This is a genomic window from Paenibacillus mobilis (assembly GCF_058267595.1).
The window spans coordinates 115,343-173,013 of the sequence record NZ_JBZCMS010000005.1 but is presented as its reverse complement, the minus strand read 5'-3'; the positions used below and the strand labels follow the sequence as shown (position 1 = coordinate 173,013).

53 protein-coding genes and 1 pseudogene (2 of these 54 running past the window's edge) are annotated in these 57,671 nt (G+C 55.4%); 44 read left to right on the top strand and 10 right to left on the bottom strand.

Annotated elements, in window-relative coordinates:
• From sdhA to AC3ZPD_RS11605, 4 genes are all read left to right on the top strand, one after another.
• On the top strand, positions 1-869 hold the end of the coding sequence (sdhA, locus tag AC3ZPD_RS11620) for a succinate dehydrogenase flavoprotein subunit (protein WP_490984458.1). 880 nt of this gene lie to the left of the window's left edge; only the last 869 of its 1,749 coding nucleotides appear in the window; its start codon lies beyond the left edge, outside the window; it ends in the stop codon at positions 867-869.
• Between the two features lie 16 nt (positions 870-885).
• Positions 886-1,647, top strand: a complete 762-nt coding sequence (gene sdhB, locus AC3ZPD_RS11615) for a succinate dehydrogenase iron-sulfur subunit (protein ID WP_490984457.1) — start codon at positions 886-888, stop codon at positions 1,645-1,647.
• 299 nt (positions 1,648-1,946) lie between these two features.
• Positions 1,947-2,624, top strand: a complete 678-nt coding sequence (locus AC3ZPD_RS11610; protein WP_490984456.1) for an ion channel — start codon at positions 1,947-1,949, stop codon at positions 2,622-2,624.
• 47 nt (positions 2,625-2,671) lie between these two features.
• Positions 2,672-3,274 (top strand): GNAT family N-acetyltransferase, encoded by a 603-nt coding sequence (locus AC3ZPD_RS11605; RefSeq protein WP_490984455.1) that lies wholly within the window; start codon positions 2,672-2,674, stop codon positions 3,272-3,274.
• Between the two features lie 238 nt (positions 3,275-3,512).
• Here the strand turns inward: AC3ZPD_RS11605 and AC3ZPD_RS11600 are convergent, their stop codons facing one another.
• Both AC3ZPD_RS11600 and AC3ZPD_RS11595 read right to left on the bottom strand, forming a co-directional pair.
• The gene (locus AC3ZPD_RS11600) at positions 3,513-4,322 is read right to left on the bottom strand and encodes a histidinol-phosphatase (protein ID WP_490984454.1); all 810 of its coding nucleotides are present in this window, start codon (positions 4,320-4,322) and stop codon (positions 3,513-3,515) included.
• 29 nt (positions 4,323-4,351) lie between these two features.
• Positions 4,352-5,254, bottom strand: a complete 903-nt coding sequence (locus tag AC3ZPD_RS11595; RefSeq protein ID WP_490984453.1) for a LysR family transcriptional regulator — start codon at positions 5,252-5,254, stop codon at positions 4,352-4,354.
• Between the two features lie 309 nt (positions 5,255-5,563).
• Here AC3ZPD_RS11595 and AC3ZPD_RS11590 point away from each other — a divergent pair, with 309 nt between their 5' ends.
• From AC3ZPD_RS11590 to AC3ZPD_RS11565, 6 genes are all read left to right on the top strand, one after another.
• Complete coding sequence (locus AC3ZPD_RS11590) at positions 5,564-6,019, top strand: chemotaxis protein CheX (protein WP_490984452.1); 456 nt, start codon at positions 5,564-5,566, stop codon at positions 6,017-6,019.
• A gap of 86 nt (positions 6,020-6,105) precedes the next feature.
• Positions 6,106-6,879 (top strand): SDR family NAD(P)-dependent oxidoreductase, encoded by a 774-nt coding sequence (locus AC3ZPD_RS11585; protein ID WP_490984451.1) that lies wholly within the window; start codon positions 6,106-6,108, stop codon positions 6,877-6,879.
• A 129-nt stretch (positions 6,880-7,008) separates the two neighbouring features.
• A complete protein-coding gene (locus tag AC3ZPD_RS11580; protein ID WP_490984450.1) occupies positions 7,009-8,451 on the top strand; it encodes a DEAD/DEAH box helicase in 1,443 nt (480 codons plus the stop codon).
• A 55-nt stretch (positions 8,452-8,506) separates the two neighbouring features.
• Positions 8,507-9,256 (top strand): ABC transporter ATP-binding protein, encoded by a 750-nt coding sequence (locus tag AC3ZPD_RS11575; RefSeq protein ID WP_490984449.1) that lies wholly within the window; start codon positions 8,507-8,509, stop codon positions 9,254-9,256.
• Complete coding sequence (locus AC3ZPD_RS11570) at positions 9,253-10,476, top strand: ABC transporter permease (RefSeq protein WP_490984448.1); 1,224 nt, start codon at positions 9,253-9,255, stop codon at positions 10,474-10,476. The genes AC3ZPD_RS11575 and AC3ZPD_RS11570 overlap by 4 nt, the downstream gene beginning before the upstream one ends.
• A gap of 184 nt (positions 10,477-10,660) precedes the next feature.
• A complete protein-coding gene (locus AC3ZPD_RS11565; protein WP_490984447.1) occupies positions 10,661-11,224 on the top strand; it encodes a TetR family transcriptional regulator in 564 nt (187 codons plus the stop codon).
• An 83-nt stretch (positions 11,225-11,307) separates the two neighbouring features.
• On the opposite strand, the gene AC3ZPD_RS11560 is transcribed toward AC3ZPD_RS11565, so the two are convergent.
• The 4 genes from AC3ZPD_RS11560 to AC3ZPD_RS11545 form a co-directional block, all read right to left on the bottom strand.
• Positions 11,308-11,769, bottom strand: coding sequence for a hypothetical protein (locus AC3ZPD_RS11560; protein ID WP_490984446.1), 462 nt, complete (start codon positions 11,767-11,769; stop codon positions 11,308-11,310).
• A 416-nt stretch (positions 11,770-12,185) separates the two neighbouring features.
• Positions 12,186-12,314, bottom strand: a complete 129-nt coding sequence (locus AC3ZPD_RS11555; RefSeq protein WP_490984445.1) for a YjcZ family sporulation protein — start codon at positions 12,312-12,314, stop codon at positions 12,186-12,188.
• Between the two features lie 95 nt (positions 12,315-12,409).
• The gene (locus AC3ZPD_RS11550) at positions 12,410-13,705 is read right to left on the bottom strand and encodes an aminotransferase class I/II-fold pyridoxal phosphate-dependent enzyme (RefSeq protein WP_490984444.1); all 1,296 of its coding nucleotides are present in this window, start codon (positions 13,703-13,705) and stop codon (positions 12,410-12,412) included.
• Positions 13,706-13,803: 98 nt separating this feature from the next.
• Positions 13,804-14,424: a pyridoxamine 5'-phosphate oxidase family protein gene (locus AC3ZPD_RS11545; protein WP_490984443.1), complete on the bottom strand. Its 621-nt coding sequence runs from the start codon at positions 14,422-14,424 to the stop codon at positions 13,804-13,806.
• 137 nt (positions 14,425-14,561) lie between these two features.
• Between AC3ZPD_RS11545 and AC3ZPD_RS11540 the strand changes: the two genes are divergently transcribed.
• Positions 14,562-16,427: an aminotransferase-like domain-containing protein gene (locus AC3ZPD_RS11540; protein ID WP_490984442.1), complete on the top strand. Its 1,866-nt coding sequence runs from the start codon at positions 14,562-14,564 to the stop codon at positions 16,425-16,427.
• A 52-nt stretch (positions 16,428-16,479) separates the two neighbouring features.
• Complete coding sequence (locus AC3ZPD_RS11535) at positions 16,480-17,271, top strand: helix-turn-helix domain-containing protein (protein WP_490984441.1); 792 nt, start codon at positions 16,480-16,482, stop codon at positions 17,269-17,271.
• A gap of 419 nt (positions 17,272-17,690) precedes the next feature.
• Here AC3ZPD_RS11535 and asd read toward each other — a convergent pair whose 3' ends face one another.
• The gene (asd, locus tag AC3ZPD_RS11530; RefSeq protein ID WP_490984440.1) at positions 17,691-18,482 is read right to left on the bottom strand and encodes an archaetidylserine decarboxylase; all 792 of its coding nucleotides are present in this window, start codon (positions 18,480-18,482) and stop codon (positions 17,691-17,693) included.
• 219 nt (positions 18,483-18,701) lie between these two features.
• On the bottom strand, positions 18,702-20,027 hold the full coding sequence (locus AC3ZPD_RS11525; protein WP_490984439.1) for a YheC/YheD family endospore coat-associated protein: 1,326 nt from the start codon (positions 20,025-20,027) through the stop codon (positions 18,702-18,704).
• 58 nt (positions 20,028-20,085) lie between these two features.
• Between AC3ZPD_RS11525 and AC3ZPD_RS11520 the strand changes: the two genes are divergently transcribed.
• The 11 genes from AC3ZPD_RS11520 to AC3ZPD_RS11470 all read left to right on the top strand — a co-directional run bounded on the left by AC3ZPD_RS11520 (position 20,086) and on the right by AC3ZPD_RS11470 (position 29,554).
• Positions 20,086-21,264, top strand: a complete 1,179-nt coding sequence (locus tag AC3ZPD_RS11520) for a glycosyltransferase family 4 protein (RefSeq protein WP_490984438.1) — start codon at positions 20,086-20,088, stop codon at positions 21,262-21,264.
• A 275-nt stretch (positions 21,265-21,539) separates the two neighbouring features.
• The gene (locus AC3ZPD_RS11515) at positions 21,540-22,361 is read left to right on the top strand and encodes a glycosyltransferase family 2 protein (RefSeq protein ID WP_490984437.1); all 822 of its coding nucleotides are present in this window, start codon (positions 21,540-21,542) and stop codon (positions 22,359-22,361) included.
• A gap of 5 nt (positions 22,362-22,366) precedes the next feature.
• Positions 22,367-23,662: a glycosyltransferase family 2 protein gene (locus AC3ZPD_RS11510; RefSeq protein WP_490984436.1), complete on the top strand. Its 1,296-nt coding sequence runs from the start codon at positions 22,367-22,369 to the stop codon at positions 23,660-23,662.
• The gene (locus AC3ZPD_RS11505) at positions 23,662-24,408 is read left to right on the top strand and encodes a glycosyltransferase family 2 protein (RefSeq protein ID WP_490984435.1); all 747 of its coding nucleotides are present in this window, start codon (positions 23,662-23,664) and stop codon (positions 24,406-24,408) included. Before AC3ZPD_RS11510 ends, AC3ZPD_RS11505 begins: the two co-directional genes overlap by 1 nt.
• Positions 24,409-24,452: 44 nt before the next feature.
• Complete coding sequence (locus AC3ZPD_RS11500) at positions 24,453-25,184, top strand: sugar phosphate nucleotidyltransferase (RefSeq protein ID WP_490984434.1); 732 nt, start codon at positions 24,453-24,455, stop codon at positions 25,182-25,184.
• Positions 25,185-25,256: 72 nt separating this feature from the next.
• On the top strand, positions 25,257-26,567 hold the full coding sequence (locus AC3ZPD_RS11495; RefSeq protein ID WP_490984433.1) for a GT-D fold domain-containing protein: 1,311 nt from the start codon (positions 25,257-25,259) through the stop codon (positions 26,565-26,567).
• Positions 26,568-26,588: 21 nt separating this feature from the next.
• Positions 26,589-28,076, top strand: coding sequence for a glycosyltransferase family 2 protein (locus AC3ZPD_RS11490; RefSeq protein WP_490984432.1), 1,488 nt, complete (start codon positions 26,589-26,591; stop codon positions 28,074-28,076).
• 131 nt (positions 28,077-28,207) lie between these two features.
• A complete protein-coding gene (locus AC3ZPD_RS11485) occupies positions 28,208-28,495 on the top strand; it encodes a nucleoside-diphosphate sugar epimerase (RefSeq protein ID WP_490984431.1) in 288 nt (95 codons plus the stop codon).
• Between the two features lie 24 nt (positions 28,496-28,519).
• Entirely contained in the window at positions 28,520-28,873 is a 354-nt protein-coding gene (locus tag AC3ZPD_RS11480) for an alpha-helical endospore appendage domain-containing protein (protein WP_490984430.1), read from the top strand.
• A complete protein-coding gene (locus AC3ZPD_RS11475) occupies positions 28,870-29,175 on the top strand; it encodes a hypothetical protein (protein ID WP_490984429.1) in 306 nt (101 codons plus the stop codon). The genes AC3ZPD_RS11480 and AC3ZPD_RS11475 overlap by 4 nt, the downstream gene beginning before the upstream one ends.
• Positions 29,176-29,179: 4 nt before the next feature.
• Positions 29,180-29,554, top strand: a complete 375-nt coding sequence (locus AC3ZPD_RS11470; RefSeq protein WP_490984428.1) for a hypothetical protein — start codon at positions 29,180-29,182, stop codon at positions 29,552-29,554.
• Positions 29,555-29,736: 182 nt separating this feature from the next.
• Here the strand turns inward: AC3ZPD_RS11470 and AC3ZPD_RS11465 are convergent, their stop codons facing one another.
• The gene (locus AC3ZPD_RS11465) at positions 29,737-32,205 is read right to left on the bottom strand and encodes a beta-mannosidase (protein ID WP_490984427.1); all 2,469 of its coding nucleotides are present in this window, start codon (positions 32,203-32,205) and stop codon (positions 29,737-29,739) included.
• A gap of 197 nt (positions 32,206-32,402) precedes the next feature.
• Here AC3ZPD_RS11465 and AC3ZPD_RS11460 point away from each other — a divergent pair, with 197 nt between their 5' ends.
• From AC3ZPD_RS11460 to AC3ZPD_RS11365, 20 genes and pseudogenes are all read left to right on the top strand, one after another.
• Entirely contained in the window at positions 32,403-33,239 is an 837-nt protein-coding gene (locus tag AC3ZPD_RS11460) for an AraC family transcriptional regulator (protein WP_490984426.1), read from the top strand.
• A gap of 172 nt (positions 33,240-33,411) precedes the next feature.
• Positions 33,412-36,498 (top strand): discoidin domain-containing protein, encoded by a 3,087-nt coding sequence (locus tag AC3ZPD_RS11455; protein WP_490984425.1) that lies wholly within the window; start codon positions 33,412-33,414, stop codon positions 36,496-36,498.
• Positions 36,499-36,656: 158 nt separating this feature from the next.
• Positions 36,657-37,550 carry an ABC transporter permease gene (locus AC3ZPD_RS11450; RefSeq protein ID WP_490984424.1) on the top strand — a complete coding sequence of 298 codons (894 nt, stop codon included), beginning with the start codon at positions 36,657-36,659 and terminating at the stop codon, positions 37,548-37,550.
• A gap of 3 nt (positions 37,551-37,553) precedes the next feature.
• Complete coding sequence (locus AC3ZPD_RS11445) at positions 37,554-38,450, top strand: carbohydrate ABC transporter permease (protein WP_490984423.1); 897 nt, start codon at positions 37,554-37,556, stop codon at positions 38,448-38,450.
• Positions 38,451-38,536: 86 nt separating this feature from the next.
• A complete protein-coding gene (locus AC3ZPD_RS11440; protein WP_490984422.1) occupies positions 38,537-40,207 on the top strand; it encodes a type 2 periplasmic-binding domain-containing protein in 1,671 nt (556 codons plus the stop codon).
• A gap of 147 nt (positions 40,208-40,354) precedes the next feature.
• Positions 40,355-42,172: a sensor histidine kinase gene (locus AC3ZPD_RS11435; protein WP_490984421.1), complete on the top strand. Its 1,818-nt coding sequence runs from the start codon at positions 40,355-40,357 to the stop codon at positions 42,170-42,172.
• The gene (locus AC3ZPD_RS11430; RefSeq protein ID WP_490984420.1) at positions 42,173-43,786 is read left to right on the top strand and encodes a response regulator transcription factor; all 1,614 of its coding nucleotides are present in this window, start codon (positions 42,173-42,175) and stop codon (positions 43,784-43,786) included.
• Positions 43,787-43,842: 56 nt separating this feature from the next.
• Positions 43,843-44,097, top strand: a complete 255-nt coding sequence (locus AC3ZPD_RS11425) for a hypothetical protein (RefSeq protein ID WP_490984419.1) — start codon at positions 43,843-43,845, stop codon at positions 44,095-44,097.
• Positions 44,094-44,652, top strand: a pseudogene (locus AC3ZPD_RS11420) (glycoside hydrolase family 36 protein). The gene AC3ZPD_RS11425 and the pseudogene AC3ZPD_RS11420 overlap by 4 nt, the downstream one beginning before the upstream one ends.
• On the top strand, positions 44,558-45,256 hold the full coding sequence (locus tag AC3ZPD_RS11415) for an alpha-galactosidase (protein WP_490984418.1): 699 nt from the start codon (positions 44,558-44,560) through the stop codon (positions 45,254-45,256). The pseudogene AC3ZPD_RS11420 and the gene AC3ZPD_RS11415 overlap by 95 nt, the downstream one beginning before the upstream one ends.
• 349 nt (positions 45,257-45,605) lie before the next feature.
• Positions 45,606-46,733: a CgeB family protein gene (locus AC3ZPD_RS11410; RefSeq protein ID WP_490984417.1), complete on the top strand. Its 1,128-nt coding sequence runs from the start codon at positions 45,606-45,608 to the stop codon at positions 46,731-46,733.
• A gap of 37 nt (positions 46,734-46,770) precedes the next feature.
• The gene (locus AC3ZPD_RS11405; RefSeq protein ID WP_490984609.1) at positions 46,771-47,880 is read left to right on the top strand and encodes a CgeB family protein; all 1,110 of its coding nucleotides are present in this window, start codon (positions 46,771-46,773) and stop codon (positions 47,878-47,880) included.
• Between the two features lie 65 nt (positions 47,881-47,945).
• Complete coding sequence (locus AC3ZPD_RS11400) at positions 47,946-49,502, top strand: glycosyltransferase family 4 protein (RefSeq protein WP_490984416.1); 1,557 nt, start codon at positions 47,946-47,948, stop codon at positions 49,500-49,502.
• Between the two features lie 38 nt (positions 49,503-49,540).
• The gene (wecB, locus tag AC3ZPD_RS11395) at positions 49,541-50,632 is read left to right on the top strand and encodes a non-hydrolyzing UDP-N-acetylglucosamine 2-epimerase (protein WP_490984608.1); all 1,092 of its coding nucleotides are present in this window, start codon (positions 49,541-49,543) and stop codon (positions 50,630-50,632) included.
• Positions 50,625-51,611 carry a polysaccharide biosynthesis protein gene (locus AC3ZPD_RS11390; protein WP_490984415.1) on the top strand — a complete coding sequence of 329 codons (987 nt, stop codon included), beginning with the start codon at positions 50,625-50,627 and terminating at the stop codon, positions 51,609-51,611. Before wecB ends, AC3ZPD_RS11390 begins: the two co-directional genes overlap by 8 nt.
• Entirely contained in the window at positions 51,608-52,438 is an 831-nt protein-coding gene (locus tag AC3ZPD_RS11385; protein WP_490984414.1) for a dTDP-4-dehydrorhamnose reductase family protein, read from the top strand. Before AC3ZPD_RS11390 ends, AC3ZPD_RS11385 begins: the two co-directional genes overlap by 4 nt.
• Positions 52,431-53,387: an NAD-dependent epimerase/dehydratase family protein gene (locus AC3ZPD_RS11380; RefSeq protein WP_490984413.1), complete on the top strand. Its 957-nt coding sequence runs from the start codon at positions 52,431-52,433 to the stop codon at positions 53,385-53,387. Before AC3ZPD_RS11385 ends, AC3ZPD_RS11380 begins: the two co-directional genes overlap by 8 nt.
• A 26-nt stretch (positions 53,388-53,413) precedes the next feature.
• Positions 53,414-54,013, top strand: a complete 600-nt coding sequence (locus AC3ZPD_RS11375; RefSeq protein WP_490984412.1) for a class I SAM-dependent methyltransferase — start codon at positions 53,414-53,416, stop codon at positions 54,011-54,013.
• Between the two features lie 31 nt (positions 54,014-54,044).
• A complete protein-coding gene (locus AC3ZPD_RS11370) occupies positions 54,045-55,085 on the top strand; it encodes a glycosyltransferase family 4 protein (RefSeq protein WP_490984411.1) in 1,041 nt (346 codons plus the stop codon).
• A 16-nt stretch (positions 55,086-55,101) separates the two neighbouring features.
• Complete coding sequence (locus tag AC3ZPD_RS11365; RefSeq protein ID WP_490984410.1) at positions 55,102-55,452, top strand: hypothetical protein; 351 nt, start codon at positions 55,102-55,104, stop codon at positions 55,450-55,452.
• 113 nt (positions 55,453-55,565) lie between these two features.
• Here AC3ZPD_RS11365 and AC3ZPD_RS11360 read toward each other — a convergent pair whose 3' ends face one another.
• Positions 55,566-56,633, bottom strand: coding sequence for a glycosyltransferase family 4 protein (locus AC3ZPD_RS11360; RefSeq protein ID WP_490984409.1), 1,068 nt, complete (start codon positions 56,631-56,633; stop codon positions 55,566-55,568).
• 185 nt (positions 56,634-56,818) lie between these two features.
• Between AC3ZPD_RS11360 and AC3ZPD_RS11355 the strand changes: the two genes are divergently transcribed.
• A protein-coding gene (locus tag AC3ZPD_RS11355) for a YhcN/YlaJ family sporulation lipoprotein (protein WP_490984408.1) crosses the window boundary here: on the top strand, positions 56,819-57,671 show its 5' portion. Its footprint extends 197 nt past the window's final position; the window shows 853 of its 1,050 coding nt (coding positions 1-853); the start codon lies at positions 56,819-56,821; the stop codon falls past the right edge of the window.

Here is a 57,671-nt window from a genome sequence, read left to right as displayed (position 1 = left end):
ACGTGTGCGTAGACGAGAAGCTGGGCATCAACGGTGAAAACATGGTATACCTCGATTTGTCGCATAAAGATCCGAAAGAGCTGGACGTCAAGCTCGGCGGCATCATCGAAATTTACGAGAAGTTTATGGGCGACGACCCGCGCAAAATCCCGATGAAAATTTTCCCGGCGGTCCACTATTCCATGGGCGGCCTGTGGGTGGACTACAACCAGATGACAAGCATTCCGGGGCTTTTTGCGGCAGGGGAATGCGAATACCAATACCACGGCGCGAATCGTTTGGGAGCCAACTCCCTGCTGTCGGCGATTTACGGCGGCATGGTTGCGGGTCCGAAGGCGGTCGAATACATCCGCGGCCTCAAGAAATCGGCGGAGGACGTATCCTCTACCGTCTATGAGGCGGCTAAGAAAGCGGAAGAGCAGAAATACGAAGGCATCCTGGCCATGAACGGTACGGAAAATGCTTACGTCATCCATAAAGAGCTCGGCGAATGGATGACCGATAACATGACCGTGGTGCGCTACAACAACAAGCTGGAGGCCACCATCAACAAAATCAAGGAATTGAAAGAGCGCCATAAACGCATCAACATCAACGATACTTCCCGCTGGAACAACGCCGGCGCTGCCTTTACCCGTCAGCTCGGCAACATGCTGGAGCTGGCCGAAGCGATGACGACAGGCGCTCTGCTGCGCAACGAAAGCCGCGGCGCGCATTACAAGCCGGATTTCCCGAACCGGAACGATGAGGAGTTCCTGAAGACGACAAGAGCGAAATTTACGCCGGACGGTCCGCAGATTTCCTATGAGGACGTCGACGTTTCGCTGATTCAGCCGCGGATCCGGGATTACTCCAAGGACAAACACTAAGAAGGAGGAACAGGACATGGCCGAAACGACCACACCTAAAAAAGTGAAGTTTATCATCACCCGCCAGGACGATCCGAAATCCCCGTCCTATACGGAGGAGTTTGAGCTTAATTACCGTCCGGGCATGAACGTGATCAGCGCCTTGATGGAAATACAGCGTAACCCGGTGAACGCAGGCGGCAATTCTACCGCTCCTGTCTGCTGGGAATCAAACTGTCTGGAGGAAGTCTGCGGAGCCTGCTCCATGGTGATCAACGGCAAACCGCGCCAGGCTTGCGCCGCACTGGTCGACAAGCTTGAGCAGCCCGTCCGCATTGCGCCGATGAAGACCTTCCCGGTCGTCCGCGACCTGGTCATCGACCGCAGTCGCATGTTTAACGCCTTGAAACGGGTAAAAGCATGGATTCCGATCGACGGTACCTACGATCTGGGTCCAGGCCCGAGAATGGCGGAGAAGAAACGCCAGTGGGCTTATGAGCTGTCCAAATGCATGACCTGCGGCGTCTGTCTGGAAGCCTGCCCGAACGTGAACGACAAAACCAACTTTATCGGTCCCGCGCCGATTTCCCAGGTCCGTTTGTTTAATGCCCATCCTACGGGCGAAATGAACGCCGAGGAACGGCTGGAGGCGCTGATGGAAGACGGCGGCATCGAAGGCTGCGGCAACTCGCAGAACTGCGTGCGTTCCTGTCCAAAAGGTATTCCGCTTACTACCTCCATTGCCGAAATGAACAAACAAACCACAAAACATATGTTTAAACGTTGGTTGACCAGCTAACGGTTATCTGTTAAGGGTTAACCGTTAACCGTCCCGTTATAGCTGCCAGCTTTAACCCAGCAAGCCCCGATAGCCGGATGTCCGGCCGCGCGGGGCTTGCTTTATTTTTGTCTGAATATGACGAGATTGCCTTTAAAGCTGCAGATACTCTTTGCCGGATATTCGGGAGAATCCGCGGCGCTTTGGTTTGACAGAACTTTCAGTCCCCTGCTGGGGCAGAGGCCCCAGGTTTAGGGTAATAACAAGCAAGCAAAGCAAATAAGCGCTCTCTTATTAAACGAAAAGAGGAGCTGAACGTGATGAGGATTTGGCTGATATTGGCGAACGCTGCGGGTTTCCTGTTTTTGGTTTTGTTCTTTTACCGGCTGGATCGCCGGCTGTCCAGCAGGGTGATTTTGCTTGCGCCCATCTTGTTTTATGTGTTTGCTTCATTGGAGGACCTGCTCGGCTGGGTCGATTTCGGGTCCTTGTTTGATTCGGACAAGATGCTGAAAGCCGTCATTCTGCTGTTTGTATTTGGTTCGGACGTGTTTTATATTTTATTTATGTTTAGGGAAATTGCCGACTCCGCCATGAAAAAGATTACCCTCCGGTCAACAGTTATCCGCATCAGCGTCACCGTGCTGGTTTGCGTTTTGTTTTTTACGGTTGTTTATACTTCCATTTATAAAATGTTCGGGAATGCCAGCTTTTCGGGCAAAGGCCTTGATGGCGGGCTTCTGGATCAGACGGTGTCTTTCCTTTATTTCAGCGTGGTGACCTTTGCGACGGTAGGGTATGGAGATATCCAGCCGACGGATGCCACATCCCGTATGATCGTGGTAATGGAGGTCTTCTTCAGCTTTATAACGGTCGCTTATTTGCTTTCCATGCTAAGCGTATTCCGGCAGATTTTTAAAGAAGGGAATACGGAGGAGCTAGCCATCGAACCCAAAATGGAACCGGAGACAGATCCAGCCGGGGATGACGCCGTATAGCGGGAAGGGGAAGGAATCTATCCAGCGAAGGCTAAGGAGGTAACGGAATGCCTGAATCCCGCAAGCAAGAGCTCAGGAAAGGGTTTCCAGCGCTGCAAAGCGAACGATTGCTGCTGCGCCAGGTGCTTCCGCAGGATGAAGCGGATTTGTACCGCATTTTAAACGAACCGCTCGTAAAAAAATATATGGCCTTTCGCCCCGAAACCGCCCGCAGCTCCAAACGGATTTACCGGTATTTCGAGGAATGTTATCTGGCGCTAACGTCTCTGCATTTTGGCGTTGTGCTGCGGGGAAATGGCCGCTTTGCCGGCTTATGCTCTTTTCAGCGGTGGAACGAGCAGGAGGGGAGCGCCACAATGGGGTATATGATAGCTCCCGAGTTGTGGGGCAGAGGGATCGCCACCGAGGCGGCACGGACGCTGCTGGAATATGGGGTTGAAAGCCTGGGGCTGAAGACGGTTTTTGCTTTCTGCGACGCGGACAATACCGCTTCAGGCAAAGTGCTGGCCAAATGCGGGTTTATGCCAGCGGCCCGAAGTCAGCAGATCCCCGACGGACCTGAAACGGCCCCTTACAAAGGCCGCCATTATTGGCTGACGGCCGAAGGAAAGCAAAAAAAGCCGCCGCGTGATGCTTTGTTACACAATTGAAATATTACTGTGATTTAAACCTAACAGAATGCGGTTAATATGAAGACATGACCCCCTTTTGAATATATAAATGTTTGGAACCCGCCAATCTGGCCGGGTTCCCTTTTTTTTTCGCAGCTTGCTGATGGAAGAGAGACAAACACAGACCTGACAAAAAAGAGCCGTGCCGTCCGAACCGCCCAAACAAGCGGATAACAGATCGAGGCAGGGCTCTTTGTTTTGTGTGCAGCCCGAAGTTTTACAGGGCTACCGTCTGCTTCTGCTTTTCTTTGTAATATACCCAGCTGGTAAAGCCGATTTCCTTCAGCCTTGCGGCTACCTGCTCCCATTCGTCCCCGACTCGGGAAGGCTTATGGGCGTCCGAGCCGAAGGTGACTTCTACGCCGTAGTGCAGAGCCCGCTCCAGAATGGCGTCGGAAGGGTACCAGCCGCCGCTGAGTTTGGTTTTGCCGGAGGTGTTGATTTCGATGGATACCCCGCATTCGGCAATCGTTTTTAAGGTATCCTCGATCGCTTGCTCGGCCGGAATATCCGAAAACGCCGGATAGTTCCCTTTCATCGCGTCGATATGCCCGAGAATCTGAAACATGCCGCTGCGCGCCGACTGGCGGATCAGATCGTAATAATTTTCCTTGTGAACGATCTGCTTGGCGGGCGTTAAATTTCTCCATCTGGATTTATTAAAGATACTGGTATTATCACTGCTGTGTACGGAACCGATAATATAATCAAAGGGATAAGCAGCCAGCGTGGACTGATATAGAGAAGCATGCTCCGGAAAGAAATCGGACTCGATTCCGAGCAGCACGTCGATTCGGCCCTCGTATTCCTTTTTTAGCTTCAACACTTCGTCTACATAAGACTTAAGTTCCTGTTTGCCCATGGCAATGCGGGGAAAAGGCTGCTCTTCGGCACTGCCGAAATAAGGCGTATGATCGCTGATGCCAATCACCTGAAGGCCTTCAGCTATGCCGGCTTCAATATAATCCCGGATGTTGCCGTCGGCATGGCCGCAGCGAAAATGGTGGGTATGGAGATCAAATTTCATGGCTCGTTTCCTTTCGTCATCAAAACCGGTTAATCCGCACCGGTAAATTTGGTTTCCGGCATGCCTTTCAAATCGCCAAGGAACTGCTGCATGGCCGAGTTGATGTAACGGCTGGACTTGTAGATAACGCCTACCGGATGAGTAACCTCCAGCTCTGGGATAGGAACGATCTGCAAGGTGCCGAGCCTGAGTTCTCTGGAGATGGTCTGTTTGGAAATGATTGCGGCGCCGAGGTTGATTTCGACCATCCGCTTGACTTCTTCGCTGCTCGACAGCTCCATCACCACATTGGGCTCCATGTTATTGTCCCGGAAAACCTGCTCCACAAACCGCCGTCCAACCGTATCAGGGGAGAGCAGGATCAGCGGAAGATCGCGCAGCATTTCCAGTTCGGGTTTTTCTTCTTTGGCAAGCGGATGAAGAGGCGATACGACGACCTCGAAGGTATCGTAATACAGGACGGAAGCATGAATCTGCGGGTTATGCTCGATCAGATAACCGATGCCGATATCGACCAGCCCTTGCTCGACGTTCTGGTAAATTTGGGACGAAGCCATGGATTGGATGGTCGTTTTGATCAGCGGGAACTGGTCCTGGAAATAGGAAAGGATGCGCGGCAAAATCTGGATCGCGATAGAAGTCGTGGTACCTAGGACTATATGCCCCTGAGGCGTTTGCTCCATGTCGGACAATTTCTGTTTCAGTTCTTCCACGATATCCAGTATTCGTTCTGCACGTTCCAGAAAGACCTGGCCCCTGTCGGTCAGGGTCACCGGCTGATTGCGGTCGACGAGCACGGTCTTGAATTCATCCTCAAGGCTTTTGATCTGGGCGGAGACGGCCGGCTGAGTCAGGTTGAGCAGCTCGCCGGCTTTTCGGAAGCTTTTTGTTTTTGAAATGGTGATGAGAGTTTCCAACTGGCTGATGTTCATTGTACCCCTCCTTGCATCACTACGACTCTAAACCATATGGTCCGAACCTGGGTCAGCTTTTCATAATATTATAGGGGTTAGCACGATTTGGAGCAATGGGAATCGGGAACAGGTTATTTAGCAATTTTAGATGTATGTGTACAGTGGACAAACCGGGGCAGTTTTATGCATGAAATGAATGAAAATTTATGGGTGAAATTGTTGAAAATTAATGATTTATTTCTAGTGATAAAGTATAATCAAAATAATTAAGAGCGGGACTAAGGATGCATATCGAAACAGTTCCAAGTGAAAAGGGGCGCATTTTACGTGAAAGCAGAAGTGATTAATCCTTTTTTGGAATCTGCAAGGCTTGTTCTTGAACAAGTCATTCAGGTTTCACCTTCCACCGGAAGTCTTGGCGTAAAAGAGATCGCTCCCATCCAGAATCATATTTGGATACAAGTGGGGATGACAGGCCAATTTAGCGGGAATGTCGTATTTGGCCTTCAAGAGCAGGTTGCTCTCCGGATTGTATCCGTTATGATGGGCGGCTTTGTACTGACGGAAATGGATGAAATGGGCCAAAGCGCCATTTCGGAGCTGGGCAACATGATCAGCGGCAACGCGAGCACGATTTTGTCCAATCAAGGTTATGTGGTTGATATTACTCCGCCTAAAGTCATGAAGTCGGAGGAGAACGAGCAGGCCCCGCGGATGGCGCTCTGCATTCCTCTGCATATGGATGGCATAGGCGAGTTGGATATTCAGGTCATGATCTCGTAATATAGATTCTGCAAACAGGCGGCAAGTGAAGCGGGGGCTTCAGGACGGAGGATTGCCGCCTTCTATAGCGGAAAGGATGCGAGGACATGCTTAAAGACAAGCGGGTTGTCATTACCGGCGCGTCCAGCGGGATCGGGGCTGAAATGGCCGGTCAGCTGTCGCGGCGGGGAGCCTTTGTCATCCTTGCAGCCCGAAACGGGGACAAGCTGAAGCAGGTAGCAGACGGCTTGGCCGGGCCCTTTGGCCTTGTAAAGCTGGATGTGTCTGCGGAGGATTCGGTGACCGAAGCATTTCAATATATTAAAGAGACTTACGGTTTCGTCGATTGTCTGATTAACAATGCTGGATTCGGCAGGTTTAAGACGTTCGCGGAAACCGGGCTTGATGAATTTGAAGCCATGATGAACGTTAATTATATGGGGACGGTCCGCTGCACGAAGGCTGTGCTGCCCGGGATGCTGGCAGCCGGAAGGGGACAAATCGTCAACATTGCATCCATGGCCGGAAAGCTGGCTACGGCGAAATCATCCGCGTATGCGGCAAGCAAACATGCCGTGCTCGGATTTACCGATGCCCTGCGGCAGGAGCTGCGGGGCACGGGGATTACCGTTTCTGCGGTTAACCCGGGGCCGATCGATACGCCGTTTTTGAAGGGCGCCGATCCAAGCGGGCATTATGCCCAGAATGTCGGCAGGTTTCTCCTGAAACCGGAGAAGGTCGCCAAGGCTGTTGTACAGGTCGTGGAAAGTAAAAAAGCCGAAGTGGACCTGCCATGGGCGGCGGGGTTCGGCACCAAGCTGTACCGGCTGTTTCCCCGGCTGGCCGACCGGCTGGCAGGCGGGATGATCAACAAAAAATAAGAAGGATTTGCGTAAGGCGCTTCCGGATGATCCGGGCGTCTTTTTTAGCGTTAAAAAGCAGTAGTTTGGAGCGGCAAGGAATATCGCATATAATGGAAATAACGACTTTTGGATAAAGGATGGACATACATGACAACTCAAACATTTAGGAATATCGGGGTCGCAGAGAGGCTTGCGGACCGCTTGGCCGAATTCGACATTATTTCGCCTTCACCCGTACAGGCCAGCGCCATACCGGCCGTGCTGGAAGGACACGACGTCATAGCCCAATCCCAGACCGGAACGGGGAAAACACTAGCGTACCTGCTTCCGGTCCTGCAGCGTATCGACCCTTCGCGCAAGGTGACGCAGGCGCTTATTCTTGCCCCTACGCAGGAGCTGGCGATGCAGATTTTACGCGAAAGCGAGCGTTATGCGGAAGGAACGGAGATCGAAACGCAAGCGCTGATCGGCGGCGCGGCCATCGGCCGTCAGGTGGAGCGTTTGAAACGGCATCCGCAGCTCGTGGTCGGAACGCCGGGGCGTGTCCGCGAGCTGCTTGCGAGCCGAAAGCTCAAGCTGCATGAAACGCGGATGCTGGTCATCGACGAGGTGGACCAGCTGTTCCAGCTGGGCGGGGCAGGAGATGTGGACCAGATTCTTAAGGCGTCGCTGCGCGACCGACAGCTTCTGTTCCTGTCCGCTACCGTAACGGACGAAATTCGTGCTTTGGCAGCCCGTGAGATGAAAGACCCGGTGGAGATCGGCATCGAGCCGGAGCAGCGGACTTCGGCCACGCTGGAGCATTTGTATTTCGTCTGCGAGCAGCGGGACAAAATCGACCTGGTGCGAAGAATCGTCCGTACTTATGACGAACCGAAGGTGCTTGTGTTCGTTAACCAAATTGACTCGATCGGCGAAATCGAAGCGAAGCTGAATTACGTGGGGCTGAACGCGGGAGCCCTTTACGGGGATGCGGACAAAACCTCCCGCAGCCTGACGCTGCGCAGGTTCCGCGACGGCGAATACCGCGTGCTGGTCGCGAGCGACGTGGCCGCGCGCGGGCTGGATATCGAGCAGCTGGGCATGGTCATTCATCTGGATCCGGCTACGGATTCGGAAAATTATGTGCACCGCGCGGGGCGGACGGGCCGTATGGGACGGCATGGCTTGTCCATCACGATCGTTTCGCCGCAGGAGACGTTTATCGTCCGCAAGTTTGCCCGGGAGCTGGGCATTACGTTCGGGCTGCGGGGTTTGGTAGGCGGACGGATCACGACGCCTAGAGAGGAAGCCCGGCCGCACCGCAGGGAAATCAAGCCGCTGCGGGATTCGGAAGCGGAGAGCAGAGGACGCCGGGGCGAAAGCGGACCCGGATCGCGCGGTTTTTCCGGCAGAAACGGGGACACGGAGAGCTACAGAGGCGCGGAGCCGGGCCGGGGAACGGCAAGACCGAAATCGCCGTCCGCCCGGAAAGCGGGCGCCAAGTCTCCGGCTGCTAAACCAGCCGGAGAACGAAAGCTCGACCGGCACCGCGATCGCAAAAACAAAGGGGCTCCGAGATGGCTAAAAGATAAACAGCCCAGGGATTGATTGATTTTTACGGTAATTCATTTATAGCAAGAAATTCGAAAGGGAGGCCACTGCCTTGACGCAAAATCCGGTTTTGGAAATTGAAGCCTTAAGCGGCGGTTACAACCTGAACCGACCCGTGCTGCATGACATCGGCATGAAGGTGATGCCGGGGGAAATGGTGGGACTGATCGGTCTAAACGGAGCGGGAAAAAGCACCACGATGAAGCACATTTTGGGTCTCATGAATCCGCAAAAAGGCGAAATCCGGGTGAACGGAGCGACCCGTGCCCGGAATCTGGAGCAGTATCAGGGAGCGCTGGCTTTCGTGCCGGAATCTCCGCTTTTATATGAGGAAATGACCGTCCGCGAGCATCTGGAATTTACGGCCCGGGCTTACGGGGTAGAGCGCAGCGATTACGAAGCCCGTGCGGCCGAGTTGTCCCGGCTGTTCCGGATGGAGGATAAAATGGACAGCTTGTCCGTGCATTTGTCCAAAGGGATGAAACAAAAGGTCATGATCATGTGCGCTTTCGTGGCCAGACCAAAGCTGTACATTATCGACGAGCCTTTTCTGGGCCTGGATCCGCTCGGCATCCGTTCGCTGCTTGATTTTATGATGAAGCTGCGCAGCGAAGGCGCGTCCATCCTGCTGAGCTCTCATATTTTATCTACGATTGAAAACTACTGCGACCGTTTCGTCATCCTTCATCAAGGGCGGATTATTACGCAAGGAACGCTTGATGAAATCGCTTCGGCGGCAGGCATGCAGGGACAGCCGCTCGAGCAGATTTTTTATTCGCTGGTGCAGGACGGAAACGCATGATGAACCTTCTTGAGCTCCGGCGGAAAAGAAGCGGTCAGTTCTGGGGCGGGATCGTTCCCTATCTCGGGTATGTGCTGCAGAGCGGTGTGGCCGTCTTGTTCCTGTTCTGCCTCATCGCGTTTGCCGCATGGTATACGGCCTTTATCCGGAATTTGCCGGAAGGGCTGCCGATCCGCTGGATCGCGCTGGTACTGCTGGCTCCGTTCGTGATCGGCGGCGGCTTCCGCACCTTCCTGCAGCCGGCCGATACGGTGTTCCTGCTGCCGCAGGAGCCGCGGATGATCCGCTATTTTGCGCCTGCATGGCGGGGAGCTATCATTCGCAAATATGTGATTTCTGCTCTTATTCTGGTTACTTTCTGGCCTCTCTACATAACGGCTGAGGATCAGGCGAAGCCGTTCGGCTGGACGGCGCTGCTGCTGGCGGTATGGGCGCTTGTGGCCAGCTTTGGCAGCTGGCGCGAGCTGACGTTTGTGTCCCGGCGGGCAGCCGGATCCTATCGTCTGCTGCGCTGGGCAGCCGGCGTTCTGGCGCTGGCCGCCTGGTTCTGGCATCCGGCCGGCAAAGCGCTGCTGTTCATCGTGATACTGGCTGCGGCTTACGCGGCTTCGCTGCTGCTTCCTGCAAGGCTGCGCGTGCCCTGGGAGATCCTGATCGCAGCGGAGAAAAATCAGGCCGCCCGCGCCATGACGGTGCTCGGCTGGTTCGTCGAGGTGCCGGGCCGCGAGCAGCGGGTGCGTACCCGCCGCTGGCTGTCGGGCTGGGGAAGCCGGATTCCGTGGGAACCCGGACAGGCTTACCGCTATTTGCTGACCAAAAGTTTTATCCGCAGCGACATGTTTATGATCGTGCTGCGCGTGGCTGTGGTCGGCGCGCTGCTCGCTTACCTCAGCGGACAAAACCTGATGGGCGGCGCAGTTTATCTCTTTTTTGTTTTTGTTGTGGGAGTTCAGCTGTCCGAGCTGCGCAGGGTCCACAGCGAGTCGTTTTGGCTGAGCCTTTATCCGGTTCCGGCGGGCAGCCGCAAAACCAATGCCGTCCGTTTGATTTTCCGGATTCAATGGGTATACGCCCTGCTGATGTGGCTTGCTTTTATCCCTTCGCTTGTTGACGGGGAGCTGCCTCAGGCGGTGTATTTCCTTGTCGGGGGTCTGGCGATCGCTTTCCTGCAGCGGTTATATGGATCGAAAACGAAAAAAGGCGAGGAAGAAGACGAATAGAAACCAAAAAGGAATCAAAAAGAAACCGAATAGAAACCGAAAGAGGCGGAGTGCTCCGCCTTTTTTTATTTTGGAGCGGTTTAATCCTAACTAACGGGTTTGTAAAAAGATTTATTTATGTGCTATAGTTAGCACGATTGGCTAGCGCAGGTTTCGAGAAGTTTTTGGTTTGGAGGGACATCCTTTGAGAAATGCGGAAGCAACTAAAGAACGGATCCTAGAGGCGGCAATGGAGGAATTTTCTTCTTACGGCATTGCGGGGGCACGGGTCGACCGGATCGCCAAAAATGCCGGCTGCAATAAAAATATGATCTATATTTATTTTGAAAATAAAGAAACGCTTTTTACGACGGTGCTGCAGAAAAATTTGACGCGGGTGTATGAAGAAATCACCTTTTCGTCCGACGATCTCCCCGGTTACGCCGGAAGGGTTTTTGATTTTGTCATGGAAAATCCCGACTTGTTCCGGTTAATGACCTGGTATGGGCTGGAACAAAAAAACGTAAATCTGACGGAACGCGCTTCGGTCCAGCAGAAGAAAGTCAAAGAGCTGCTGGAGGCGCAGCAAGCCGGGACGGTGGGGAAAACCTTCACTCCGGGGTTTATCCTGACGGCGATTATGGCTTTGACTACTTCCTTTATCTCCAGCAATCCGTTTGGCCCTTCGTATGATCCGGAAGCCATGAACACCCCGGATCAAACCCGGGAGGCTATTGTAAAGGCGGTCAGCCTGATGGTAAACGGATAACAGCAAACTAGGACGCGCCAATCCGGCCTGAAAAGCGGAAAGGTCCCCAAGCTGCGAAGCAGCAGGGGACCTTGTTTGTTTTGTTAGAAAGAAAAGTAGGACTGCGAGCAGTCAAACAGCAGGTTCCGTTCGAAGCCTGACGGGTTTCCAGTCGTTTGAGACTCCGGGTTATGGAGCCTGCCGGCCAAATCGGTCAAAGCGGCTTCCGCCAGCCTGCGGCGGGCGATGCCCCATTCATCACGGCTGGCCTGGACGTAACGCAGCGCTTCAGGAACGCTGCCTTTTTTCAGGTTTTTATAGACAGAAGCAAAACGGACCAGATCAAAATTCGGATGGACTCCCGGCAGGTGAAGCTCAGCCCGGCCGTTTACGCCGCCGCAGGTGATCTGCAGCAGGACAAATACTTCATCGGTCCCAATCGGATACATCGTTTCCGCAACAAAATTCCGGTCGTAACGGAAAATTTCGATTTGGCCGATTTTGTTTACCGATAAACGGTTAACGTATTCGTCCAGCCTAGGCGGGGGTTCCATTTTATTAATCATTTTGATCAGATCTCCTTTAACAGTTTGGTAGTATAGTCTGCCGCAGCAAGACGGCAAAGGCTTCGGCACAAAAAAAGCCCCGGCGGGGAATGCTCCTAGCTCTAGCTCCCGCACAGGCGCAGCATGTGGATCAGATGTTTTAAAACGACAATTTGGATTATGTCATGAAGTGCAGCGAATGTAAAATGCAAATTTGGACTTGATTAGCTGAATTCAGCGGTTATCAGGAAATTTTCCGGTCTAAATGGGGGGATATATTTTTATTGCATGGAATATCTCGTCTATTCGGGGAATTACGCCGATTATGGTCTGTAAATAACAGGATTAGCGGAAAAACAAAAGGCAGACGGGCTTCAGCCCGGTCTGCCTGCTGTTAGCTGCCCGAATCCGGGCAGTCTTGATTTCAAGAAAGGAAATTAGAGGATGAATGCACGGCTGATGATGACGAGCAGGATGAACAATACAAGGATTGCACCTGTGCTTGTGAATCCGCCGTAACCCAAACCGCCGCCGTAACCGCCTCTAGTATCTTCTACTCCGTTCATTTGCCATTCCCCTTTCAAGTGTTGTTGTCACTTACAGGAGTATCATATGAGCGGAGGGGCGAAGCGGTATGGGCCTTTGCCGCCCGATTAAAATTTTATCGATTTTGCAGATCCTGCACGCCCCGGTAAACCAGATCGAACAGGTCTTCCAGGTTTTCTTCCGCAATGCAGCTGAAGGCGATCCGCAGATCCCGCTCGCCGAGGGCGATCGTGCCGACGCCGTATTCGCGGAGCAGGTGCTGGCGGAGCGGCTCGGCTCCCACCGTTTTCAGCTTGAGGCACATGAAGTAACCGGAATTAAACGGATAATATTCCCATACATCGCCGTATTTGCCGCTGTCCAGCAGTGCCTTAACCTTGTTGGCCCGGCCTTTCATGACGGCAAACTTCGCTTCCTTCTGGGGAGCAAATTCGTCCGATTTCAAAGCCTGCAGCACAAAGGTTTGGGAAGGATGGGCCCCGCTTGAAATGGTGGCGCGAATGATGCCCAGCGTCTTCTGCTCCAGCACCGAAACGGCTTCCGGCGTGCCGGCATAAGTAATAAATCCGACGCGGAATCCCCAAACGTATTCCTCTTTGGTAGCTCCGTCAACTTTAACGGCCAGCACCCGCGGATGCAGATCGGCCAGCTTGCCGAACAGGGACTCCTGCAGGGAATCTTCGAAAAAGAGTCCGAAATAGGCATCATCGGTAACCACGACGACATTTACGCCCGCCTCGGCGGCTTCCTTGATGGCGGCTACGATCTCGTCGCCTTCCTGAGCCCCGGGCGTATAGCCGGTCGGATTATTCGGGAAGTTGAGAACCACAACCGCTTTGCCGCCGGCCGGTACGGCCAGAAGGGCTTCCCGCAAACCTATGCTGTTAAACTTCATCTCTTCCGTAAACAGCTCGTAATTCACGATTTGCGCATGACGGCGGATGCCGAAGGTCAGCTCGTAATTTTCCCAGTTTTTATCGGGGTAAATCACGGCATCTCCTTCTCCGACAAACAAATCCGCCACGATGCTGAGCCCGTGGGTCAAGGCGTTGGTCACGATCGGCTGTCCGAAGGACTTGCCCGCCAGGGACGGGTTTTCCTTCAGCATTTTATCCCGCCACACGGAGCGCAGCTCGGGTTTGCCGGCAGGAGGGGCGTAAGGATACAAATCCTGCGGTTTGTAGGCCGATAGCGTGTCCTGAATGACAGCCAGGTGCATAGGTCCGCCGTTTTCCGTGGCGATGCCGATGGTGGCGTTATATTTTTTGGCTTGGCTGGAAGCTTCCGCCGATTGACTTAAGATCCCTTCCTTAGGGAAATAAATTTCGCGACCGAGCCCGGACAACATTTCATATACATAAGGACTGTCTGCTTTCAGGCGGTCGTTCAGCTGTGACGCAAGAGGGTTCATCACTTTCCATCCTTCCAACTTCGTAATTGGTCCTGAATTTTCGTTTTGACTGCCTAACATTATAACATCAGGCCAGGCAAGCGTCACGGACCAATCCTTCAATTTTCGCGGTGGTAGGGACAATATTTTTGCATCAGTCCGGCCGTTTCCAAATCTTCCGCTTGTCCACGGGCCTTAAGGCCTGCCGTGACCGCCGCACGCTCTTGCTCCTTCAGGTTTTGCCCGAATTTGAACTTCGCCGACAGCGAGGAGGGGACCAGCTTGTAGACGGAAACGGCTTTGAGCCGGCCGGTATACCGCGGATCGGCCGCGTCGATCGGTTCATAACCGCCTTCAGGCTGGAGTTTTTGCATAAACAGCGAAAGGGCCTGCGCTTTTTCCGCCGGATCCTGCACCAACTCGGAAATCCCTTCAGCCATTACGCTTTTGAAATAGGAGGTGGCCGGACAAGCCAGCTCGGGGTCGGTGAAATAAGAAGGAATCAGCGCGTATTCTCTGGCGACGGTGAAGCTGACCCGGTGGTCGGCTTTCATCTGTTTCATCTTCTCTCCGGCAAGGCTGCCATGAAAATAAAAAACGCCGTTCCCGTAAACAAAATTAAGCGGCGTTACCCGGCAGGCGCCGTCTCCAGACAGCGTCCCGAGAAATCCGAAACTCATGTCCGCCAGAAAAGCTTCGATCTCTTCGGCTTCTTCAACCTGAAATTCTTGCCTTCTCATAGGATTACCCCTTCCAAACCCGGCAGTTCCGGTTAATAGAGTTTAAGCATATAAGAGCGATTGACATTAAAAAAGAACCAATTTAGATTCATTTTATTAGTCCAATTTTTTGGGGAAGCAGAGGAGGAGCAAGCCTGATGTCCGATTTTACACTGCCTTTGGAAAAAATGCTGGCCGTCTACCGTTATAAGTATCTGGCCCTTTATCAGGCTATTCGCGGCAAAATCCGGGACGGCTCCTTGCCGGCAGGAACCAGGCTGCCCGCTTCGAGGGAGCTGGCCGATATGTATGGCTTGTCGAGAGGCAGCGTCTCCCAGGCTTACGATATGCTGCTGGCCGAAGGCTACGTTTACGCCAAGGTGGGGAAGGGGACCTTTGTGGCGTCCCGTTATGCCGGCGGAACGACGGACGCGGCAGGCGGCAGGAGCGGCGGCTTGGAAGGAGGCAAAGAAAGCGGGAAGGAGAGTGGGAAGAAGAGTGGGAGTGAAGCTGGGAAGGAAAACCCCGGGGGTGGGCTTCCCGCAGAACCCGGGGAGCGAAGCTGCGGAGAACCCGGCAATGGCCATACGGCAGACCGTAGGACGTCAACTGCCGGGGCGGAACCGGATGCTGGAGCTGGGACCGAGGCCGAAACCGGTGGCCGCAAGCCGGCGGAGCTTTGGTTGTCGCCCTGGGCCCAAAGACTGCAGCGGCTGTCGGATGGGGGAGAGTCCTCGGGCCGGAGGACGGAGGCAGAGATCGGAACGGGCGAGACGTCCGGAGCCTTCGGAGCGGCCGGCGTTCCAGCCGGGCGAGCAGGGAAGGCGGAGGGGAAGTTGGGCGGAACCGAGGAAACCGGAGGTTTCGGCCCTGGCGCGCACGGCGGGAAAAGCGAGGATGAGCGGAGCACGGAACCCGCCGGACCGGCGGCGGGTTCCGTGCGAACGATTTCGTTCGCGAGCGGCCTGAGGCTGCCGCCGGCGGAATTTCCGCACGCGGCGTGGCGCAGCGCGCTGACGAAGGCGTCCGCCGAGGCTTACGACGGCGCGGCGGATGCCTTTGGCGATGCGGGGCTCCGGGCCGCGATTGCGGCCCATCTTCGCGCCAGCCGCGGCATCGCCGCAGACCCTGCATCGATCTGCTGCTTCAGCGGATCGATGCAGGCCATCGCGCTCCTGAGCCAGCTGCTGCTGGGCGAAGGAGCGCGGGCCGTGGCCGAGGATCCCGGGTACCCCGGGATCCGGCTGGCCGCCGCCGCTGCCGGGGCGGCGGTGATCCCGGCCGAGGTGGACGGCCGGGGGCTTGTCCCGCGCGACTGGGACGCGCAGGTCCTGTTTGCGACGCCGGGCCGGCAGTTCCCGACCGGCGCGGTGCTGGCGCCGGAGCGGCGGCGCGAGCTGCTGGCCTGGGCCGAAAAGCGGAACGCGGTCATCGTCGAAGACGATTTCGACAGCGAGTTCCGCTGGGCCGGCCAGCCGATGGAGCCGCTCATGGCGCAGGACCGGGGTGAACGGGTCATCTTCGTCGGCACGTTCACCAAAACGCTGTTCCCCGCGCTGCGCATCGGTTACGCGGTGCTGCCCCCGCCGCTCGTGGAGCCCGTGCGGCGGGCTAAAGCGCTGTTCGAGCCTTCATCGCCGGCTCTCCTGGAGCAGCGCACGCTGGCCCGCTTTATGGCGCGGGGCGACTACGACAAACATTTGCGCCGCATGCGCCGGATTTACGGCGCGCGTTATGAGGTGTTTCGCCGGGAGCTGGACGATCAGCTCGGCGGCCTGTTTGCGCCGCTGCCGCTGCACAGCGGTCTCCACGTTTATGCCCGATGGCGGCGGAGCGAGCAGGACTATCGCCGCTTTGAGGCTGGCTGTGCCCGGGAAGGCGTAAGCTTCCGGAACGTGGATGAGTATTGGAAGGGGCCGCATAAGGCCGCGGCCTGCTTCTTTTTCGCCCATTTGACGCCGGAAGAGATTGCCGAAGGAGTTGGCCGGATGCAGGCTGCCGGAAGCAAAATTTGGGAGAGATAGCGTTTACGTAGTATAATAGCTAGCAAAACGTTATTTTCAAGGAGGAAGAAACATGCTGAAGACTTCTCCTTCCTCTTTTGTGCTGAAACGGGCCTTCGCCAAAATCGTGTGCGAGCCCGGCTGGAAATGGCAGAAGCGGGAGAAGCCGCTGGAGAATTTTGATCTGTTTTATGTATGGAGCGGAGAAGGGACGCTGATCCTGAACGACCGTCCGACGCCGATCGGCAAAGGCAGCTGTTTTCTTTTCCGGCCCGGGGATCACACCAGCGCGACGCATAATCCGCAGAAGCCGCTTGTGCTGACTTACATTCATTTCGATGTCAAAGACCCTCTCGAGGAGATCCCGTCCCCGTACCGGAAGCTCGAGGAGACGTTTGATTTCGAATTTATGCTTTCCAGATACGTGAGGCTGTTTCTGAACCAGGATACGTACGGAGCCGAGGAAGAAGCGCGGCTGCTGCTGAAGCAGATGATGATTTACCTGCTCCGCGAGGAACGCCATGTGCCGGTGCCCCAGGCCGCCGTCAGCCATCATCTGGACGAAGCGATCCAGGAGGTCGCCAACTACGTGCTCCAGCATCCGGGACTGCCGCACAGGACCAAGGATCTGGCGGCCCGTGCCGGGCTTTCGCCGCGTTATTTTTCGATTAAATTCAAAGAGATTACGGGTTCGCCCGTTCAGTCCTATATTATAAAATGCCGCATCGACCGTGCCCGGCATCTGCTGCTGCATGCGGGCATGAACGTGACCGAGGTGGCCGAAGCGCTTGGTTACCGGGATATCTTTTTCTTCAGCCGCCAGTTCAAGCAGTATACGGGCAAAAGCCCCTCGGAGATCCGCTGAACGCCGTCAGGGTTCAAAGGGAAGGAAACCGGGGTAATCATCTTTAATTCTTTTTGTTTGACCCGGAAAACCGGCCTGAAAGGAGGTGAGCTTCATGAGCAGAAGACGGCGGATGCGCAGCAGGGGATTTGCGGGCAGATCAAGTTTATTCAGAAACCGTCTGCGCCGTTTGAAGGCGGCCGAACAGGAAATTTCCTGGTTCTAATGTAATTCCCATACTTAGCTCTAATCGCGATTGTCCATATATCATAGAAAAAGCAGCCTCCGCGCGGTGCGGAAGCTGCTTTTTTGCTGCTTCTATCCTTTCATCGTTTGATTCCTTGGAATTTTCCATCTGCGATTGCGATGAAAGGTTTGCGTGATGGGCCCCGCTCCGTTGGCGCAGGCGTGCAGGCTATGCGTGCAGGCTATTCAGCTGTTTAGCTTTTCTTGCGAAAATAGCCCAGCAGCTGCCCCATCTTGACGGTCGTACCCGGTTTCAGGGTTTCCAGCGGATCGAAGGTGCCGCTTTCCGTAAGCACGACAACCGTGGAGCCGAACTCGAAATAAGCGAGATCGTCTCCGCGTTCCCAGACTTTGGCGGCCGGATCGGTATACCGGATGCTGCTCACGTTCATGGCGCCGACCTTCACAACCGCGACCTCGCCTGGGCGATGGTCGATGTAGGTGATAAGCCGCTCATTGCGCGTCAGCACGGATTTCATATGCGTCATGCCAAAATCGTTAACGGGATAAACCTTTCCCTTGATATGTTCGCTTTCCAGCTTGGTCCCGGCTACGGGCGCGTGGATCCGGTGATAGTCGGTAGGGCTTAAATACAGCACGAAGAAAAAACCGTGTTTGTATTTCTCCAGCCTCGGCGATCTGTTAAGCAGATCGGCAATCGTATAATTTTGCCCTTTCACGTTCAGAAGCGTCCCCGCTTCTATGGGGCCCATGGCCGTAATCAAAGAATCGACGGGACTGACGAGCGCGTCCGGCTCCCCGTGTACGGGGCGCATGCCCGGCTTTAAACGGCGCGTGAAAAATTCATTCAGCGTCCGGTATTCGGCAAGCTCTTTCTCCGCCTCGTGCAGAGGAATGTCGTACATTTTAGCAAATAAAGGAATGAATGGACGGCTGGCGGCCGACCTGGAAAAATGCCCGGTTATGGCGGCAATCCATTTTCGTGAAGAAAGCTCCGTAAAAAACCGCATCATGGTTTGAGCCATAAGCTGCTCCTTTCTAAATTCCGTTCCGCCGGCTGCGGAAATGGGATCAACTCCGCTAATATTGACACAGATCGGGCTTTAAATCAACCAGGATCCGAGCGCCAGCCAGAAAAAGAATCCCCTGTTTAAACCCGCGGTAAACCGCTCTTCCTCACATGTCCGTTCCGCTGCTGCGGCTCAAATCGGGAAGTGCAGCGGTCAGGCCGAAGCGGGTTCCGTTTAGCGAAAAAGAACCGGCGCAACGTGGTTCTGCGGCTGCTGGAGCAGCAGATGACGGGCAAAAGCCATAGGCCTGCGGTACGTTTCCCTCCACACCATTTCCATGCCGGCTTCGCGAAACCCGTAACGCTGGTCGCGGCCGTTGCATTCTATGAAGTAGATCCGCCCTGAAGCGGTAATTCCGATGTCCATGCCGAGATCGGCGAGGAGAGGCAGCTGCCCTGAAAGCACCTCTGCCGCTTTCAGGGCCAGTGAACGGCTTCCGGCAAGCACTCTGGCGGCCACGCCCGGCGGCATTACGGCTTTTAGAAGCTCTTCGGCGGAACACGCGCTTCCTCCTTGAGCAATGTTGGATAAGAAGCCGCCTGGAGCGGACAGTTTGGCAAACAGGCCGGTGATGCTCCATTCCCCGCCGAGTCCGCGCTGGACGGTCACTCGCAGATCGAAAGGCCTTCCGTTGAACTCTGCCAGCGGCAGCCTTTCCTGAACGAGGAACGGCACCTGCCGGATCCGGCGGACGACCGGAAGCGGCAGCGAGGTTTTGCCGCTGCCGCCCAGCCGCACCTCTGTCCAGCGCCCGGGCTTTGTTCCCCGTTTGCTCCGGTAAATCAGTTTCCAGCCGCCGCTGTCCCGGCGCAGCCTCATGATGCCTTTCCCGACCGAGCCGCTGGCCGGCTTAAGAATCAGGTCGGAGTACCGCTGCATCATAAAGCCGATGTTGCCGAGGGTAGCGGGCAGCGTATACGGCTGGCAGGCCGCCAGCGCGGGATGACTGGCGAGCAGCCGGTGAATTTCGTCTTTCCGGTAGCGGGTATTGGCGTTAAAAAGGGTAATGCCATGGTCACGGAGAGCGGAAATTTTATTTTCGGCTGATTTTCCCGTATAGATGGCCCGGTTATGAATCACTTGCGGCGTCGGCACTAACGTGCGGATGTATTGGTTTCCCGTCTTCAAATAAACCGGAATGGTTTCCTGGCCGGGCCGCAGATCCTCCAGACGCAAATAGCAGGGAATCAAGCCGTAAGCAGCCGCAGCGTCCTCGTAGAGAGACAATGCTTCTTTTCCGGTGCGGCCCGCCGGTATGCCCCGGTGCATCTTGGCATTGAGCAGAATGCCGACATATTCGGGTTGCACGATCCTTCCCCCTTCCTGCCCGGGATCAACCGGGTAAGAATCATCCTTGGCTTGGTTTATTTTATGGCCGGATCTGGCGGAAAGCATGGACGAATGAGGCGCGTCACCCGCCTGATTTCGTTTCTGGTCTTCTTTCCGGCCTAGTACATGCGGCATGGAAAGGCGGTATTTTTGCGGAAGAGTCACCTTCATGCCCTTGCCGTCGTATAACTACAACATAATTGCGATTGGCAGAAGGGAGCTATCGGCTTTGAGTCCTCACAAGGTTGCGGTCATTTCGCCGGGATCGTTTGTCCTCCCATCGGGAAGAAGCAGCTCGGTGGAACGTGTAATTGAAAAAGTGGTCCCGCTGGCTGCAGGCCGCCTGGATATCCGGGTGTACGGCAGAACAGGGGAGGATGCCCCGGTAAAAGCGATGCTGGGCACGGTGCCCTGCAGCAGAGTGCCTGGAGGTTCAGCCTATTTGCCGTCCATTCTCCGCCATCTCCGAGCCTGGCGTCCGGACTCGGTAGACGTGCACAACAGGCCGCTGCTGGCCTGCCGTTTGAAGCAGCGCATGCCTCAGTCCGAGATTTTTCTGTCGCTGCATTCAACGACGTTCGTTCAGGAAAAACATTTCCCCAAAAACTGGGGAGAAACGGCGCTTAACCAGCTTGACGGCATTATTGCCAACAGCCATTTTCTGCACCAGGAGCTGCAGCGCCGTTTTCCGGGGCTGACCGCAAGGCTGGAGGTCAACCATCTGGGCGTCAGCCTGGAGGATTTTGTTCCGCGCTGGACACCGGTGGGAGAAGCGCTGCGGCGGGCAAGACTGGCGGAATACGGCTGGAGCGGACGGAAAATCGTGCTTTACCTCGGCAGGCTGATTCCGGAAAAAGGCGTTCATCATCTGCTTCAGAGCCTGCCGAAGCTGGAGGAACGGGAACCGGAAGTGCTGCTGCTGATCGTCGGCAGCGCCTATTACGGAAGCCAGCGCGAAACGTCTTATGTCCGGGAATTAAAAAATATGGCCGAAGCTTATCCCGGCCGTGTGGAATTCCTGCCCTTCACGCCTTATCCGCAGGTAGCGGACTGGTATAACCTGGCCGACGTGGTGGTTGTTCCTTCCGGCGAAGAAGAGGCGTTTGGCCTTGTCAATGTGGAGGCGATGGCAGCGGGAGTTCCGGTGATCGCCACAAGATCGGGAGGCATTCCGGAAATCGTGGAAGACGGAACCTCCGGTCTTCTGCTGGATCCGGGACGGCTCGGCGACGAGCTGCCCGCCGGCCTGCTCAAGCTGCTCGGCAGCGAGGAGCTGCGGCGGGAGATGGGGCTGCGCGGACTGGATATTGCGCGCAGCCGGTTCCGCTGGCAGCATACGGCGGCCCGATGGGTCAGGCTGATGACCCATCAGGAGAACCGCGAAGAATGGGCCGAAAGGCAGGCCTAACTTTGCCGGAGTTGGCCGGCGGCATGCCTTGCGCGCAATAAGCACAATATTAGGTGGAATAAACAGGATGAAGGCGGAAGCCGCGTCCTGTTTTTCTTTTTTAGCGGTTCAATTCCTTCGCCAGCCAGCCCCGCTTTTGACCCTCTTTGGCCTGAACCCGTTAGGCAAAGCGGCATCAGCCCTTGTACGTTTGCCGTTGCAGGCAGCGGTACGGAGCATAAGCTATCGTATATGCCCTCTATTTCCGCATTACTGACAAAGGTGGGATTCCGAAGGTGAACAAACGTAAAATACGTCCCCATACGGGTCCTAAAGCCGCCAGGCGGTATAAGTCCGGACGGCTTCCGGCCGTCGTCCCCAGCCATCCCGAGCCGGTCGTTTCGGTTATTATTCCGGTGATGAACGAAATCCGGACCTTGCCCGGCGTTATCAGGGAAGCCTCCAAAGTCCATCCGAAAACGGAAGTGATCGTGGTCGCCAACGGCTGCCGGGACGGGAGCGCGAAGGCCGCAAGAAAGCTTGGGGCCAGAGTTCTCGAATTCGAAGAGCCTTTAGGCCACGATGTGCCGAGAGCGGTAGGAGCCAAAGCCGCGAAAGGAAACGTACTTCTGTTCGTGGACGGGGACATGGCCGTTCGGGCCTCTGAGCTGAAGCCTTTTGTTTCCGAGATTCTGGAAGGCGGGGATTTGGCCTTAAACGAATACAGCGGACCTGTGAATACAGGAAACATTCATCCCGTCGTGAGCGCCAAATTTATGCTGAACATGCTGCTGGGCCGTCCGGATCTGAAAGGCGTGTCCATGACGGCGGTGCCTCACGCGATAAGCCGGGAGGCTGCGCTGCGGATCGGGTTAGACCATCTGGCCAGTCCGCCGAACGCGTATACTGCCGCTATTCTGGAGGGCCTGCAAGTAAGGCCCGTTCATTTCGTAAACGTCGGAAGACGAAACCGCAGACGCAGGCTCCCGGGGCAGCAGGACCTGCTGACCGCGATTGTGGCCGGCGATCATATGGAAGCGGCCTCCCGGATTCTGGCGCTGCGGGGACCCCGCGGCGGGTTTTCGGATCTGGGCAGGCTCCGTGAGAGAGCAAGGTGACCCGGATGACAAAGAAAACGAAGGTAGGTAAAAAAAGAGCTTCCACCATGTTTGGGGGAATTCGGCGGACGCTCCGGCCCGCCGGCAAAATCAGAAGCGGAAACGGCCGCAGAAGTCCCGCTCCTTTCCGGAGGAAGCGCAGGAAGGGGCCTTTACTGACGGTCGTCCCGGCCGCAGCGGCCAGCCGCCGGCGCCGCCGGATTCCTTCTCCGCCGAATCCGATGGCCGGAGGAAAACGGGTAACCGGCCTTGCAGAAGCCTATAAGGCCGGGAGGGGAGCCGGACTGGCTGCCGCCGGCGCGGGACAACGGGAGGGGACGGAATCCGGGTTGCGATCAGGAACAGGAACAGCATTGCCGCCCGACCCCTCGGGGTCCGGACAAAATGCCGGCAGCCGGGAAGTTTTCCGGAGCTCGCTGTCGGACTGGTTCAGACTCCGAACGGTCAAAGGCCGGCCGGCTTTCCGGGAGGCCATGTTTCTTGGTTTTGCCTTCCGCGAAGGATATGCCAAAGCCGCCGGGGCGTCCCCGGATTCGCTGGGTGTGCCCGTCCCGCTTACGGGCCGGGCTACGGCGGTGATTACGGCCTGCAATGAGGAAAAAACCGTCGGCCGGCTGCTGGATGAATTGGACCGTCTGCCGCTATACGAGCGGATTGTTGTGTTAAACGGCTGCACGGACGGCAGCTTTAACGAGGTGAGAAAGCGGGACAACGTCATTCTCGCGTTTGACCCCGACAGACTTGGCCATGATGTCGGCCGTTCACTTGGGGCCGCCTTGGCCGGCGGGGACAGCCTGCTGTTTGTGGACGGGGATATGCAGGTCCCCGCCGAAGAGCTGGCGGCTTTCCTCTATGAGCAGGAAAACGGCATGGATGTCGTACTCAACGACATTTCGGCGTTCCTGCCTCCCTTCGGCAGCCAGGACGAAGTCACCCGCTGCAAATCGTTCCTGAATCAGGCGTTGGGACGGACTGATTTGGGAAGCAGCTCACTGACTGCGGTGCCTCATGTTCTGTCGCGCCGGGCCGTGGAGGTTATCGGTACGGCGGCGCTGGCGGTGCCGCCCAAAGCCCAGGCGGTGGCCATCCTGGAGGGCCTTGTAGTGGCCGCCCCGTGTACGGCGGACGTGATCGGGCGCAACCGGCTCCGCCAGGGTAACCTGGGGGCCGGAAACAAAGTGGCCCAATTGATTGTCGGCGATCATGCCGAAGCGCTGCACGAAGCGGTCAAACGGCTCGGACCGAGACTGTACTGGCAAAATGCTTCGCGTCCCGAACTGGCGAAAGCGAGGAACGGATAATGGGTACTGCGGATTTAACGAGCATTATCATCCCGACTTATAACGGTCTGGAGCTGTTGGCGCGGTGCGTGGATTCCATCCGGCAGTTTACCGCTGTCCCTTACGAGATCATTGTGGTCGATAACAGCTCGACGGACGAAACTGCGGAATACTGCGTGCAGCAGTCGCTCCGCTTTATATCCCTGCCGGTCAACAGCGGTTTCCCGGTTGCCTGCAACAAAGGGCTGGCCATGGCGGCGGGCGAGCAGTTAATGCTGCTTAACAACGATTGCGCGGCCACCCCGGGATGGCTGTCGCAGATGCTGTCGGCCTTGTACAGCAGCCCGGACGTCGGCATCGTGGGGCCGGTCACGAATTATGCCAGCGGCAGACAAAAGGTCGAAACCGGCCTGGGCGGCTTTTCGGAGCTGATAGCGTATGCGGGCGGGCACAACCAGCCGGATCCGGCCAAATGGCAGGAGGTCAAAAGGCTGGTCGGCTTCTGCTTTCTTTTTAAGCGTTCGCTGTACAACAAGATCGGACCGCTTGACGAAGGCTTCTCCCCGGGCCATTACGAGGACGACGACTACTGCTACCGGGCGGTCCGCAAAGGCTTCAGGCTCCTGATATGCGGGGATACCTTCGTTTACCATCAGGGCAGCGCTAGCTTTAACGCGGAGCATCCGGGCGGCTGGAACGGGCTGATCAGCCGGAACCGCCAGCGGTTTATGGAAAAATGGGGCGTGGATCCGCTCGAGTTCATTTAAGCCTTTTTTAGATAGAGCAGTTTATCTTAGGAGGAGGAGTAGCCATGAAAGGCGTCATTTTGGCGGGAGGAACCGGAACAAGGCTGTATCCGTTAACCCGGCTGATCAACAAACACCTGCTCCCGGTCGGAGAATCGCCTATGATCTGCTACGGCATCGAGAGGCTCCGGCAGGCCGGCATCACCGATATTTTGCTGATCATCAGCAAGCAGTCGGCCGGTTTGTACACGGATTTTCTTGGCGGCGGCAGGGAATGGGGGGTTAACCTCACTTACAAAATCCAGGAGCAGGCCGGTGGAATCGCCGAAGCGCTGGATTTGGCGCGCGGATTTATTCCTGAAGGCGGCCGGTTTGTGGTGCTGCTTGGCGACAACCTGTTTCTGGACGATCTGAAGCCTTTCGCTGAAAAATTCATGAAGCAGCCTTACGGAAGCGCCAGAGTGCTGCTTAAGCAGGTCAAAGACCCGCACCGTTACGGCGTGCCCGTCTTTGACGAACGCAATCGGAAGCTTATTTCCTACATTGAAGAGAAACCGCAGCAGCCCAAATCAAATTACAGCGTTACGGGCATTTATATGTACGACGACCAGGTTTTTGAGCGGATCGCCGCTACTTCGCCTTCCGAACGGGGGGAAATGGAAATTACCGAGGTGAACAATCTGTATGCCCGGGATGGCAAGCTGGAATACGATATTCTGCACAAATGGTGGACGGATGCGGGAACGTTCGAATCTTTGCGGGAAGCCTCGAAGAGGATGGGAAAAGCCGGTTTGTAGCCGGACTCCATTTCAGAGGGAAGATTTGGTTGAAACGAGAGGAATCCGGTTTGAAGAGGAGGAAGACGGACCATGAAAAAGCAGAAGCCGCGTTCAAAAGCCCTGAACCTCAAAATCAAGGAGGGCGGCCCAGCCTTTGGGGTGCCCGCTCGGCTTGCCTTTTTCCGAAGCTCCAATCTTCCCCAAACGGTCCGCCGTTCACGTTCGGGAATTCAGGCACGCTTCAAAGCCGGCATAAGGAAGCGGCGCCAGCTTCCGCAGGGAGCGTGGAGAGCAGGAGGACCGGGAAAAGCGGCAAAAGGGAGCAGAGCCGCACGAAGAGGAAAAACTGCAAGAATGGGAAGATCGGGAAGTGCCGGAAGATCGCGATGGCTTAAACGCAGGGGGGCAAACAGAAACGGTCCGGCTTTCTTCAAGCCTGCAAGAGCGGTTCCGGACCTCATCCGGCTGGTGGAAACGGAACAGGCTGCTGCCCTGCAGGAGACGTTGTTCGCACAGGCTGCCGGACCATCTGACGACCGCCTGGCAGAGCAAACGGCGAGGGCAGCCGAATTGGAGGAAAGATACCGGACCGGTCTGCGGGACGGTTATTTCGAAGGGGGCGAAGGCGAGGTTGCGCGCCTGCTGCCTCCGAATACGATTTTACGCGGGTATACGGTTCGAGATCTGATCGCGGCCGGCATCTCTCAGCTGCCCCCGGGAGCGCTGATTCCGCTTATGCCGCCAGAAGGAGTCGCCGAAGAAATTCGCCTGGCCCTGGCCTCCGGCCGTCCGTTGTCTCTGGTCAGGCTGGGCGACGGGGAGCTGTTGACGCTTGCGCATGAGACGGTGCTGCCAACCGATGAAGCCCGGCTGCGGGGGCCCTTTTTGCCCTATTCAGGGGTAGAGCTGCCGGATCCGGCCGTCCGGGACGCTTTGGCGCAGGCGCTTTTTAAAGCGGACATCATCGGAGTTCCCGAATCCAGGCATCCCTCATTCCAAGGGCTCCTTTTTCCCGTGCTGGCCCATTATGGCCTTGATCCGGCGCGGCTGCGGCTGACCTCTTCAACTGTCAATTACGCTTTGGCCGAGCGCGGGCTGCTGCTGCCGCTCTTGCAGGGTCGCAGCGTGCTGGTCATCGGCAACAAAGCCGCCGGACTCGCGGATGCATTGATCCGCTCCGGCGTACACGTGGCCGGAATGGTGCCATCGGTGCAGGGAGCGCACGACGCGGAAAATGCAGTCGCCGCCGCTGCGGGTCACGCTTTTGATCTCGCGCTGGTTTCGGCGGGCATAGCGGCCGTGACGATCTGCAGTGAAATTTCCTCCCGGCTCGGCAAGCCTGCGATCGATTTCGGCCATATGGCCAATAAACTGGAAAGCGGCGAAATGACGCTCCACTGACCGAGGGGAGGGAAAAAGGTGATGACGAAACAACAAACAGCGGACAGGAACAGTATCCACGGCCTGAAGCAAGAAGCAAAAGCAGGAATTGCTGCCGCTGCCGGTCGCAGACGAAAGCCGCGTTTCCCTAAAGGGAAAGCGCAGCGCCGGCGGAAGCTTGGGCATTCCCGGCTTCACCGGCCGGAATCTGAGCCGGACCGGACCTCCGTTTTCCAGGAGGGCTGGAAAGCCGGATACGAACAAGGCCGTGCAGCCGGATACGGGGATTTCGAGCAGGTGTTTGAGGGCACAAGCATCATCATCCCAAGCTACAATCAAAAGGAGATGCTGCTGCAATGTCTGGACAGCATAGAGGCTTTTACGCCGCAGCCCTATGAAATCATCGTCGTCGACGACGCTTCTTCAGACGGGACGGCAGAAGCGCTGCGGAATCATAGAAAAGTAAGGCTTGCGGTGCATGACGGCAATAAAGGTTTTGCGGGTGCAATAAATACGGGACTTATGCTGGCAAAAGGCCGGACCGTGCTGCTTCTGAACAACGATGTGCTTGTCACGGAACGCTGGCTGGCCAACATGCTGGACTGCCTTGCCTCCTCACCGGAGATCGGGGCCGTTGGCCCGGTGACCAATTATATCGGGGGAGCCCAGCAAATTGAGGTTCCTTACGGCAGCCTGGAGGAAATGCGGCAATTTGCGGCGGTCCGGAACACGCCTGACCAGAGCAAGTGGACTGAAACGGAGCGGTTGGTCGGCTTCTGCCTGCTGTTAAGAAGAGAGACCGCGCTTCAGACCGGTTATCTGGACGAAGGTTACAGGCTCGGCAATTACGAGGATGATGACTGGATCATCCGGCTGAGGCTGCAGGGGCTGAAGCTGATGATCGCCGGCGACGCCTTTGTGCATCATTTCGGCAGCGTAACCATGAAAAGCCTGGATACCAGGCAGTTTGAGGAAACCAATGAACGAAACCGGCAGCTGTTCCAGCGGAAATGGGGCGCCGTTTATGAATATTTGGCCCGGCAGGCGAGCCGGGAAGCTTCCGTATGGCTTCAAGGCTGCACCTCGGCTGAAGGAACGCCCGTCAAGGTCGTGGCCGAAAGCGGCAGCGGCAGGTTGTATTGGCTGCAGGACGGCTCCAAATACCGCATCAGCTCCGGGGGAACGCCTGTAGGAGTTCCGTATGCCGGCCCTAAAACAAGGCTATCGCAGCGTGATCTGCGGAATTTGCCGTGCGCGGGGGAATGGTCTTTGGAGCAGGTCGAGGCGGCTTTGGGAGAGCTGAAGCAGGCCGGCACGTTTCCGTTTAGCGACGGCGTTATCGTCCAAACCCCGGAAGGGCGGCTGTTTCAGATTGACCGCGGCATGTCCCGGCCGCTCCTGACCTCCTATACGGTGGAGATTTGGGGACTGGAAGGCCGGATTGTCCCGGCGACGGCTAAAGAGCTGTCGGCTTACCCGGAAGGACGCCCGGTGCTTCCGCCTGTTACGCTGATTTCAAAGGAATTATAAATTTATCGGTTGGATCGGTATCCAGAGCGGAACGATCAATATAGCCCCGGCATATGCTGAAACCAGTAGGATGCCGGGGCGTTTTTTGCCTATAACACCCGGGGATCCGGGGCAAATGGAGGGGCTAATACGTGGATCAAAAGATAACCGATATGATGATGCATATGGCGCATTCGCACCAACAGCTTGCCCGTGTCATTGATGCCGAACGTCATATCACGGTCAGAATGGCACAGATTGTGCACGCGCTGCCGGATGAAGAGCCGGATTTCGGAGGGGTTGAGGGGATGCTGGGCAGTACGTCTTCCGTCAACAAAAGCATTATCGCTTATTTAAACTCCATTGCCGACCTGGAGGAAGCGATCGCGGAAAACCTCACGCATGTCATGACCGAGCTTAAAGGCTCGGAAGAGGAGTAACAGCCGGAACTAGGAGGTGAGAAAGTGAGCAGGGAACACGCTTATATCAATATCCTGGATGCCGCAGCAAAGATTCAGTGGAACATCGCGATGATGCTTGAGGCGAAGGCGCTTGAAGCGGAGAAAGCGAGGAACTGGACTTTAAACCATCTGCATGCCACCAGCTTCGGCGATCACGAGAGCCAGCTTGAGCAGCCGCTCACCGTCCATGAGCAGATGGTAGAGCTGCTCGAAGGATTAACGAAGCTTGAAAACGGCTTATGCAGCAACATGCGTGCGCTGCTGACGTCTTCCGGGGGCAGCGACGGAGATTCCGGCGGATTCGGGGATATGTTTGGGGGCTTGGGCGGTTCGGGGTTTGGAGATGAGGAAAAATGATGTGGATGAAACGTCCGCCGACGGAACAGGAGGCCAAACTTCAGTTAATCATGTCGATATCCAGAAGCCAGAACGCGATCGCCAGAATTCTTGACAGCATGGCCGACGTTTCGTCCTATTCGGAAGAAACCGCCGAACTTTTGGCCCATAATGCCCACCGGATCACGCGGTACCAGCAGGCGATGGCTTCCCTGCTGACCGGAATCACCCTGCATCGGCAGTATAAGGGCGAACCGGCAAAACCGTGGATTAACGCCGGATCGGTGTCGCCTATTGATCAGGTAACGAAGGAGGAACAATGACAATATGCCTTTAAAGAAAAAAAGCAAACGGGGATTGCTCCGCAGAACAAAAAGGGGAGCTAGGCCGCTGAAGCGCCGCCTCAAAAAAAGAACCTTGCGAAGCAGAGTCTGGCTGGGCAAAGGGAAGCCGGGAAAACGGAAAACCCTCCGCAAAAAGCTTCGCCGCAGAAAAGGCGCCCTTCTCCGGAGAAGAGGAGACGCCGCCGCTTTGCCGCCGGAGGTTCAGGCTCCGAAGTCGCAAGGTGCCTCGTCGAACACGGAGGCCCTTTATCAAGAAGGCTACGATGAAACCTATCAGGAAGGTTTTAACGCCGGTTTTGCGCAAGGCTTCGAAGACGGCCACAAGCTGGCCTATCAGGAACAGGAGAACAAAGCGTAGAAAGATCGATAAGCTGGCAACAAAGGATAAGCGAGCATTAAACTATGAGCAGGACATTAAACGATTTTAGCGGCCATGGTCCCTAAAAAACGCTTCGGGCCAAGGCCGCTAAGTTCAGCCTGTATATGTTGTTGTAGTTCTTGTTGTTCAGGAGACGGTATATTCCGTTTTATTCCGGCATTTTATACATAAGTTTCGTACAAGCTCCGAACGGTCAGCTGTTCTTTGAAAACCTCGAGGCTTAAGGCCTCCGACAGGCTTTCTTTAAAGACGGTAACCGACTTCGGCTTGGAAGCGGACAAGTCAAAAAGGTTGTCGCTCCACCGGGCGTCCGCCGTCCGCAGGTCCAGCAACACGAATTTGGCGAAGGCCCGGCTGACCAGCTCAATCACGAAACGATCCTCTTCTTCCGTCACCTCAGCTGTGATCTGCGGATCCAGATAGTCGAAATGTTTGGATTTCACGAACAGCACGGTACCGCCGCTGACCGGATGTCCTTCTGCGGCAAACTCGAATTCCAGATAGCTCTGCCGGAGCTTCTGCTTGCTGTCCAGCTCCTTGCCGAAATCAAGGCTGGCAGCTTCTTTGGAAGCAAGGGCCTCCACCGACACTTCCGTTTCGCCGCTGCGGATCACTTCGGACCGGTGGTTCATCAGGCGCCAGGACAAACGCCCGCTGACTGGCTGAAGCGTCTCGTTGGTCACGTGCAGTGAAGCGGCGGTTCCTTCTTCGCACGCCGAAGCGAGCACCGGAGCGAAAAAACGTTTGGCCGCATGATGGGTGGCTTTCCATCTGCCGAAGTAGTCCAGGCTGGACCAGGAGGCTCCCGGCCAGATATCGTTCAGCTGCCAGTAGATAGCTCCCATGCACCGGCCGCGGTTGCGCCGCCAATGCTCGACTCCGACGCGCATGCCTTCCGCCTGGATCAGCTGCGAAACATACAGGAGCGAATCAAAGTCTTTCGGATATTTAAAGTATTCGCTGATATAATAAAGGATTTTTTCGTTGCCGGTTCCGTTCTTCTGGTGAGCCTCCATGACATAGGAGAAAATGTTCCGGTCTTCGGGCAGGGTGAATGTCTCCACCGTTTTCAGTGAAGGAAACGACTGCAGCCCGAATTCGGACATGAACCTCGGATACAGCGTGCGGAATTCCGTAATCGGCTTTCGGCCGTGCCACACATCCCAATAGTGCATATCGCCTAGGCTTTCCTTGTTCGGGTCGTCCAGGCCGCCGGCCGAGGAAGGCGAAGAACGCCAGTAGAAGGTGTTCGGATCAAGCGATTGGTTCAGCTCGGGCATAAATTGCTCGAATTGAAGCAGATAATCGTCCCGCAGCTTCTCCCCGAACCGTTCCGTCCAGCCCCAGTAAGCCCACGCATATTCAAGCTCGTTGTTGCCGCTCCAGATGCCAAGGGAGGCGTGATGGCGGAGCCTTTTGACGTTGTCGATCGTCTCCTGCCGGATATTCTCTTTAAAGGCTTCGTTAAAATCGTAAGCGCCGCAGGCATACAGATGATCCTGCCAGACGATCAGCCCGTATTCGTCGCACAAATCGTAGAAGCGGTCGTCCGGATAAAAGCCGCCGCCCCAAATGCGGATGCAGTTGTAGTTGGCTTCCACGCAGCTTTGCAGCAGGTTCTTTGACCGCTCGAAGCTTAGTCTTCCAAAAACGTTGTCCTCCGGAATGTAGTTGGCCCCCATGGCAAAGATACTTTTGCCGTTGATTTCAAATTCGAACGATTCGCCCCATTGGTCTTCCTCCTGGCGGATCGTCAGCGTCCGCAGGCCGATGCGGATCGTTTTGACGTCGACTACCCGATCTCCTTTCAGCACCTGTACGGTCAACCCGTACAGCGGCTGGCTGCCGTAATTGTGCGGCCACCACAGCTCCGGATGGTCAACGACGATCGTCTGCAGGACGCTGGAACCGTCCAAGGCTGCTTCGCGTTCCCGCGTTTCGCCGTCCGGAGCCTTTAATACGGTCCGTATCCGCAGGCCGCCTTCCCGCCACTGACGGATGTCCGTCCGGATCTCCAGGCTGACATGGTTATCGGCGTGGTGCTGCGTAACGAGTACGTCCTCGATCCGCCCGAAGTCGTAGCCGCGCATGTCGATATCCCGCCAGATGCCCGAATCAGGCAGCTGCGGACCCCAATCCCAGCCGAACATGCTGTGGGCTTTCCGCAAATGGGAGATGCCCGGTACCGCATCGGCGCAGCTGCAGAGGTACATCTCCTTGTCCCGTTCCAGAACATAGCGGGTCGGCGACTTGAGCAGGACGTGGATATGATTTTCCCCCGGCTTCAGGACCTGTTTAACATCCGGTTCATAAGTCCGGTGCATGTTGTCGGCTTCGAGAACGAGGTTGCCGTTGATCCGGATTTCGCAAAGCGTGTCCAGGCCTTCGCAGCGGAGCAGGACAACGTCGTGGTCAAGCGCCTCTTGTTCCACAAGAAAGGTTCTTTCGTATTCGTAATCAAATTTCGTCTGCTCCAGAATGTCGTATTCATTGTCGCGGAAGAAAGGGTCTTCCATTTTGCCGGCCTTAAGCAAATCCTGAAAAACGGATCCCGGTACGACGGCGCTGTTCCACTCCGTTTCGTCGGTCCGCTTCATTTTCCAAACCCCATTAAGTGTTAGCAAACGCATCTGATCTCCTCCTGATATCGGCTGTTCATTTTTGTGCTGTATTTGTATCTCAGGATTCGCTATGATTAAGCCTAACCGCCAAGAACAGCTAGATCATAGCATTCCGGCTGCGTGTCGTCTTGTATTTCTTGCGTAAATTTTTGTTCTATATTATCATTTTCCTGACTTGAACTTGATCGGAAAGAGGAGGGGGAAAGATGCAGATTCCCGTTCTGCGCGCCGCCGCGCTTATCGACGCCCAGGTGCAGTCGAACTATCATATCGTCCATTCGATTCAGCATGCCTATCCGCTGCACAGCCATGATTTTTACGAGCTGTTCCTGGTTACCTCCGGCAGGTGCATCCACCGGATCAACGGGGAAGAGCAGCCTTTGGAGACGGGGGCGATGGCGTTCGTCCGGCCCGGCGATACCCACGGCTACGATTATTGGGGACACGAGGACTGCCAGTTTATGAACGTCAATTATTATCCGGAAATTGTGGAGAACGCGTTCGCTTATTTCGGCAATCCCGGTTTTGCCCAGAAGCTGAAAGAAGGACAGGCATCACCTGTAGTCCGGCTTGTTCCCTCCGATCTGGAGGCCTTGAGCCGCAAAGGCAGACAGATGCACCTGTATACGACGACGGACAAACCCAAAGCGCGGATGGCGGCCCGCAGCCTGCTGACCGAGGCACTCGCGTACTTTTATTACGATTACCGGGATGAAAACGGCAGCACGCTGCCGGAGTGGCTCGACCTGCTGCTCATCGAAATGCAGAAGAAAGAAAACTTCACCGCAGGGCTGGAAAGGCTGAACGAGCTGGCGGACCGAAGCGTCAGCCATCTCAACCGCATTTTTAAACAATACCTGCAGACCACCCCCACGGCTTACATCAATCAGCTCCGGCTCAGTTATGCCAGAAATTTGCTGCTGACTACCCGGCTTTCGATTTTGGAAGTCTCGCTGGAGGCCGGTTTTGATAACCTAAGCCATTTCTACCATCTGTTCAAAAAATGCTTCGGCCTGTCGCCGGGAAAAATCCGCAGCGGATGACAAGCTAGTAGACGAGCCACTATGCCAGCCACTATGCAGCCACTAGACAAGCTTCCAGGGCGAAGACCCAACCGTTACGAAAGAAATCCAATCATCGTTAAATAGTAAAACGCTTACATTTTAACTACAATTGGAAAATGATTTCAAATCTTAAGCGGGAGGGATAGCCAGTATGAACAAAAGGATTCGCCGATTGCTGCTTGGCACGGTCGGAGCCGTGCTGCTGACCGGCGGTTTTATGCCGGGAGAAAGGAATGCATCTGCCGCCGAGCCGGTGCCTGTAACCGTCACCCAAACGGGGGACATCGTTACGGCCGATAACGGCCTGTTGACCGTGACGTACGATTTGTCTGACGGGAAAGGGGACCTGAAGGCCGGGGATACGACGATTATGTCGGATTTTTCCTCGGACTACAGGCTGGCGGGCAGCACAAACCGCATCAGTTCGTTTGACGAAGGCACGCGGACGGCGGCCTGGACTCCGATCGGAAGCGACGGCTATGGATCCGGCGGTCAGAAGCTGACGATTACGAACGCCCTTGCCTCCGGTTCCACCCTCGTTTTAAACCTTTCACTCTATGAGAATTTGCCTTATATGCTCGCGGACATGAAGGTCGTAAGCGGCACAAGCCAGAGCATCGACTTGATGGAGCCGGTTGCGGCGCTTAACCTCGATATCGGAGCAGGCGCGGACAAGCGGATTTACACGACGCCTTACACGAATAACTTCGATTTCGGCGTTGCTCCCGTAAACGACTTCGGCAGCAGCCAGAACGGTTACGAACGTCTGCTAGGCTCCTCGGAGGAATGGACCGCCTTTAACGGAACGAGTTATTGGGTCTCCTCCGTCTTTGACAACTGGAGCAAACACGGCTTCGTGGCCGGGGCGACAACCACTTTTAAATGGAAAAGCATGCAGCATCTAGGGCAGGCGGAAACGATGAACGGTCCGCTGACCGGCTTCTCCGTCTACAACTCGGGCGGAAAGCAGAGCGGGACGGAGGTGTCATCCGATTCCTTTTTCCTCGGTTATTTTGACGATTACCGTACGGGCCTTGAGACCTTCGGGAAGGCCTATACCGTAGCGGAGCCGACGCTGGACTGGTCGGGGGATGTGCCGACGGGTTTCAACACCTGGTATGCCTACTACGACTATTCGTCGGCCGACTCCATGTATGCGATGACGGACTATTTTGCCGATCATTTGAAATCGCTTGGTTATGAATACATGAACCTGGACTGCTGCTATCGCGGGGTCCAAGGGCAGGACATTGACCCGAGCCTGAAGCAGTTCGTCGATTACGTGCACGGGAAAGGCATGAAAGCCGGGACCTATTCCGCACCGTTTGCGATCTGGGACGACTTGAATTCGACCGTGCCGGGGACGTCTTATACCTTTAGGGACATTGCGCTCAAGGACGAAAGCGGCCAGCCGATCAAATCCTATATCAATACTTATATCGTTGATGCGACGCACCCCGGGGGCCAGGCTTACCTGCACTGGGTGATCCACAGATACCACGTAACGCCGGGTTTCGATTATGCCAAACTCGATTTTATTGATTTAGGCATGACTGACGGAGCGTTTTATGACTCGTCCAAAAACGGGATTCAGGCGTACCGGATAGGCATGGGCATTATCCGCGACGAGCTGGAGAGCGCTCCGCACCCGGTCTTTATCGACGAATCGATTGCCCCGCTGATGCCATCGGGCTACGCGCACGGCAGAAGATCTGGCGTTGATACAACGATCGGCCTGGATTCTTACCCGGGCATCGAACGGCAGGCGCTGAATACCGCCGCTTCCTGGTGGACCAACGGAACGCTGTATGACTACAATGATCCGGATATGCTGTTCCCGCAAAATGTCGTCAACGGGTTTGACAGCATGACCCTGAACGAAGCGAAACTTCTAGCGACGACGGTCGTGATGGGCGGTGGCCATCTGCTCCTTGGCGATAACGTTCCGTTCATTTCGGAGGACCGGATGAAGATGATTGTCCAGAATCCGGATCTTCTTGCGCTGGCCAAGAAAGGTCTGGCGGCGAAGCCGGTCCTGATGACGAACTTTTATCATCATCTGGAGCATGCTCCGGCCGTGATTTATTTGACGGATGCAAACGGCGACCGCTATGTCGGCCTGTCCAACTGGGATATGAACCATCCGGCTGAAGTCTCGTTCTCATCTGCGGATATCGGGCTTGATCCTAACGCGGCTTATACCTTGACCGAGCTGTACAGCCATACGAAGCTTGGTACGCTCTCCGGCAGCTATTCGCGCACGTTACAGCCCGGAGAATCGATGATCGTCAAGGTATCGGGAGAGGAATCGGCGCTGCCGCAGCCGCCAGTTAATTTGGCGCTGGGCAAAGAGGCGGCCGCCTCTTCAACCTGGTCTGCAGAAGCCGGTTTTGACGCTTCGAAGGTAACGGACGGCGATGTCGCCACTCGCTGGAGTGCGGAAGGGGGCACGGCTGACAATCAATGGATCGAGGTCAACTTTGGCGAAAGCACGGAGTTGAACCGGGTCGTGGTCAGCGAATACGGTTCCGGCAGCCAAAGTTTCCAGATTGAAACCTATGCGCTGCAATATTGGGACGGCTCTGCCTACAAGGATCTAAAGAAGGAATATACGCTTGGCGACAACCGTGTGTTTGATTTTCCCGCGGTATCCACGACGAAGCTGCGGCTGTACGTGGAGAAATCCCGGTTTATCCCTTCGATCGCCGAGATCGCGGCTTATGACGTGCCGGACAATACCGGTTTTGTCATTGACCAGGACAACAGCGGCACGCCTTCATGGACCTATTCGGACATTCGCGACGTCGTGCAGCGGATGCAGACCTTTACGCTGACGCAGCCGGAACTGCCAAGGCTGGACGTATACCTGTATGAAAGTTACGCGAGTAAAGTGCCGGAGGATACGCTTTACGTGGACGTTGTGGAACTCGATTCAAACGGGAATCCGGTGAAAAAGCTGTTCAGTTCTGCGCTGAATCCGAACAACATTCCGGGAGCGCCTGCGCCATATGCGGTATATCCGCGTTTGACGGGACTGGATACAAGCAAACAGTATGGCTTCATTTTGCGCTCGCCCGGCACGCTGGAGGACGGTTCAACGACCAACAAATATGGTTTTGCCTACAGCGACGACAATACGTACGCCGGAGGTTATGAGCGGCTGTCCACGGACGGCGGGCTCACCTGGTCCACGGAAAGCGGAGGAAACCGCGATCTAAGATTTACGGTGTACAAATAAATAATCAGCAGGAAATGTGAAGACGGCGGCCGGGTTCCCGGCCATCCGTTTTTCCAGGCGCCTATCATGAGTGCCAACCGTCGCGATAATAATCCAATCGTTGTTATATGGTAGCGGTTACAAGGCCGCCGTTATAATTAGGCCACGGAGGTGATTCCATGCTAGCAAAAGTGGTCAAATATCGGTGGCAGTATCTCATGATTGCGCCGGCCGTCGTCCTTCTTTTCTTATTCAGCTACATCCCGATGGCCGGCATACAAGTAGCGTTCAAAGATTTCCACATCGGACTTACGATTTGGAACAGCCCCTGGGTCGGGCTTGAAAATTTCTCCTTTCTGCAGGATGACCAGTTCTGGGTCGTGGTCAGGAACACGCTCTGGATCGCGCTGCTGAAATTCATTTTCGGCTTTCCGGCGCCGATTCTGCTGGCCCTGCTTATTAACGAGGTGCGGCACACCGGATTTAAACGGTTCGTTCAGTCCGTCAGTTATCTGCCGCATTTCTTTTCCTGGATCGTGGTAGCGTACATTTTGCAGTCGATGCTGACGCTGGATGGGGGGCTTGTAAACCAGTTCATTACGAATCTTGGAGGAAAGCCGATCTTTTTCCTCGGATCGACGGAATGGTTCCGGCCGATGATTGTGGTCAGCGGTTTATGGAAGGAAGTCGGGTGGAACACGATTCTGTATCTGGCGGCCATCACGACCATTGATCCGCAGCTCTACGAAGCAGCGCGGGTGGAAGGAGCCGGCCGGCTGGCTCAGATGCGGCACATTACATTCCCGGGCATCCTGCCGACGGTTTCGATCGTACTCATCCTGAGCATGCCAAGCCTGATCGCCGTCGGGATGGACCAGATTTATCCGCTGATGAATCCGGCGAACCAGCCGGTTGCGGACGTGCTGGACACGTATATTTTGCGCAACGGCCTGCAGCAGGGCTACTTTGGAACGGCGACTGCGATCGGCCTGCTTTCTTCGGCGATCAGCCTTCTTCTTGTGTTGTTTACGAACCGCATTTCCAGAAAACTGAACGGAGAGGGGCTCTGGTAAAAGATGAAACTATCAGCGAGTGAACGCACCGGCCAGATCCTGATCATGGTGCTCCTCAGTTTACTGTGCGTCTCGGTTCTGTATCCTTTTCTCTATATGCTTGCGATCTCCCTGAACGTAGGAAGCGACGCTGCTAACGGCGGCGTGTACTTATGGCCGCGCAAATTTACGTTATACAACTTTCAGGTTGTACTTGGCAACGAGGTGATCCGGCACGCTTATCTCATTACGATCCTGCGTACGATTATCGGCACGGTTGCCGGCCTGCTTGTCACCCTGCTTGCCGCGTTTGGGCTTTCTTACCGGGGGCTGCCGCTGCGGGGGACGCTGCTGGGTTATGTGCTCATCACCATGCTGTTCAGCGGGGGACTTGTTCCTTATTACATTCAGCTTTACGACTTATCTCTCGTCAACTCGTTTTGGGTGTACATCATTCCGAGTGCGTTCTCGGCCTGGAATATGTTCGTCATGCTGAAGTTTATCCAGGGCATTCCCGACGCGCTGATTGAATCGGCCGAACTGGACGGCGCCGATCCGCTGCGGGTGCTGGTTTCCATCGTAGTGCCGCTCTCCCAGCCGATGCTGGCTGCTCTAGGCTTGTTTGTCGCCGTCATGCATTGGAACGACTGGTTTGCCGGAGCCTTTTTCGTTTCGGACCAGAACCTCATTCCGGTTCAGACTTTCCTTCAGCATTTGTTATCGGCTCAGGACATTTCGACGGTCCTCGGCTCCAATAACAACATCGAGGCCTTGGCCAGAGGCAGCGTGCTGGAAAATATCACCCTCATGTCGATCAAGATGGCGACGGTGATGATCAGCGCCATTCCGATTTTGTGCGTCTATCCTTTTCTGCAGAGATACTTCGTCAAAGGCGTGCTGATCGGTTCGGTGAAGGGGTAAGCCGCTTCGTTCTCCCTTCCGCCCAAGTATGTAGCAACATAGACACACCAAATAGATCAAGAGGAACAGAAAGGGGTTAACCGCGTATGAAATGGCTTGGGAAGAAATCCGGGATCGCCAGCGCGATTTCGCTCGCCGTGCTCGTTCTGGCCATGACCGCCTGTTCAGGCAGCCAGTCGGCCTCCAATACGGCTTCTCAAGGAGGCGGCTCCGGTGACGGAGGAGATTCGAAAGCCTTCAAGCTGTGGCTGGGCTGGAACATTACGGTCAACAACGACAGCATGGTGCAGACGTATTGGCGGGAGCACGAGCCGGGCATCGACGTGAAGCTGGAAGCGACGCAGGGCGATGCCTTGACCGCGCTCAACCTGAAGCTGAACGCCGGCGGTTTTGATGACGCGGCCGTGTTCGGCCGCAGCGAAACGATCGATTCGGCTATGGTCCGTTCGGGCAGCATATTGCCGCTGGAGCAATATTTCGATATGCCCGATAAATACCCCGGACTCGCGTCTATCCCGAAGGTTTATCTGGATGCCATGAAGGATAAAGACGGGCATATCTGGTCGATCCCGACCTGGTTTGATCAAAATCCCGACGATCCGTGGCCGGGCTGGGCTTCGCTTGGCTGGTTTGTCCGCAAGGATGTGCTGGATCAAACCGGAATGACCAAAGACGACCTCAAGACGATCGAAGGCGTGGAAAAATTTCTTAAGGCGGCTTCCCAGCTAACCGACGCCTCGGGCAAAAAACTCATCCCGCTCAGCTTCCTGTCGGACGCGAGTGACGAAAACGTCATTTTGAGCACGTTCGGCGTATCTACGGCTACCGCCGGGGGCGTTATCCCGGTGGAGAAGCAGGGCGACGGGTACCAATTTATTTATGACGATCCGCAATATAAAGAAGCCTATAAATGGATGAACAAAATGTACCGCGAAGGACTCATTGACCACGAAGCGATTACGGACAAAAAGGAACGCTACAAGGAAAAAAACAAAACCGGCCGCACGGCCATGAACGCAGGCGGATTTTTTAACATGGACGCTTCGCTGTGGGAGGTGCTGAACGGACCTACGGAGCCGGCCTGGTATTATGAGACCATTCCTTACCCTAAGGTGGAGGGTGTGGACCAGATCGGCGCCAACCAGATCGTCAATCCTTATCCGGCGGACGATGTTTACATCAGCAAAAACACGAAAAACTTGAATGCCATCCTTACCTTCCTGGATTACATGCTGCAGCCGAAGCCGGAACAGCAGCAGGTAGCGGACAGCGGCCCTGCCGGCGTGTTCTGGGACTGGGTCGACAAGCCGCTGGGCACCTGGCAGTATACCGACGCCAAGTTCCAGGAGCTTCATGATTCCGGCGACGCCGCGAAAAAAGCGAGCACAACGCCGGAGCTTTATGCCCTCTCCTCCTACAGCAATGCCTGGTATCCTTGGTGGAATTATGCCGTCACCGAGCCGAAAGGCCGTCAGAAGACAATCGATTTCTCCGAGGAAATCGGCAAAATGGGCGGCATACGGGTGGCCGAACCGGCCGATATGGTCAAAGCCAAACCCGGCGGCTTATGGGAAAAATATTTGCCCGAGCTCGAGAATGTTCGCGTAGAATACAAAGCAAAGCTGCTGATGGCCGAGAACGACTCGCAGTTCGAGTCGGCCTGGAAGGACTTCCAGGCCGCGCTTGAGAAACGCGGACATTGGAGCGAGCTTAAGGCCGAATGGAACGAAACGTTCCAGGAGGAGAGCAAGTCCTAATTTATTTTCGGTAAAAGGTTCCGGGGGGGAGCTGCCTGAAATGGGCGGCTTCCCTTTGCGGCCGAAAGCGGCCATGCGGCCTGAACGCCGCTTCCGGCATGAAACGAAACGGCGGGTAGACCCCAACTACTGTACCGGCGAGGGGAGATGGCGGCCTTGAGATTGTGGCTGGAGAAAATGATCATAAAACTGATGCACCGGATGAATCTGCAGAGCAAAATCCTGGCCATGTATGTCCTCATTTTGCTTTTGCCCACCCTGCTGCTTGGCGGCGGGGCCGTTTATCTCGTCATTCGCAGCTTCACGCAGAACTATCTGGTGACAGCCGACGAAATGGTGCGGCAGACGGCGCAAATCGTTGATTTCAGCAAACAAAGCTACGATCTGCTGGCGGTAAGGACGGCGACGGACGGCGAATTGATCGCACGGCTGGGACGGGAATATACGGATATGCCTGAAATTGTGGACACGGTGAATTATGTCGACCGGACGTTCCTCATTACGAGCAAATATTTGCCGGGCATTGCCGACTTTCGAATCTACCACAACAATGACACGCTGGTTCAGGACGGTCAGCTGTTGTGGCGTCCCGAAGACCGGACGCTGGCGGGCATGAACGAAAGCTCCTGGTACGAGGAGGGGACGAAGTCATCCGCTTCGATCCGCTGGAGCAATGCGCCAGGCAATCCGAAGCAAAACGTCATCACGCGAAAAATCATCGGACCCGGCGGCAATCTGCTCGGCCTGGTCTATATTTTGCTCAATTACGACGCCGTGTTCGGCGAACTGCTCGACCGGCCGTTTAAGGGAACCGGCAGCTTGTATATCGTGGATGATTCACAGCATATTCTGGCCGCGTCAGATCCGAAGAGCATCGGTCTCCGCATCCAGTTGAAGGGCTGGCCGGGTTCCGATGAAGGAGGGCAAGTCGGGCAAGGAGAGCAGAGCGGGGAGATACTCGACCTGAGCCGCAGCAAGGATTTGCAGATCGTCAAACCGCTGTCTTCCGGCTGGCACGTCGTCGCTTTAATCCATATGAAATATATGGATGGGCAGTCCAGGACCATTTTGCTGCTCATCGTAGGCATTACCGTTCTTTTCCTGCTGCTGTCCATCTCCCTTATGATGACGATCGTGAATAATATCGTGCGGCGTATCCGTAAGCTTGGCACGCGGATGAGCGACGTCTCCCGCGGAGAATTTCAGGTCAAGATCCGCCATCAGGACAAGGATGAGCTTGGCGATCTCGAAAGCGTCTTCAACTCTATGTCCGATCGGCTCGGCAAGCTGGTAGAGGACATCCGGCAGGCGGGACTGGCCGAGAAAGAGCAGGCCTTCAGGGCGCTTCAGGCTCAGATCAATCCGCATTTCATCTATAATTCCCTCGGCCTTCTGCGCTGGCGTGCGCTGGATGTGAAGGACCACGAGCAGATCCGGATCATCGATGCCCTGACGACCTTCTACCGGCTTACCCTGAACAACCGGATCAGCGTAATCAGCATCCGCGATGAACTGGAGCATGTCAGGGCGTATTTGGACATCTGCCAGTTCCGTTACCCGAACCGAGTGCGGCTCGAATGGGAAATCGACGAATCCGTGCTGGACTGCTACACGGTGAAGACGGTGCTCCAGCCGATCGTTGAAAATTGCTACCAGCATGGTGCCATTATCCGAAGGCCCGATGCGGTCATCCGAATCTCCGTCCTCAGGCAGGTTGACCGAATCCTCATGTCGGTTTACGACAACGGCCAGGGAATTTCGGAGACAACGCTGCAGGCGGTCCGCCGGGGGGAACGCGCCGGCAAAGGCAACGGCTTCGGAACAGGCAATATCCGGGAGAGACTGGCGCTTTATTTCGGCGGCGAAGCATCGTTAGAGATCGACAGCGAAGCGGGAAGCTGGACGCGGTTTACGCTCGTATTTCCGGCAGCGGTTTCTCCGCCGACAAGCAGGGGGGTTATGTAAATGCTGAAAGTGCTTATCGTCGACGACGAACCTTTTAATCTATATGGGCTGGTTAACAATATCGATTGGCAGGAACTCGGCTATGAGGCTCCCGTCACCAGCGAATCGGGGGAAGAGGCGATGGAACTGCTGAAAGAGACGGCCTTTGACGTGCTGATTTCCGATGTTTCCATGCCCGGCATGAACGGCATTGAGCTTGTGGATGGAGCCAGAAAGCTGCATCCGCACCTTCAGGTTTTGATGATCAGCGGCTACAACGAATTCGAATTTGTCCAGGATGCCATCCATGTCGGCGCTCAGGCCTACGTGCTGAAACCGCTGAAGCTGGAGGAGGTAACCGGCAGACTAAAGACGTTCCGGGCTACGCTGGAGAAAATGCGGCGCGTCGTCGAACAGACGAATGAACTTGAAAAAAAGGTGTCGGGCAGCATGAGACTGATCAAGGAACGTTTCGTGCTGGACCTGATCACGCAGGGCGCGCAGGAAACCGTATTTTCCTGGGAAGGCCTGCTGGACGTTCCTAAGCTCACGGAAGGGTTTCAATTGATCGTGTTTTCGCTGGATGCCTATTTATCCTCAGGGAAAACCGCCAAAGACCGGATGCTGATCGGGACCGGCTTTAAGCAAACGGTGGAGATCAGCCTGAACGATGTGGAAGCCATTTACCTTGCCCATGTCACTCCAGACGAATTTGTGGCCCTGCACCTGAATCCGACCCCGCCGGACCGGGTGTATGTGGAGAAGCAGCTGCCTTTTATTCAGAGCCTGATGGAGGAGCAGTATGGCGCTTCCGTTACCGTGGGATGCAGCCGCACGGGAAGCTTCTGGGAAGAAGTGGATTTATGCTACAGGGAGATCAAATTTGCGATGGCCAAAGCGCGTCTGATCGCGGACGGCCAGATCGTCCGGTACGAAGACGGCAACCCGAAAGAATTCAAAGACTACCGGCTGCGCGAGGAATTATTGCTGAACCTTCTGAAGCTGATGGAACAGGGAGAAACCTCCGCGGTAGCTGCCTATTTGAACCGGGTGCTGGATGTCCTCCTGCTGCAGGAAGCGTCGTCGTTTTCTTACGTGCAGGCTTTCGGCATGAGCTTTCTCAGCGAGCTGATCCGGAAGCTGAAAAGGCCGGAGGAGCCAAGCGGGGAAACCAATATGGTCATGTGGAGAAGGATGCTCGACTGCGGCAGCGCCGAGCAGATTATCGGCTTAATCACCGAATACGTGGACGGCTACATGCAGATCGAAAAAAAGCGGCACCATCAACAGCATCATCAGCAGCACAATCTGATTCGCCGGATTGCGGCCTTCATTGAAGAACGGCTGCAGGAGAACTGGACGGTCAAGCAGCTTGCGGAGCAGTTCAGCCTGAATGCCAGCTATTTGAGCGTTTTGTTCAAACGCGAGATGGGCAAAACAATCTCCGAATTTATACAGGAAACCCGGATTCAGCGGGCCCGCAAGCTGCTGCAGGACCCGAATATTAAAGTGTACGAGGTAGCGGAACAGGTCGGTCTGCAGACGACGGCTTATTTTACTTATCTGTTCAAGAAAACGGTCGGCTGTACCCCTCAGGAATATCGGGACTATCATTATGATGCAAATGAAGACTGAGACATCGTCGTTGCAACAGAATAAAAGATCCGTCAGAAGGCGAGGAGAGATATTTTATGGCAATCGTATACAGGGAACGGCAGCAATTATTTGAGCTTCGGACCCACCGGACCTCTTATTTGTTTGGCATCAACGATAAAGGAACGGTCCAGCATTTGTATTGGGGAGAGCCGGTCGAAGCGGCGGAATGCTCGTTTCTGCTGAAAGGCCGCTCGCACAGCTCGTTTGATAGGGATGTGGACCGGGAGACGGAGGAATTTGGCGGCTGGGGCGGCATTCATGGGAGGCGACCGAATTTCATGTCCGGGTGAAAGAGCAGATCGAGCTGGCGCGCCGCGCGGCCCGGCTTGGCGTCGAACGTTTCGTCGTTGACGACGGATGGTTCGGCCAGCGGCACAGCGACCGGGCAGGGCTCGGCGACTGGTATGTGAACCCGGAGAAGTTCCCTGACGGGCTTCAGGAGCTGATCGGCGAAGTACAGTCGCTTGGCATGGAATTCGGCTTATGGGTCGAACCCGAATCGGTGAACCCGGACAGCGATTTGTTCCGTCAGCATCCGGACTGGATTTACCGCTTCCCGACGCGGGAAGGCACACAGCCTCCGCAATCAGTTCCTGCTGAATCTGGGCCTGCCCGAAGTGAAGCGGTTTGTGCTTGATTTCATGAATGGACTGCTTTCTGCCTATGACATCAAATTCGTGAAATGGGATATGAACCGGACCGTGACGGAGCCCGGAACGGACGAGCCGGATTTCCCGGTGTGGCTGAAGCATGTCGAGAATCTATATGCAATCTGGGCGGAACTCCGGAAGACATTCCCCCGACGTCGAGTTCGAGACCTGCGCAGGCGGAGGGGGCCGGATTGACCTTGGTATTCTGCGTTATGCGGATCAGACCTGGATCAGCGACAATACGGATGCGCGCGACCGGCTGGAGATCCAGGAGGGTTTCTCGTACGCGTACAGCCCGTCGATCATGATGTGCTGGGTAACGGAATCGCCAAACGGCTTCAACGGCCGCAGCCTGCCGCTTTCTTACCGCTTCCACAGCTCCATGCTGGGAGGACTCGGCATCGGCGCAGATATCGGCAAATGGTCGGAGGCGGAAATGGAGGAAGCCGGAAGCTGGGTGGCGCTTTACAAGGAAATCCGCCACGTCGTGATGGAAGGGGAGCAGTACAGGCTTGAGCCTTTCGGACATTCTAACCTCGCCGCGTATCAGTATGTCAGCCGGAACGGGGAGGAATCCGTCGTGTTCACCTTCCTGCAGTCGCAGCATTTCGGCGAGGAGATTCGGCGTCTGCGCTTGCAGGGGCTGGAACTCGAGGCAGCTTACGAAGTTAGGCTCGGCGGCCTTGAACCGGTTGTGCTGCACGGCTCAACCCTGATGAACGCGGGTTTTCCGCTTAAGCTGCGCGGCGATTACGCAAGCGAGCTGATTCGGATTCAAAGAAAGCAAGCTTTATCATAAGAGCCATACCGGGCGGCAAGCCCTATGGAAGACCGGACGGAACTCCGGGTCTGCTTATAATCTTCTTCTTTTTGTACATTCATAGTCTCATTTTTCGTTTGGATTTCTGAGCTTAGTTTTGCCTCTTCGTCAGCCATCTTGCAACCTGTCAACCCGCCGCCTTGCGGGTTGGCTTTTTTTGCGTTTTACCGAGAATCTGCCCGGAAATAGGCCATTTTGGAAGAACTGTGCTGCCGCGGAGGACGAGCGGGCATCAGCCAATTTATATCCGCACAGGTTAGCCGTCCATGCCTGGAGTTTAGCCCTCCGCATATAGTTATAGGGACTTAGAGAACACCCATAGATAAGGATGAATGTTGTGGACAATTCAAAGCAGCAGTCCAAAGAACTCGCGTTCCGGCAGGGCAGGAGCGAGGGATACCGGCTGGGGGGATGCCGCGCGGTCATGGAGCGGACAGCACCGGCCGCCCCGTCAAAAAGTTCCTTACGGATTTTGTACGTACCGCAGGGATTTCCAACCATCGACCATGGGTTAATCGAGGCATTAAAACAAACCGCCGCCGAGTTTGCGGTTGCCGGGGCTGCTGAAATGCTGGAAACCGCGCAAAGCTGGAAGCCTGATCTGGTGCTTGTCTTAAACGGTCTTCACACTTTTCCCGCGGAACATGTCGGGCACATGGATCTGCTCCGTTCTCAAGGGATCCGCACGGCCATTTGGTTTGTGGATGATCCCTATTTTACCGAATATACCCTGGCCCTGGCGCAGCACTTCGATTATGTCTTTACGCATGAGAAATCCTGTGTGCCGTTTTACGAAGCCGGAGGCTGCCCATCGGTCCATTATTTGCCGCTTGCCGCAGACCTGGAGATGTTTGCTCCGGTAGAAACCCCTCGGAAATATCAGTCGGACATCTGTTTTATCGGCAACGCCTTTTGGAACCGGGTCATGCTGTTTGACGAGCTTGCGCCTTATCTGTCTACCAAAAAGGTGGTTATTGCCGGGTCCTACTGGAACCGGCTCGGCCGCTATGAAGTCCTGCAGCCTTTTATTAGAGAGGGCTGGGTAGAGCCGGTGGAAACCAGGTTTTATTACAACGGGGCCAAAGTGGTCATTAACCTCCACCGCCCTTCGGAGCACGGGATGGATAATCACAACACGGCGGGTTTGACCGGACAATCGATTAACCCCCGGACCTATGAAATAGCCGCCTGCGGAACGATGCAGCTTACGGACGTGCGCGAGGATCTGACCTCGTATTACCAGCCCGGCTATGATATCGAGACTTACAGTACGCCCCGGGAGCTGCAGGATAAAATCGAATATTATTTGAGCCACGAGGCGGAGAGGATGCAGGTAGCCTGGAGATCCCTATGGACGACAAGAATTCGCCATTCTTATACGGACCGAATAGGGCGCATGCTGGCCGTTATCGGCAGCACATTCAATACTGAAAAGGAGAGTGGATCACTTGGTTAAGATTCAACATGCGAAAAGCAAAGCCAGAGCAAGAAAAATGGTGCCCATTATTCCGCATGCAGGAGCCGCCGCTAAGCAGGAAGGAAGAAGCGCCGGTTTACGAGCCGGCTATGAAGAAGGTTACCTCCGCGGCCGCATGGATGTGATCGCCAGCCAGCCGGGCCCGATTTTTCCGCTGCGCAATCTACATGTTATGTATGTCAGCTCCGGCAAGGGATTCCCGTATTCGCCGTTTGATGAAGGCATGATCGAAACGCTCCGCTCGCTCGTTGCCGTCGTTACCCCGACGGAGCCTACCCAGCCGGTGGCGCAGCTGGCGGCGGAGCATCGGCCGGACCTGGTCATGGTGCTCGACGGCCTTGAAATGCCGACCGAACAAATCGACGCGGTCCGGGAGCTGGGAATCAAAACGGCGATCTGGCTGACGGACGATCCGTACTATACGGATATGACTACGGAGCTGACTAAGCATTATGACTATGTATTTACGCTTGAGCAGAACTGCGTGGAATATTACCGGCAGAACGGCAGCGCCAACGTCTATTATTTGCCGTTCGGGGTTTTCCCGGGACATTTCCGTCCTCTGCGGGATCGGGCTCCGCAGCCCCGGAATGTCAGTTTTGTCGGCAGCGCCTACTGGAACCGGGTGCATTTCTTCCAGCCGATCATTCACGATCTGATGAAACGCGGGCTGCGGATCAACGGGATTTGGTGGGACCGTCTGGTGGAAGCGGGCTCTTATCCGGAGCGGATTGAGCAGGGAACCTGGCTGGGTCCCCAGGATACGGCCGTGGTCTACAGCAGCAGTAAAATCGCCCTTAATCTTCACCGTTCCTATGACGACGACAGCGTAAACAACAACTCCATAAAAATACCGGCCGTCTCCCCGAATCCGCGGACCTTTGAAATCGCCGCCAGCGGCACGCTGCAAATCATTGATTCGCGCAGCGATTTGGCCCGTTTCTATACGCCTGGCGTAGAAATCGAAACGTACACCACGCAGGAGGAATTGTTGTCGAAAATCGACTTTTATCTGACCCATGAGCAGGAGCGGCGTGAAATGGTATTGCGTGCTTTGGAACGCACGTTGCGGGAGCATACGTACAACCATCGTCTGAATGAGCTTTTGACGGTCATCTTCGGATAAACAGGCGTAACGAGGAAGGGGGTGAATCGTTTCTTCCTTACTAATATGCGGGAAGAACGAAACTTATGGCCAATCAAGCTAAGCTGCTTCTGTTCTCTCATGTGAGCAATACGCAAAGCATTACCGGAGCGGAGAAAATGCTCCTGCATCTGGCCGTAAGGCTGTCGGCTTACTGCGAGTGCGTATTGGTGGTGCCTCAGGCGGGGGAATTAACCCGCTTGGCAGCAAGGCATGGCATCCGGACCATTCCCTGCCGGTACCCGGTAGTTTACGAGATGTATTCGCCCGGCCCTAACCTTCCGCAGGTCGTTGAACATTTGGGGGATACGGCCGAATATCACCGTCTGGTTGCCCTATTGCAAGCAGAGCGGGCCGATATCGTCCTGACCAACACCTGCGTAAACGTGCTTCCAGCCCTTGCCGCTTCGCGGCTTGGGATTCCGGTGGTCTGGAGCATAACCGAAGCCATCGTCCGCACGGCTTATTTCAGCCATTCGCTCCAGCTGATCAGCAGCCTGAGCGACCGGGTCATCGCGATTTCCAATACGGTGATGTCCCGTTTTCAAGGCACCATTCCCGATGAAAAGCTGGGGCTGCTTCCCCCTTCCTGGGAAGGGTCCGAGTACAGCCCGGACAGCTGGCCCCGGCTTAGGGAGAGCAAACGCTCGAAACTCGGCATCGGCCCAGGCCATCGCCTGATCGGCTTCATCTCCTCTTTCCTGACGGAAGGTAAAGGGCTCGAGCATTTTATCGACATGGCGCTTGAACTGTGCAAGCAGCGTGGAGACGTCCGGTTTCTGGTCATCGGTCAAAGGGAAAACAAAAGCTTCTACAAACGTTGTCTCGACAAAATTAATGAAACCAAATTTTTCTCCAGATTTACTTTTATCCCCTATGAAAAATCGGTTGAAGCCGCCTACTGCGCCATGGACGTCCTCGTCATCCCAAGCCTTATGCCGGAAGGGTTCGGCCTCACGGCGCTTGAAGGCATGATTCACGGCAAGCTGGCCGCCGCTTATGATGCAGGCGGGTTAGGCGAGGTGCTTGGGGCATGCGGATTCGGGTCCTACCTGTCGGAAATGGGCAACCGCGAGCAATTGACGGCCCAAGTGCAAGCGCTGCTGGATCTGCCGGAGGACACGGCGTCGGCTTTGTCCGCTGCCGCAAGGGAGCAGGCTGATATTCATTTCGGGCCGGCAGCCTACGCGGAACGGCTGCATGCGGAGGTTTTGGCCTGGGTAAGCCGCCGCCCGGACCGTCTTTACCTGAACGCGGAAGAAGGTGGCCGCATCTGGTCCGCATCTTCCGGGCAGGAAACGGCGGCGGACCCGCTTCCGGAAGAACCCGCTGCCGTTTCCGAGCCTCCTCTGCCTGCGCCGGTCCGGAAGGGCCGCCGCGTCCTGCGCTCTTTGCGAATGAAGCGCGGCGGCGTCAAAGCCAAACGCCGCAGAGGGAGTGCCGGAAGCCGTAAAAGCAAAAGGACCGGAACCGCAAGAAAGCGGCTATCCGGCCGAATAACCGCCCCGGGCAGGCCTGCCCGCGCCGGAAAGAAGCGTCTTGCTTCCGCGAAGAAGAACCGCGGCCGCGCGGCTTCCGGCGGCAAGCGCCGCAGCAAACGCTGACCGCGGCAGGCAAGTCCTAACACAAAGGAGTTGACATGATGAAAATAATGACGATCCTGGGGACGCGTCCTGAAATTATCCGTCTCAGTTTGATCATTCCGCTCCTGGACCGTTTTGCCGACCGGCACATCCTTGTTCATACCGGCCAAAATTTCACGGCCTCGCTGAGCGGCGTCTTTTTCACCGAGCTGGGCCTGAGGAACCCCGATTACGTACTGCAGGACCGGCAGGCTTCGCTCGGCGAGCAGCTTGCCGCGATGTTCGCGGGGATGGAGGGGATTTTGCAGAAGGAACGCCCCGACAAGGTGCTGCTGCTCGGCGATACCAACAGCGCGCTGTGCGCGGTTCTGGCCGAGCGGATGGGGATCCCGGTCATTCACATGGAAGCGGGGAACCGCTGCTTTGACCTGGAGGTTCCGGAGGAGAAAAACCGCAAGGTGATCGACGCCATCTCCAGCATCAATATGCCTTATACCGAACAAAGCAAACAGCATTTAATCCGGGAAGGCGTGCCCGGCCCACGCATAGTGCTGACCGGCAATCCGATTTATGAAGTGATGCGGCATTTTGAACCGCAGGTCGAATCCAGCGATATTCTGGACCGGCTGGGTCTTGCCCCTGGAGAGTATTTCCTGGTGACAACCCATCGTGCGGAGAACGTGGACCGGCCGGAGCATCTGCTCGAAATCATGAAAGGCCTTAATGCCGTAGCCGAGGAGTACGGCCTGCCCCTGATCTGCAGCCTGCATCCGCGGACCCGTTCCAAAATGGGCAGCGGCTTCAGCCTGCCCATGCATGAGCTGGTGCAATTTCATGAGCCCTTTGGCTTCTTTGACTTCGTGAAGCTGGAACGCCATGCCAAATGTGCATTGACGGACAGTGGAACCGTGCAGGAGGAATGCTGCATTATGCACGTTCCTACCGTAACCCTGCGCAAGACGACGGAGCGTCCGGAAACGGTGGACTGCGGCAGCAACATCGTGTCCGGCTTAAACGCCCGTTCCATCGCAGACGCGGTGCGGATCATGACGGAAAGCGATACGGACTGGGAAGTGCCCGGCGGGTATTTGACCGAGCATGTATCGCAGAAAGTCGTCAAATATTTGCTTGGAGGGAAAACGCATGTTTAATAATCAGGTAATTTTGGTGACAGGCGGTACCGGTTCCTGGGGATACGAACTGATCAAGCAGCTTTTGCCGCAAAACCCTAAAGAAATCATCATCTATTCCCGCAGCGAATCCACCCAGGTGGCGATGAGCCGGGCTTTCGAAGACCACAGACTCACCTTCAGAATCGGCGACATCCGGGACAAAGAAGCCTTAACGGCCGCCTGCAAAAACGTCGATTACGTATTCCATCTTGCCGCGCTGAAGCATGTGCCGGTTTGCGAAGACCAGCCGTATGAAGCGCTGAAAACAAATGTCGTAGGCACTCAAAACGTTATAGAAGCCGCGGTTGAGAACCGGGTCAAAAAAGTGATCTATATCTCGACGGACAAAGCGGCCAATCCTTCAAACTTCTACGGCATGACCAAAGCGATCGGTGAAAAGCTGATCGTATACGCGAATCTGCTTCCTTCCGAAACGCAGTTTGTCTGCGTACGCGGCGGCAACGTGCTGGGGACGAACGGAAGCGTCGTTCACCTGTTTATGAACCAAATTCAAAACAAAGGCCAGGTTCGCATCACCGATATGAACATGACTCGTTTCTTCCTGACGCTTCCGGATGCCATCAAGCTGCTGTTCAAAGCCTCCGTGGAGAGCGTAGGCGGGGAAATTTTCGTCATGACCATGCCGACCTGCCGCATCGTGGATCTTGCCGAAGTGCTGATCGAGGCTTCGGGCCGGGAAAACGTGGAAATTATCGAAACCGGTACACGCCCGGGTGAAAAAATCCATGAAATTCTGATGAGCGATTTCGAAAGCCAAACCACGGTCGTTTACGACGACGAATATCTCGTCATTTTGCCTACCCTGGAAATTCCAGACTTAAAAGACCGCTACAAATCCTACCCGCTTGTTTCCTTCAGCAGCTTCAGCTCGGATAAAAATCTGATGGACAAAAAGGAGATCAAGGAGATCCTCGTCCGAGGGGGCTTCCTGGAATGAAACTGTTAATTTTCGGAGGAAACGGAATGGCCGGGCATGTGCTCGTGCAGTATTTCCGCGAATCCGCCGTTCATCATGTCTTCTATACCACGCGAGATGCCCGTGATCCCGAAGCCATCCTGCTCGATGTGCAGGACCCTTCGGCCGTGGAGCAGGCGGTTGCTTTGGTTCGTCCGAACGTGATCATCAACGCGGTCGGTGTGCTGAACCAGTTTGCGGACCGCGACGTGGTCGGCGCCTATGAAATTAACGGTCTGCTGCCGCATCGTCTCCGGCGGGCGGCGGACCGCTACGGCGCAAGGCTGATCCATATCAGCACGGACTGCGTATTTTTGGGCGACCGCGGTTCTTATACCGAACAGGATCAGCCGGACGGCATTTCAAAATACGCCTTGACCAAAGCGCTGGGAGAAGTGAAAGCGGAAGGCCATCTGACCATCCGCACCTCGATCATCGGACCGGAAATCCGCAGCGGGGGCATTGGATTGATGGAATGGTTCATGAGCCAGACCGGCAGGGTTTACGGCTACCGGAAGGTGCTCTGGAATGGGGTTACTACGCTGCAGCTTGCGAAGGCGGTTGAAGAGGTGCTGGACGCCCCGCTATCGGGGCTGATTCATTTGGCCCATCCGCAGAAGGTCAGCAAACATGATTTGCTGAAGCTGATGCAGGAGATCTGGAACAAACAGGACGTGGAGATTTTGCCGGAGGAGGATACCGTGCTTGACCGCACGCTTGTATCCACCCGAAGCGACGTCAATTTTCGGCTGCCGGGCTATGAGGTTATGCTGACCGAGCTTGCAGAGTGGATGAAGCAGCATGGATAAAGAAACAAAAGAATCAAAAGAATTAAAAGAATTAAAAGAGACAACAGAAACGATTCTCATTACGGGGGCGGCCGGGTTTACCGGCCGCCACGCCTGCAAGCATTTTGCCCGGACGGGTTACAAGGTCGTCGGCGCTGTGCGGAGTATGGAGGGACTTGAGGCCATACCGGGCGTCAGGTACGTGGTGTGCGACCTGAAGGATTACGGAGCCGTACAGAGGCTTGTCGAAGAAGCCCGGGCGGATCATGTGCTGCATCTGGGCGGCAAAAACGCCGTCAAGCAGTCTTGGGAGCAGCCTATCGATTATATGGAAACCAATATCATGGGTGTATTCTATCTGCTTGAAGCACTCCGGAAGAGCGGAAAAAAAAGCAGAGTCGTTTTGGCTCATTCCCGCCTGCGCTTTCAATTAAACGATCATCCGCTTCCCAATCACCCTTACGGACTAAGCAAATCGCTCGGCGGCATGGCGGCCCTGTGCTGGGGAATGCTGTTCAGCCAGGACGTCATCATCGGCGAGCCGGGAAATCTGATCGGCCCCGGGCCTTCGACCGGAATATGCGCTTTGCTGGCAAAGCACATAGCTGCTGAAGAGCAAACCTATACAGGCCGCCCGTTCCGGTTGTCTTCGGCTTACGAACGGCGGGATTTTCTGGATGTAAGGGATGCGGTCAGGGCTTACGAGCTTTTGCTCAAGCATGGACAAAGCGGCGTTATTTACCCGATATGCTCGGGCAAGGAACGCACGCTGCGCGAAACCGCGGACAGCTTCAGCAGCCTGGCCCGGGTTCCCTTGACGATAGAGGAAGGACAGGGGGCTCAAATGCCTGCGGAAGAGGAAGCCCAAGGGCCAGAAGAGCTGATGAAGCTGGGATTTAAGCCGTCCGTCTCCTGGGAGCAATCGGTTGACGATATTGTTGCTTATTGGCGCAGCGGCGGGCTGCGCTAAGCAAAACGGCGAAAGGAGAGGATAGCTTGAACCATTATACGGAAGTTCATAACGCCAATTTCATCACGCTGCTCCGGCAGCAGTTCCGTTACTGCCAATCCGTGCTGGATGTCGGCTGCGGATTGGGACTCCTGTGGGACCATTACGACTGTAATATCATTGTAGCTTTGGATATTCACCGGCCTTATCTGGAGCATCTGCGCAAGACGCCGGCTTACGTGCTGCCGATCGTGGCCAATGCCCGCGACATCGGTTCGCTGCTGATGCCGCGGTCGCTTGATGCCGTAGCGCTGATTGACTCCTTGGAGCATCTTTCCAAACGGGAGGCGTTCCAGGTGCTGGATGCGGCGGAGAAGATTGCCCGCCAGCGGGTAATCATTTTTACGCCAAGAGGTTTTTTCCCGCAGGAAAGCCTGGATAACTACGGACTGAACGGCGAGAAGTTTCAGACCCATCAAAGCGGCTGGGAACCTGAGGAATTTATGGCGCGCGGATACAGGGTAATCGTGCTTAAAGGTTTTCACAACGCAAGAAACGCTTCATTCCGGGCCGCTTTCGGTGAAGGTGCGCCGCCGGTGGATGCCCTGCTTGCCTACAAAATCATTAAAGATGAAGGCATCCATTAGAGCGTTAATCGATCGGAGGAGGGGGCTTAAGATGCGTTTTACTTTTCCTATATTGACTTTATGCCAGGGAGGGGCGCAGCGGATGATCGCCGAACTGACGAACTGGCTCTCGTCAAAAGGTCATGAGGTTACGATTGTGATGCCGGTGCAGGGCGCGATTGAATACGCGATATCATCCAGGGTGCTGCGCGTGGAAAGAAGCGTGCTGAAGGCGGAGGATTTTCCTTACGCTGACGTGATCGTCTCTAATTTTTTTACAACCGTGCCGGTGTCGACGGAAGCCAGCGCCCAGGGCAAAGGGCTGCATATCCGGCTGGCCTTATGTTATGAGCCGGTTTTTCTAAGCGACAATTTTGCCTCTTTTCCCACCTATTCCATGACCGAACATCTGCTGGTTTTATCGCGCTGGCAGCAGCAGCTGATCCAGTTGATTCACGGCGTCGGCGGAATGATCGTGCCTGTGGGGATCAGCAGCTTTTTCTATAATATGAAGTTCCGGAACCAGCTTGCGCCGGGCCTTCGCATTTCCGCGGTTGTCCGCAAGTCTTCCCCAAGCTTCTCCTGGCACAGGGATCAGGAATATTTGCTGTATGAGCTGGCCAGGGTCAAAAATCTGTACCCGGACGTTGTCATCCAACTGATTTGTCCACCTGCGGAATATGCGGAATCGCCGGAGCTTCAGCAGCTGGGCGCAAACGGCCTATTCCAGATATCAACCCCTTCGGATGACACGGAACTGAGATACCTCTACAATACGGCGGATATCTTTGTCAGCTCAAGCGTTTACGATGCAGGAGGGCTGCCCGGACTTGAGGCGATGCGCTGCGGCGCCGCCCTGGTCACCTTGTATTCGGGCGGAGATACGGAATACTGCCGTCCCGAGGTGAATTGCCTGATGTCCTACCGGTACGAGAACCGGCTCGGGGAAGACCTTATTCGCCTTATCGTAGACCCGGTGCTGCGTTCGCAGCTTGCCGCTACGGGCGAAGCCGACTCCTATAAATTTACCTGGGACAAAAGCACCGCCGCATTTGAGCATGCGGTTGAAGTGCTGCTGACCCGAACAAGCTGAGAAAGGGGTGTTTCGGGTGGCGCGTTTTCAGACGGTTATCGGAAGATCCACGGCTCCTTTTGCCAGCCCGATTTATCTGATTGATGCCGTTGTGGCCAACAATGGGGTCGAACCTTTCGATGCCTGCATTTTAGGGCTGGTTAACGGGACTCCCCTTTTCCAGTTTGTATCGGGCGTAGCTCCATGCCACGAGCGCGGTTCCGTAATGCATATCCGGAACATGGGAATTTACGAGCCGATGCAGCTGATCATCACGACAAGCATAAATGTTTTGACGCATGCTTCGATCCGTATAGTGTTCCGGGATCAGGACGGAGAAATTCTGGGCATGTGGAACGAACTGAACGTGGAATGGACGGCTTCTTAACAAAATAAAGAGCATCCCGCCAAAAACGGGATGCTTTTTATTTTGCGCAGATGAATCAGAATTTCAACTAAGAATTCAGCTTCAGTCCTTATTCCTTAAAGCCAGCCGTCTCCTTAGCTTCCTAGTGCTTGAAGCGTCCGGATCAAAGAAGCGGCATAAACGTCCGGCGACAAATTCGCCTGAAGATGATGGTATCCGGCTTCGGACAGCTGTTCGCGAAGCGTTTTATCCTCCATCAGACGATGAGCTTTCCCGATAGCGGAAGCGATATCGCCAAGCGGATAGAAAAGGCCGGTCACATCCGGAAGGATAAAAGCGCGGACGCCGTCCGAATCCGTGCTCAGCACCGGACAGCGGCAGGCCATGGCTTCTCCGACCGCATAGCCGAACCCTTCCATTTTGGAGGTGGAAATGACCATGCCGCCCGAGGAGGCGATCAGCGAATAATGGTAAGGCATCTGATCGTTCGGCACGCTGTTCAGGCAGTGGAGGCTGCGGGTCATATTCAACTGCTGGACCAGTTCGCCGAAAGCGTTGCGTTCCCCAGGGGTGGCGAGCGTCTCATCCGTGTACATCCGGATTTGCAGCTCCGGTTTTTGCTGAAGCAGCCCGTAGCAGATAAACAGAAACTCCGACCAGTTTTTGTTGGGTTCAAGTCTGCCGATCCAAGCGATGATCGGATTTGCGGGAACCGGTACATCGAGCCTCTGAAAACGGCTCAGATCAATCATGTTCGGAATCACGAATCTCGGCACGCCCGGGCAGAGCAGATCGAACAATTCGGCCAAATGAGCGGTCGGGGGCATCAGAATGCCATTGGTATACCTCCGGATAAAGGGCTCAGCTTCCAGAACAGTTAAATAAGAGTCCTTCCACATGCCGAACCCTTGGCCTTCAAAAAGGATAGGTTTTATAAATCCGGCTTGACGCAGGCGGTAAGCCATGGTGAAATCCGAGGTCACGATGGCGGCGTCATACTGCTGCTGGTTCAGAATGGCGCTAAGTTCCGCATCCGAGTTGGTGATAAAAACGGGAATATCGGAAATATTTTGCAGGCCCGTTCCGGCCTGATTATACAGCAGATGGGCTTCGACGCCATGCTGGCGCAAAACCCGGCTGCGCATGCGGTTCAACGTTTCCACCCCGCCGCTTGGAATGAAGAAGGTAAACAATATTTTCAACGGCCCCTTCACCTCTAACCCTTGGAATTTGACGGTTAACAAGCTTCTATAGGGTACGTAAAGGCGTCTGCCAAGGTGTGGTCATGTGCCGGGCAAATGCTAAATTCTTTCTGGATATGCGGCCTTTATAAAGGTCATTCTATACCTGTCACTCATTATGCTTAATGGAAGGGGAATAACCATTTATGCGAGCGTCAAAAACTTTGGGTTTATCTTTGTCAGCAGCTCTTGTCGTCGGTATGGTCGGCCTTACCGGATGCGGCCAAAACCATAAGGTTGGTACGCAAGGCGTAAAAAATCAGACGGCCCACCGTTTGAATGTCAATGCTTACGACCAGGCCCGCGATAACCTGAAAAACATGAAATACAGCCAGGTGCTGAGTAAAAAAGTTACGGAACTCGGAAGCGTTCGTTCCGCCCATGTCATGACCTCCGGAGATGAAGCATTTGTAGCCGTCAACTTGAACAACGTGAATCCTTCGATGGGAGGAACCCGTGCTTCCGGCAATGCAACAGGTTCGGTTAATGAAATGAGCGTGCCTAGCCGCATGAACGGCATGCAGGGTCCAGGCGCTATGGGAACCGGCAACGTAACGGGACGTACATCTTCCCTGGGCCGTTCGATGGGACAAGGCATTAATCCAGGGGGCAGCGATTACCGTCCAAACGGCGCTGTAGGTTCTGCCCGCGGCCTGGACTTTACAAGCAACGTTAGCGGAGGCGCCAACCCAAATCCGGGCACCATTTATGACGGAACCAGACTCGGCGGAGGAATGGGGGCCCAGTCGGATAACCTGCCTCACGGCACCGCTGCCGGAAGAGGTTTCTCCACTTACGGCACAGCCGGCAATGCCAGTGCGATTCCTGCCGACGTTCGGAGTGAAATCGAACGTACCGTGAAACGCTCCGCTCCGCAAATCAAGCAGGTTTATATTTCGGATAACTCCGATTTCGTAAACCGCATGAGCAATTTAAGCACAAACGGCACAAGCGGAACTAACGGTACGAACGGCATCAATGGCACAAACGGCGTAAACG

Excerpts from the sequence above, each read along its gene's own strand:
- AC3ZPD_RS11445 (WP_490984423.1), top strand. The coding sequence starts at position 37,554 with ATGAAACTATCAGCGAGTGAACGCACCGGCCAGATCCTGATCATGGTG.
- AC3ZPD_RS11400 (WP_490984416.1), top strand. The coding sequence starts at position 47,946 with ATGGCCAATCAAGCTAAGCTGCTTCTGTTCTCTCATGTGAGCAATACG.
- asd (WP_490984440.1), bottom strand. The coding sequence starts at position 18,482 with ATGGCTCAAACCATGATGCGGTTTTTTACGGAGCTTTCTTCACGAAAA.
- AC3ZPD_RS11580 (WP_490984450.1), top strand. The coding sequence starts at position 7,009 with ATGACAACTCAAACATTTAGGAATATCGGGGTCGCAGAGAGGCTTGCG.
- AC3ZPD_RS11465 (WP_490984427.1), bottom strand. The coding sequence starts at position 32,205 with ATGCGTTTGCTAACACTTAATGGGGTTTGGAAAATGAAGCGGACCGAC.
- AC3ZPD_RS11535 (WP_490984441.1), top strand. The coding sequence starts at position 16,480 with ATGCTGAAGACTTCTCCTTCCTCTTTTGTGCTGAAACGGGCCTTCGCC.
- AC3ZPD_RS11545 (WP_490984443.1), bottom strand. The coding sequence starts at position 14,424 with ATGAGAAGGCAAGAATTTCAGGTTGAAGAAGCCGAAGAGATCGAAGCT.
- AC3ZPD_RS11450 (WP_490984424.1), top strand. The coding sequence starts at position 36,657 with ATGCTAGCAAAAGTGGTCAAATATCGGTGGCAGTATCTCATGATTGCG.
- sdhB (WP_490984457.1), top strand. The coding sequence starts at position 886 with ATGGCCGAAACGACCACACCTAAAAAAGTGAAGTTTATCATCACCCGC.
- AC3ZPD_RS11525 (WP_490984439.1), bottom strand. The coding sequence starts at position 20,027 with ATGAAGGTGACTCTTCCGCAAAAATACCGCCTTTCCATGCCGCATGTA.
- AC3ZPD_RS11560 (WP_490984446.1), bottom strand. The coding sequence starts at position 11,769 with ATGATTAATAAAATGGAACCCCCGCCTAGGCTGGACGAATACGTTAAC.
- AC3ZPD_RS11505 (WP_490984435.1), top strand. The coding sequence starts at position 23,662 with ATGGGTACTGCGGATTTAACGAGCATTATCATCCCGACTTATAACGGT.
- AC3ZPD_RS11425 (WP_490984419.1), top strand. The coding sequence starts at position 43,843 with ATGGCAATCGTATACAGGGAACGGCAGCAATTATTTGAGCTTCGGACC.
- wecB (WP_490984608.1), top strand. The coding sequence starts at position 49,541 with ATGAAAATAATGACGATCCTGGGGACGCGTCCTGAAATTATCCGTCTC.
- AC3ZPD_RS11435 (WP_490984421.1), top strand. The coding sequence starts at position 40,355 with ATGGCGGCCTTGAGATTGTGGCTGGAGAAAATGATCATAAAACTGATG.
- AC3ZPD_RS11500 (WP_490984434.1), top strand. The coding sequence starts at position 24,453 with ATGAAAGGCGTCATTTTGGCGGGAGGAACCGGAACAAGGCTGTATCCG.
- AC3ZPD_RS11605 (WP_490984455.1), top strand. The coding sequence starts at position 2,672 with ATGCCTGAATCCCGCAAGCAAGAGCTCAGGAAAGGGTTTCCAGCGCTG.
- AC3ZPD_RS11595 (WP_490984453.1), bottom strand. The coding sequence starts at position 5,254 with ATGAACATCAGCCAGTTGGAAACTCTCATCACCATTTCAAAAACAAAA.
- AC3ZPD_RS11570 (WP_490984448.1), top strand. The coding sequence starts at position 9,253 with ATGATGAACCTTCTTGAGCTCCGGCGGAAAAGAAGCGGTCAGTTCTGG.
- AC3ZPD_RS11380 (WP_490984413.1), top strand. The coding sequence starts at position 52,431 with ATGGATAAAGAAACAAAAGAATCAAAAGAATTAAAAGAATTAAAAGAG.
- AC3ZPD_RS11410 (WP_490984417.1), top strand. The coding sequence starts at position 45,606 with ATGAATGTTGTGGACAATTCAAAGCAGCAGTCCAAAGAACTCGCGTTC.
- AC3ZPD_RS11600 (WP_490984454.1), bottom strand. The coding sequence starts at position 4,322 with ATGAAATTTGATCTCCATACCCACCATTTTCGCTGCGGCCATGCCGAC.
- AC3ZPD_RS11550 (WP_490984444.1), bottom strand. The coding sequence starts at position 13,705 with ATGAACCCTCTTGCGTCACAGCTGAACGACCGCCTGAAAGCAGACAGT.
- AC3ZPD_RS11460 (WP_490984426.1), top strand. The coding sequence starts at position 32,403 with ATGCAGATTCCCGTTCTGCGCGCCGCCGCGCTTATCGACGCCCAGGTG.
- AC3ZPD_RS11390 (WP_490984415.1), top strand. The coding sequence starts at position 50,625 with ATGTTTAATAATCAGGTAATTTTGGTGACAGGCGGTACCGGTTCCTGG.
- AC3ZPD_RS11415 (WP_490984418.1), top strand. The coding sequence starts at position 44,558 with ATGTCGAGAATCTATATGCAATCTGGGCGGAACTCCGGAAGACATTCC.
- AC3ZPD_RS11430 (WP_490984420.1), top strand. The coding sequence starts at position 42,173 with ATGCTGAAAGTGCTTATCGTCGACGACGAACCTTTTAATCTATATGGG.
- AC3ZPD_RS11585 (WP_490984451.1), top strand. The coding sequence starts at position 6,106 with ATGCTTAAAGACAAGCGGGTTGTCATTACCGGCGCGTCCAGCGGGATC.
- AC3ZPD_RS11440 (WP_490984422.1), top strand. The coding sequence starts at position 38,537 with ATGAAATGGCTTGGGAAGAAATCCGGGATCGCCAGCGCGATTTCGCTC.
- AC3ZPD_RS11490 (WP_490984432.1), top strand. The coding sequence starts at position 26,589 with ATGACGAAACAACAAACAGCGGACAGGAACAGTATCCACGGCCTGAAG.
- AC3ZPD_RS11610 (WP_490984456.1), top strand. The coding sequence starts at position 1,947 with ATGAGGATTTGGCTGATATTGGCGAACGCTGCGGGTTTCCTGTTTTTG.
- AC3ZPD_RS11455 (WP_490984425.1), top strand. The coding sequence starts at position 33,412 with ATGAACAAAAGGATTCGCCGATTGCTGCTTGGCACGGTCGGAGCCGTG.
- AC3ZPD_RS11370 (WP_490984411.1), top strand. The coding sequence starts at position 54,045 with ATGCGTTTTACTTTTCCTATATTGACTTTATGCCAGGGAGGGGCGCAG.
- AC3ZPD_RS11405 (WP_490984609.1), top strand. The coding sequence starts at position 46,771 with ATGGTGCCCATTATTCCGCATGCAGGAGCCGCCGCTAAGCAGGAAGGA.
- AC3ZPD_RS11470 (WP_490984428.1), top strand. The coding sequence starts at position 29,180 with ATGCCTTTAAAGAAAAAAAGCAAACGGGGATTGCTCCGCAGAACAAAA.
- AC3ZPD_RS11510 (WP_490984436.1), top strand. The coding sequence starts at position 22,367 with ATGACAAAGAAAACGAAGGTAGGTAAAAAAAGAGCTTCCACCATGTTT.
- AC3ZPD_RS11495 (WP_490984433.1), top strand. The coding sequence starts at position 25,257 with ATGAAAAAGCAGAAGCCGCGTTCAAAAGCCCTGAACCTCAAAATCAAG.
- AC3ZPD_RS11540 (WP_490984442.1), top strand. The coding sequence starts at position 14,562 with ATGTCCGATTTTACACTGCCTTTGGAAAAAATGCTGGCCGTCTACCGT.
- AC3ZPD_RS11555 (WP_490984445.1), bottom strand. The coding sequence starts at position 12,314 with ATGAACGGAGTAGAAGATACTAGAGGCGGTTACGGCGGCGGTTTGGGT.
- AC3ZPD_RS11475 (WP_490984429.1), top strand. The coding sequence starts at position 28,870 with ATGATGTGGATGAAACGTCCGCCGACGGAACAGGAGGCCAAACTTCAG.
- AC3ZPD_RS11385 (WP_490984414.1), top strand. The coding sequence starts at position 51,608 with ATGAAACTGTTAATTTTCGGAGGAAACGGAATGGCCGGGCATGTGCTC.